The following is a 55,870-nucleotide window of genomic DNA, read 5'->3' on the forward strand; positions in this document are numbered from 1 at the left end:
GCGAGACGTTCGCTCAGCCAGTCGAGACACTCGAACAGTGCTGAGTACGCGCGTTCGTACGCCTTCTGCGACCCGGCGAAGCCCGCCTTGTACACGCCGTTGTTGACATCGTGATAGACGCGTTCGGCAACCTCATCGATCTCGTCACGCAGCGCCTCGGGGTAGAGGTCCGGCGCGCCCGCGCGGTGGAACGCCGTCCACTCCGTCTCGAAGTCGATTGTGATCTGCGGGAAATTATTCGTGACCACGGCACCCGTCGGAACATCGACGACGGCGGGAACCGTGATGCCGCGCGGATAGTCGCTGAAGCGGGCGAAGTATGCCTGCTGGAGTCGCTCGATTCCGAGCACGGGGTCGACGCCGCCCGGGTCGAGATCAAACGTCCAGCTGCGCTGGTCGTGTGTCGGGCCGGGCAGCCCGAGTGAGATCGCGTCCTCGAGTCCGAGCAGACGCCGCACGATGATCGTGCGATTTGCCCAGGGGCACGCTCGTGCGGCGATCAGCCGGTAGCGGCCCGCTTCAACGGGCCACCCGTCCCGTGCGTCTCGGGTGATCCGGTCTTCGATGTAGTTCGTGTCGCGGTCGTAGGGCTGCCCCGGCTCGACGTAGCGCCCACCAGAATCTGTTGTATCAGCCATATCTCGACCATACGTCGGACTGCTCCGGCCAACACCCGCGCACCTCTAGAAATATGCACCGCAGAAAATATGTACCGGAGAACGCGTGCACCCACAAAAAGTTGAGGAAAACGGCTGCACCTCCGCACTACAAAGCCACATTCACCTCACATGAGTGGGCCAGAGGGCGGTTCCGCGAAAGGCACGCGACAGATCAGTACGAAAATGTGGAACGTGCCGCCTCGTGCACGGCACAGGTGCGTTCACCACCCCGCAGCCGTGCCCTGCTCTGCTCTGCTCTGCTCTGCTCTCAGCAGAATGGACCCTCGTGAGCTCGAAGGAGCCGTAGCGTTGGCGTGGAGCGGACAAGATGCGAAGCGCTTCGGCTTCGGCTTCGGCTTCGGCTTCGGCTTCGGCTTCGGCTTCGGCTTCGGCTTCGGCTTCGGCTTCGGCTTCGGCTTCGGCTTCGGCTTCGGCTTCGGCTTCGGAGACAATCATGCCCGCCCACGAACTTCTCATCCACGTTCAGCAACAGAAGGACCGCATTATGGAACTCATCTTCGTTCACGGAGCACTCGTGCGAGACGGTCAGTGGTGGTGGCAGCCGACCGCTGACCTTCTGCAGGAGCGCACGGGCATCCGGAGCCGCTCCGTCGCGTTGCCCTCCTGCGGTGAAACAACACCCGATGAGATCTCCGGCGGTCTCGCGGCCGATGCCGCGGCGTTGCGCCGCGAGCTCGACGGTGTGGATTCGGCCATCGTCGTCGGGCATTCGTACGGCGGCACGGTCATCGCAGAAGCCGGCCACCATGATGCCGTCGAGCATCTGCTCTACGTGTCCTCGTATCTTCCCGATGCCGGTGCATCGCAAGGTGCGATCATGAGCGGCGAGAGCGACCCGGTCTCGATTGGTGACAACGGCGACGGCACGCTGAGCGTTACTGGTTACGACGCGGCGTCCTTCGGTGCACGCTTCCTTCAGGATGCTGACGAAGAGACACAGTTGAGCGCATGGAGCAGAGTGACGGCGCAGTCTGCCGGAGCATTTATGACGCCCACGAGCGCTGCCGGCTGGACCGGCGTCGACTCAACGTACATCGTCTGCGGGAACGACAACAGCACATCCGTCGAGCTTCAGCGGCTCCACGCCGAGCGCGCGACACGCTCCGTCGAGGTGCCGACCGGTCACCATCCGTTCATCACCCGTCCGGACCTGGTCGTGGATCAGCTGGAGGCGCTCCTGCAGCGGTGACTACCGCGCCTCGGCGATCGCGCCCGCTGGTGTGAGAGGCGTCAGCGGGCGTCGAGCTCCTCGACCGCCTCGATCAGGGTGCCCTGCACGAACGTCAACCAGTCGTACATGCCCTGCAACGACTCGACGTCTTCGTCGCTGAGTTCCGCCGCGAGAGCATCCGTAGGCTCGGCGATTCGCGAGTCGAGACTGAGCCGCAGGTCGGTGAGCGATCGCATCCAGCGCAGCGCAGCGTCCCGGTCGAGCCGCACCTCCGTGGTGCGGCCCATCGTCACCGGAAGTGCCCCGTGATCGCGGAACGTCTCGAGCACAGCATCCGCGTCTGCTTTCATGCTCTGTGCCAGGTCGTCGACGGTGAAGCGTCGGAACTCCTCGGCCGCCTCCTCATCGCTCAGATACGCGGGCGGAAACAGCCGCGCTCCCGCCGCATCTTCGACGGCGCCACCCGCGGCGACTCCGTCGATCAGCGCGTGAAGCTGCTCGGTGAGGTTGGTGAGCACCGACACCTCAATGTCTTCGAACCGCGCCTCGATGTGCTCGCCCGAACGTCGGAAAGCCCGCATCACTGCCCCACCCTCGTCATCGGTCTGCCTCCTGCAACGTCGCCATCAGACCGTAACCATGCATGGCGGAGACATGTCTCTCCATCTCTTCGCGCGTGCCGGTGGCGACGACCGCGCGGCCATCGTTGTGCACCTGCAGCATCAGCTTTTCCGCCTTCTCACGGCTCATGCCGAAATAGCTGCGGAACACGAACGCCACGTACGTCATGAGGTTCACCGGGTCGTCCCAGACGATCGTCACCCACGGCGATCCGAGGGTGAGCTGCTCGTCGAGCCTCGTGTCGTCTGCGGTTTTGGGCATACCTCTATGCTGACATCTCGCGGGCGCAGAAGCACCCGCTCGGTTCCCAGATTTTGTGAGGTCAGATCAGCCCGACGGGGGCGCCGGATGCCGCGGAGCGATGCGCCGCCTCGGCGATGCGCACCGCGGCGAGTCCGTCGACGGCGCTGACGCGCGCCACGGCTCCGTCATCGATCGCGTCGGTGAAGTCACGCAGCTGCGCGCGGTAGGCATCCTCGTTGTCGGCGGCCGATGCGGCATCGCGTTCGGCGTCCGAGTCGTGATCCAGCGACCCGGACGTTCCCTCAAGGTGGAACGTTGCTCGGAATCCGGATCCGGGTGGACCCCAGCGACCGACCACCTCGGTGACAGCGCCGCCGACGTGCGTGAGCTCGACGCGCGCCTCGACGAGTGCCGGAACCACGCCGTCGGCGGTGGCAGGATGCTGCGTGGCTTCGACGCGCTGCACCTCGCCCAGCATCCATCGGGCCTGGTCATAGTCGTGGATGAGGAAGTCGACGAGGATGCCGCCGGACGCCGCGTCGTCGTCGAACCAGGTGCCGTCGGCCGGTGTTGCCGCCTCGCGCGTGAACGTGGCGCGCGAGATGCGGCCGAGGGCACCGCTTGCTACCGTGGCCTGCGCGCGTGCGTACGGCTCCATATAGCGCACGACGTGGGCGGGGAACAGCGGGGTGCCAGCGGCCTCGGCCGAGAGCACCAGGTCGCGGGCGATCTCGGTCGTGCGCGCAAGCGGCTTCTCACACACGATCGGCAGGTCTGCCGAGATGGCAGCACGGATCTGCTCGGCGTGATGCGGTGTGGGCGAGGTGATATCGACGATCGTCGCCGACTGTACGAGCTCTTCAAGGGAGGCGACGGCGGCAATGCCGTGCTCGGCGGCGAAGGCTTCGGCCGAGCGCGGGGACCACACGATGATCTCTGCACCCAAGCTTCTCCAGGCTTCCGTGTGCGTTGCCGCCATGAACCCGCTGCCGATGAGTCCGACCGTGTGCTGTGTCATCGAAGCCCCTTCGCTTGATGCCAACGTAGCAGTGCACCGCCGCTGGCACACCCACACACACGCGTCAGCGGCGCAGGCGTTCGAACGTCACAAAATCGAAGCCGTCGCGCGGGTCGCGAGCCACCTCGCGCCACTCGGCGTCCTTCCACTCGGGAAAGTGAGTGTCACCCTCGGGCTCGGCGGCGATGACGGTGAGCTCCATGCGGTCGGCGAGATCCATCGACTGCGCGTAGATCTGGCCGCCGCCGACGATTGAGACCGGAGCATCTCCCGCGAGCGCGAGAGCGGCGCCGAGCGACAGCGCAGTGTCGACGCCGTCGCGCCGCCAGCCAGCATCCCGTGTCACAACGATCGTGCGTCGCCCCGGGAGTGGTCGGCCGATCGAGTCGAAGGTGCGGCGCCCCATGATCATCGTCGTGCCGAGCGTCACCGCTTTGAAATGCTTGAGGTCTTCAGGCAGATGCCACGGCATGCCGCCGTCGGCGCCGATCACTCGGTTTCGGCCCATGGCCGCGACAAGCGTGACGGTCATACGGCGATCGGGGCCTTAATGCTGGGTGCCGCCTCGTAGTTCTCGAGCGTGAAGTCGGCAATTTCGAACGCGTCGATCGATGTGCGCTGCGGGTTGATCCGCATGGTCGGCAGTGGACCCGGCTCGCGGGTGAGCTGCAGCTTTGCCTGTTCGAGGTGGTTGAGGTACAGGTGCGCGTCGCCAAACGTGTGAACGAACTCGCCCACCTTGAGACCCGTGACCTGCGCGACCATCATCGTGAGAAGCGCGTACGAGGCAATGTTGAACGGCACACCGAGGAAGATGTCTGCCGAGCGCTGGTACAGCTGGCACGAGAGCGTGCCGTTCGCGACGTAGAACTGGAACATCGTGTGGCAGGGTGGCAGCGCCATATCGTCGACCTCGGCGACATTCCACGCATTGACGATGTGCCGACGGGAATCCGGGTTTGCCGTCAGCGACTCGATGACCTTCGCGATCTGGTCGATGTGCCGACCATCGGGTGTCGGCCACGACCGCCACTGGTGGCCGTAGACGGGCCCGAGGTCGCCGTTCTCGTCAGCCCACTCGTCCCAGATGGAGACCTTGTTCTCGTGCAGCCAGGCAATGTTCGTGTCGCCGCGCAGGAACCACAGCAGCTCACCGATGATGCTGCGCAGGTGCAGCTTCTTCGTCGTCAGCGCCGGAAAACCCGCCTGCAGGTCGAATCGCATCTGGTGCCCGAACACGCTGAGCGTGCCCGTTCCTGTGCGGTCGGATTTTTCGACTCCGTCGTCGAGAACACGCTGCATCAGATCAAGGTATTGGCGCATGCTCTCCAGCGTAATCGACGGTTCCGACGTTCAGCTCGGGCGACGCGAGGTCGTCACCGTGAACTTCGCGTTGCGAGCCACCTGCTGGGTGACTCCCACGTGCCTTTCGAGCTGTGCCCGGTAGTGCAGGTGCGAGTTCCAGACGCAGAGCAGGGTTCCGCCGGGTTTCAGAACGCGCCCCGCCTCGGCGAACAGTTTGAGTGCGAGGCCCGTGTGCACGGATGCTCCGATGTGGAAGGGTGGGTTGAGCAGAACCGCATCGATGCTGGCGTCCGGCAGGGTCGAGAGCCCGTCATCGCGGATCACGGTGACGCGGTCGCTCACACCGTTGGCGTCGGCGGTGAGGTGAGAGGATGCTGTCGCAGCGGCCGATTGGTCGGTCGCTGTCACATCAGCATCAGGTCGGTGAAGCGCGAATGCGGTGGCAAGGACGCCGGTGCCGCACCCGAGATCGACGATCGTGCGGGCGGACGCCGGGATGCTGTCGAGGTGGTCGAGCAGAAACCGCGTGCCGACGTCGATGCGTGTTCCCGCGAACGCGGCTCCGTGCGCCCACACGGTCAGGGCGAGCTCGTCGTGGCGCTGCGCCCGGGGCCAGCGCGGCCCGGCGGACGCCCCCGTCGGTGAGGGCACACTCGACGACTCGGCGCGGGGCACGGCACCGGATGTTGTGAGCACCCTCGACTTCTGGCGGGCGAGCCCAGCTTCTACGTTCTGGAATGACCTGCGCAGCACATCGTTTATGGCTGTGCTCATGTGCTTGACCCGGCCCCCGGCGAAGACGCGCACGTCGGGATCAGCGTGGCGCGCAATCAGCTCAGCGATCTCGTCAAGGGCATCGAGCGACCGCGGCAACTGCAGCAGCACGACGCGGGCACCCGAGACGAGCGCAGCATCAAGCGGATGCTGTGCCACACGGTCGTTCAGACCGAAACGTTCTGCGTTGGCGGTGATCGCGCGCTCTTGCGAGAGCGCATCCTGATGCACCCGGACGCTGGGCACGTCGTGCTGCGCGATGGCCCCGAGCGCGAGGGCGCCGTATCGGTCGCCCATCGCTACTACGTCGTCGGGTGCAGCATCCGCCATCGCTGTCGCGGCGGTGTCGAGCAGCAACCGGTCCGTGGCGTCAACGGCATAGAGGTTGGGTGCCTCGACGTCAGGCCAACGACGCAGGGCATCAAACGAGAAGTCCACGCCTCAAGCGTACGGTGCCACGCGTCGACCTCCGTCAACGCCCGGGAGGCGAAACCGAGCGGGGTCTCAGCAGATGCGCCGTCAACCACCAGCTCACGGCGCCGACTGCGGCGCACGTGATAAGTGCCAGTGCACAGATGAACACGGTGAGAAAGGAGCCGGCTGCAGCGGGAGTCTCCTCCCATGGCTGCGACTTCGGTGCTGCCATGAGGTACACCATCACGAAGATGCCGCCGACAGCCGACCACGCCGTGAGCGCGATCAGCGACGCCAGCAACGTTGTGCTGTTCGGTCTGTGCACCCCGCCCGAGCGGAGGATCAACAGGCTCGCGCCGTAGCCCAGTCCGAAGGTGACACAGAAGATGCCGGAGTAGAGGGCGCCCCCGTACACCAGCGCGCCCATCATTTCGCCGAACTCGTCACCGGCCCCGAGGGCGAGCTGCCACGTGCCAGCGAAGAACGCCATGGCGGCGGCCGCCATGAGGTAGAGGGCGAGAGCCGATCCCCCGCCACCGATGAGCGTAAACGCAATGCCTCCCGCGACCAGCGTGCGCGTCCGCTGTCGCGGTGACAGGGGAGGTTTCGGGGGCAGGCGAATCGGCTGGGGAGGCGGCCACGGCCCGCCCTGTTGCGGTGACGACCACCTCGCACCCGCGGGCGGGGGCGGCCAATGCGCTTCCCTCTGCGGCGGCGGGGTGGGCGCTGATGGGGGCAGAGACATGTGCGGCTCCTCTCGTCGAAGAAAGCCCACACTCGCAGATCACCGCGCTCCCCCGCGGGCCGCGTCGCGCTACTGTGGATAACCGCTCCAGACGCACCACCTGTGGAGAAGTAAGCGCCCGTATTGCTGCGCGCTCACCAGCATCCGTGATCGCAAAGCGAGTAGGTCGCAGAGTGCGCGCATCGCAGACTGAGCACATCGCAGTGCGCACGCATCGCCGCGCGAACGCGTCGCCGGCAGCAGGCCCGATGCCCGGCCGTCGTCAGATGTAATAGGGCTCGCCCGCATACCGCTGGGCAGGATGCCTCGCGCGCAGGCAGTGGGCCATCCACCACCAGCTCAGAGCCCCGACCAGGGCCCAGAGCACGATTCCGAGTACGAGTGCCACGACGTTGAAGATGACGAAACCGGCACCGGACGTATCGCCGTTCATCGCGAGAACAGCGATGAGGCCCACGATGTAGATGATGTAGCCCACCCACAACACGATGAAGCCGGCGACGCTGGCGATGCCGAGGCCGGCCCAGGTCGTTCCCGTCGCTTTGGCGACCTTTCCGATGTGGGCGATACCGATGCTCGCTCCGTAGCCGAGGATCCAGATCACAACGCCGACGAGCAGGGCCAGGGCAAAAGCCCACCAGTAGTTCTCCCACATCGCGTCGAGGTCTGAGATGGTCTGCAGAGTTTCGGCGCTCTGATCATGCAGCTGCGACGCGATTCCCCGAATGAGTCCGGCAACGGCAGACCAGCTGAGCAGTGTGAAGATGATGGAGAAGCCCAGAGACATGAGCGGGAATCCCACGGCTCCGGCCCACATCGCGGCGGATTTCTGACCCCGGGTGAGCGGAGGCCGACTGCGACTGATCGGTCGGTAGTAGTTCGGCATCGGCGCAGGGGGCACATGAGCAGACGGCTGCACGTATCCGGAGCCCGACTGCTGGTTCGGCGGATACTGATTTGTCATGATTCCCCCTGGTCCGCTCGTTTTCTTACTCTTCCAGAGTCTGAGCGCATTGTCTGTGGAGAGAAGTACCCTCCCGCACAACAAACGCGCTGGCCACCGATCAGATCGGTGGCCAGCGCGTGACAATCTTCACGACCTCAATCGCCGCCTCGGCGTGGCCGCCAGACGACGATCTCGGTGCGTCTCTGCGTGCGGGTTCCGCTGCGCAGGGGGATGACGTCGCCGTGCTCGCCCGCGGCAAACACGCGTCTCCCCTGTTCTTTGAGCACCTGGTCGGCGAGCGCGTTCTCCAGGTCGCGGACACGGGCATTGAGGCGAGCCACCTCGTTTTCAAGGCCCAGGATGCGCGCGATGCCCTCGAGGCTGACGCCTTCGCCACTGAGTCTCTGCACTTCGCGGAGCTGCTCGACATCACGCATCGAGTATCGACGAGAACGACCGGCCGTCCGCCGGGGCCGCACGAGCCCGATGCGGTCGTACTGCCGCAGAGTCTGCGGGTGCATTCCCGCAAGCTCGGCAGCCACCGCGATGGCGAAGACCGGTGAATTCTCGTCCATGGTTATCCTCGAGCCCTCGACAGAATCTCATCGCGCGGGTTCTCTCCCGGCTCGAGATCGTGGAACGCCTTGAGCGCCGCTTCGGCTTCAGCCGAGAGGTGTGCGGGGACCGCCACCTGGATCTCGGCGAGCAGATCGCCCGTGCCCTTCGTCGTCTCAACGCCGCGCCCCTTGACGCGAAGCACACGACCGCTCGGTGTTCCCGCGGCGACCTTGAGCTTGACGGGCGCGCCGTCGAGCGTCGGCACCTCGATCGTCGCTCCGAGCGTGGCCTCGACGAATGTCACGGGCACGCGGACGCGCAGGTTCAGCCCCTCGCGCTCGAAGACGGGGTGCTTGCGGACGTGCACCGTGAGAACGATGTCACCGGCCGGACCGCCATCAGGCGATGGCTGTCCCTTGCCGCGCAGCTTGATCTTCTGGCCGTCAGAGACTCCCGCGGGAATCTTGACCTTGATCGGGCGCCCCTCTGACGTCTGAAGGGTGATCGTGTCGCCCTTCGTCGCCGTCATGAAATCGAGGGTTGTGGATGCTGTCACATCACGCCCGGGCGTCGGGCCGCCATAGCCGCGGAATCCGCCGCTCGGTTGCCCGAACCGCCCGCTGCCGAACATGCCGCCGAGGATGTCATCGAAGTCGGCCTGCTGGTAGCCGCCGCCTCCGCCGAACATGCCGCCGAAGACGTCCTCGAAGCCGCCCGTTCCGCCGCCGGAACCCGGCGCCGTGAAGCGGGCACCGGATCCCATCGCGCGGACCTGGTCGTACTCTTTGCGCTGTGCCTCGTCAGAGAGCACGGCGTACGCCTCAGAGATCTCTTTGAACTTCGATTCTGCAGCCGTATCCCCCGGGTGCGAATCCGGGTGGTACTTGCGAGCCAGTTTGCGGTACGTCTTCTTGAGATCCGCCTGGCTCACGTTCTTGTCGACACCGAGGATCTTGTAGAAGTCCTTGTCGAACCAATCTTGACTGGCCATGGCACCTACTCAGCAGGAACAGCGACGACCACTTTGGCCGCTCGCAGCAGTGTGTCTCCAACGAAGTATCCGGTCTGAACGACGTCGACGATGGTCTCTGTCTCCACGTCCTGGCTGGGCTGCTGGAAGATCGCTTCGTGCTTGTTGTGATCGAAGGCCTCGCCCTCGGCACCGAATTTCGCCAGGCCGAGACGCTCCACAGACTGGCGGAGCTTCGATGCGATCTGCGAGAACGGCGTGTCGCCATCCAAGTCACCGTGCTTCTCGGCGCGGTCCAGATCGTCGAGCACGGGCAGCAATGCTGTCAGCACGTTGCCGGTCGCCCGCTGCTTTTCGATCTCGCGGTTCTCCTCCGTACGGCGACGGTAGTTCGCGTACTCGGCGTTGACGCGCTTCAGATCGCTCAGAAGCTCAGCCTCGCGCACGTTCTCCGCGTCGGCCTGCTCTGCATCCGCCGACTCGCCCTCAGCGTTCTCGTCGTCTGCGGCGGCGAGAATGTCGTCGACCGTGAGCTCGTCGTCGGATGCGGGCTGCTCAGCAGCAGCATCCTCCTGTGCCGAGGGGCCGGAGGCCGTGGCCTCCGACCCCGCGGTCGCCTCAGGCTGACGAACCTCACCGGTCTCCGGGTCGATGCGACGTTTGTCGTTGACCTTCGGCTCTTCGTCCGGGTTCTGGTTCTTGTCAGTCATTCCTACTTCTTCTCGTCCTCGTCATCGACAACCTCGGCGTCGACGACGTCGTCGTCGGAGTTCTCTTCAGCGGTGGGCTGCTCGCCCGCTGCCTGCGCCTGCTCGCCCTCGGCCTGAGCCTGCGAGTAGATCGCCTCACCGAGCTTGACCTGGCTCTCGTTGAGCTTATCGAAGGCCGTCTTGACGGCGTCATCGTCTTCGCCCGCGAGAGCCGACTTGAGCGCGTCGACGTCGGCCTGAACCTCGCTCTTGACGTCGTCGGGCAGCTTCTCGTCGTTCTCCTTGATGAGCTTCTCGATCGAGAAGGCGAGCTGCTCCGCGTTGTTGCGCGTCTCAGCCTGCTCGCGGCGCTTCTTGTCCTCGGCCGCGTTCTCTTCGGCCTCGCGCACCATCCGGTCGATGTCGTCCTTCGAGAGCGACGATCCACCGGTGATGGTCATGGACTGCTCCTTGCCCGTGCCCTTGTCGGTGGCCGACACGTGCACGATGCCGTTCGCGTCGATGTCGAAGGTGACCTCGATCTGCGGAACTCCGCGGGGAGCCGGGGCGATGCCCGTCAGCTCGAATGTTCCCAGGTTCTTGTTGTCGCGCGTGAACTCGCGCTCACCCTGGAACACCTGGATCGCGACGGACGGCTGGTTGTCGTCTGCTGTCGTGAAGGTCTCACTGCGCTTGGTCGGAATGGCGGTGTTGCGCTCGATGAGCTTGGTCATCATGCCGCCCTTGGTCTCGATTCCGAGGCTCAGCGGGGTGACGTCGATGAGCAGAACGTCCTTGCGCTCACCCTTCAGAACGCCGGCCTGCAGGGCAGCGCCCACGGCAACGACTTCGTCCGGGTTGACGCCCTTGTTGGCGTCCTTTCCGGTCTCCTTCTTCACGAGCTCGGCAACAGCCGGCATACGCGTTGATCCACCGACGAGCACGACGTGCGCGATGTCGGACACCTTGATGCCCGCTTCGCGGATGACATCGCTGAACGGCTTCTTCGTGCGCTCGAGCAGATCGCTCGTCATGTTCTCGAACTGCGCACGCGAGAGCGTCTCGTCGAGGTTGGCCGGGCCGTTCTCTGTGAGCGACAGGTAGGGCAGCTGGATGCTGGTGCTCGTCGAGCTCGACAGCTCCTTCTTTGCCTGCTCAGCGGCCTCCTTGAGGCGCTGCTTGGCGATCTTGTCGTTCGAGACGTCGACGCCTGTCGATTCCTTGAACTTGGTGATCAGCCAGTCGACAACGCGCTGGTCCCAGTCGTCGCCGCCGAGGCGGTTGTCTCCGGACGTCGAGCGAACCTGGATCGTCGAGAAGTCGTCGTCCTTGCCCACTTCGAGCAGCGAGACGTCGAACGTTCCACCACCGAGGTCGAAGACGAGGATGAGCTCGTCTTCCTTGCCCTTGTCGAGGCCGTAGGCGAGCGCGGCAGCGGTCGGCTCGTTGATGATGCGCAGCACGTTGAGGCCCGCGATCTCACCGGCCTCCTTCGTGGACTGGCGCTCGGCGTCGTTGAAGTAGGCGGGAACCGTGATGACGGCATCGGTGACCGAGTCACCGAGGTACTGCTCGGCGTCGTGCTTCAGCTTCTGCAGGATGCGCGCCGAGATCTCCTGAGCTGTGTACTTCTTCTCCTCAACCGCGAACGACCAGTCAGTGCCCATGTGGCGCTTGACGGAGGCAATCGTGCGATCGACGTTCGTGACGGCCTGGCGCTTTGCGGTCTCGCCGACGAGCACCTCGTTGTCCTTGGTGAACGCGACGACCGACGGGGTGGTGCGCATGCCCTCGGCGTTCGCGATGACGGTGGGGTCGCCACCCTCAAGAACACTCACCACCGAGTTGGTGGTTCCGAGGTCGATTCCTACTGCACGGGACATGTGTTTTCTCCTTCTGACCAGCCAGGTCTTTGGCGTGGCGCATTGTTGCGATGATCGAAGTCTGAGCGGCACGCTGACTTGAGTGCCTGCGACTCAAGTTTACTCGGCCAGGAGTGGCTGTCAATTTCTCCCAGCAAATCTTGAGCCACTGGGACTCAACTTTCACGACACATCACCCCACCCTTGACGACGATCACCTCACGACCTATATTGGTCATATGCCCAAGGCGAATGACCAACCGCGATCTTCCCGCGGCGCGACGAGCGCCGAGCGGGGCCGATCGGCACGTGCGAAGCTGCTCGCCGCTGCCGCAGCGCTCATCGGCGAGGTGGGGTGGAATGCTGTCAGCACACGTCTTCTCGCTGAGCGCGCTGGCGTGCGATCAGGATTGGTGCATTACCATTTCGCGTCGCTGCAGACGGTGCTTCGGCAGGCCGCTCTGGGCGAGATGACGGCGGCACTCGAACAGGCGAAGGCCGCGTTCGCTGAACAATCGACCGGGGTGACGCTCACCGACGCGATGCTTGCCGAACTGGCCGAGTACGACGGCACCGATCCCTCGTCGCGTGTGGTCATCGAAGCGTATCTGGCATCGACGCGCGACCCGATTCTGCGAGAGCAGATGACGGAGCTGATCGGCGACTTCCGAACAGCGGTATCGACATCGCTGGCGCGCTCAGGCCACCCGCACCCTGATGTCGCTGCCGTGACGCTTCTCGCGGTGCTCGATGGGCTCATTCTGCACAAAGGGCTCGACCCCGAGCTTCCCCTGAACGATGCCGCTGCGCTGATCTCTGCGTTCCTCACCCCCGAGCCGAAAGGACTCCCCCAATGAAGGCACTTATCTGCGGTGCGGGAATCACCGGTCTTGCCCTCGCCGGCCAGCTGGATCGCGCGGGCTGGAATGTCACAGTTGTGGACAATGCGCCCGGCCCACGGCCGCAGGGATACATGATCGACTTCTCGGGGCCAGGATTCGAAGCGATGACCCACATGGGCCTGGGCACGCAGCTTCGCGACGCGGCGAGCTCCGTCGGCACGTTCCGGTACGTCGACGACAGCGGTCGAACAACGGTGAGCGTCGACTACAGTCTTTTTCTCAAGGCATTGCAAGGCGAACTCGTCAGCATCCTGCGGCCATCGCTGGAGCGCGTGCTCCGAGAGGCGCTCCGAGACTCCGTGACGATTCGCTACGGACTCACCATCGACGCCATCACCGATTCGTCAGCAACGCTCTCAGACGGAACTGAGCTCGAGCCCGACCTGATCGTGGGCGCTGACGGCATCCATTCCCGAGTTCGCTCGCTCGTCTTCGGCCCAGAACGCGACTATCTGCGCGACCTCGGCATGCGCACGAATGCGTTCATCTTTCAGGATCACCAGCTCTACGGAGCGGTTGACGGGCAGTTCGTGCTCACAGAGACCCTCGACAGGCAGATGGGTCTCTACGGCCTCGGTGATGGTCGAATCGCAACGTTCTCGGTGTATCGCACGACGGGTCAGCACACAGACACACACCTCGACCCGCGTGCCGAACTGCGCAGACGGCTCTCTGGCATGGGAGAGCTTGTTGATCGCGCGCTCGACCAGTCGCCGCCGTCGAGCGAGATGTACGACGACCAGGTGGCCCAGATCGACATGCCGCGCTGGACGAGCGGACGTGTCGCGCTCGTGGGCGATGCCGCGTACGCCGTGTCTCTCGTCGCCGGTCAGGGTGCCTCATTGGGAGTCGCAGGAGCGTACGTTCTGGGCGAGATGCTCGCGACGTCGCGGTGCAGCATCCCTGCCACACTCGTCGAATACGAGCGCAGGTGGCACCCCGAGACGACGAAAGTGCAGGCTGCCGCGCGTGACCGCGTCATCGAGTGGTTCCTGCCACGCACCAAGCGCACGCTTCTGCTTCGGCGCTGGGGGTTCCGCGCAATGCACATTCCCGGGCTCAGCCGGCTGATGACCGGCTCTCTTCTGCCGAAGGATCACCGTTCGCTCGTCGAGCTCAGCCACGCGGCGTAGGCAACCGCATCGCTCTCTGAAGGTCATCGTCGCAGCGCCATGACTCAGATCCGCAGTCGGCTCGTCGTCGCTTCCCGCGCACAGTTCATGTCGCCCGGTGGCATCGATCGCACTAACCTGGTCTCTGTGTTCGCCCGAGCGGGCACGCACTGAACGACGAGAGGATGCCGCCATGCACGTCGAGTGGTGGAGCATCATCCCATTCGTCACGTTGCTGCTCTGCATCGCGATCCTTCCGCTGATCCCCGCCACTGAGAAGGCCTGGGATCGCAACGCCGTCAAGCTCATCGTCGCACTCGCACTCGGCGTACCCGTCGCGGTGTGGTTCATCGCGGCAGGTCACCAGGGAATCGTCACGGGCGCCCTCATCGAATACGGGCAGTTCATCATTCTGCTCGGCTCTCTCTTCGTCGCCTCCGGCGGCATCTTCCTCGCCGGCGACATCAAGGCGACACCGCACAACAACACCATATTTCTCGCGATCGGCGGCGTTCTCGCCTCGTTCATCGGCACGACGGGCGCGGCGATGCTGCTTATTCGGCCGATCCTCAACACCAACCAAGAGCGCACGCACCGCGTTCACACTGTTGTGTTCACGATCTTCGTCGTCGCCAACTGCGGGGGGCTTCTCACACCACTCGGCGACCCCCCGCTGTTTCTCGGGATGCTGCGGGGCGTGCCCTTTGAGTGGACATTCAGCCTGTGGCCCTACTGGCTGTTCGTCAACGCGGTGTTACTGCTGACGTTCTACGCGATCGACAAGCGCGCCTACGCAACCGAGCCGGCCGAGATGATCGCCCGCGACACCGAAGAGCGCACACCCCTCGGGCTGCGAGGCGGCAGCGGACTGCTCTTCCTCGCCGTGATCATTGTCGCCGTCGCATTCGTTCCCTCCGTCGACGCCCACGCGATCGAAGCCGGCACAGCCGGGCTGGCCGACAGCATCCCGTGGCGTGAAATCGTGATGATCGCCGCAGCCATCGGCTCCCTGGTCGTCGGGAACCGCGAGGCGCGCTTCGTCGACAACAAGTTCACCTGGGCGCCGATTCTTGAGGTGGGCGCTCTGTTCATCGGGATCTTCCTGACGATGATGCCGGCGCTCGAGTACCTCGGTGAGATCGCGCCGAAGCTGCCGCTGACGAACATCACGCTGTTCATCTTCTCGGGCGGGCTCTCGTCTGTGCTCGACAACGCTCCGACCTATGCCACGTTCTTCGAGATGGCCTCGCACGTCGACGGCGCGAACCTTGTTGCCGGTGTTCCCGAGATTCTGCTCATCGCAATCTCGCTCGGCTCCGTTCTGGGCGGTGCCCTGACGTACATCGGCAACGGCCCCAACTTCATGACCAAGTCGGTAGCCGACTCGGCCGGAGTGCCGATGCCGAGCTTCGGCGGCTACATCCGCTGGTCGCTCACCTACCTGGCTCCGGTGCTCGCCGCCATGGTGCTGCTGTTCCTCGCCGACGACATCTGGTGGACGGTACTCGGCGGCCTGCTGACGCTCGCGCTCATCGGCCGCGCCGTCTGGATGATCGCCAGGCCGGCGCGCGAACGCGAGCACAAGACGTCGCCCACAAACCGCTGACCTGGTCACGCCAAGCACCTGTCGCCCGGGCACTGGCCAGCCCGTGAGTCGGTGGGCCTGCCGACCCCGGAACCTTCGATTTGGTGGATCCGAAAGCCGGGGAACCTCCGAGCATCGACGACTCCTCCTGGCGCATCGCCGGCCCGAGCCGGTCCCTCCCCGAGGCCGCTACCGCTGTCGGTTTCTGATGGAGGCCGCAATGCCTGCCGCCACGAGGAGCGCTCCCAGCGCGACTAGGGCGGTGATCGTCAGAGCGACGACGTCGACCTGGATCGTGGGGATCGCGAGCACCACCATGACGACGGCGAAGACGAGCAGGATGACGCCCCAGAAGATAGTGCCGAAGATCGGAGTCCGGCGTTGTGGTTGTGGCACAGCATCCGGGCTTTCGTGTGACGGCTGAGCCCACGGCTGCTGCGCCGAGGCGAAGGCAGCGGTCGGGCCCGTCTGCGGATGCTGCGATGGCTGTGCGCCGTCCGCTCCCGCGTTGCTGGTGCCGACGTTCGCGTTGCTTCCCTGTGTGGGATCCGCTGCTGGAACTGCCGACGTGCTTCCTGTCGGCTCCGATGGTGACCGCTCGCCCGCGCGAGTCTCGTCCTCGGGTGACGTTGGTTCGGTGCTCATGATGCGTTCCTTACTGTGACGTCTGCCGTGCCGAACAGAACTCGCACGTGCACGGTGGTGATGTCGGACTCATCGGCGGTTTCTGCCGCGTCGTTCTGCACGACGGCTGAGGGGAAGAGGCCGCGGGGCGTGCCGTCGACGTCGGCGTCGCCACTGGTGTTGACGGTCGCCGCCGCGCCGTTGAAGTGAACCTCCATGGGAACGTCGTTGGGAATGATGACCTCGGCGCTTCCGAGCCCCAGCCACAGGTCGACGTCGCCGCCCTCTGAGGCCTGGTCGAGGTCGCGCAGGTCGATCGTCGCCGTTCCCAGACCCGCAACGTAGCTCTGCGACTGCGATGCGTCCATCTGCTGGGGGCGCCACGTCGTGTTGCCGAATGCCGAGAACTGCGCTCCCTGCGGCACGATGCCGACGAAGACGAGAGCAATCACGGCGATTGTCGAGAAGAACCCGAGTCCGCCGTTTTCCCGCCCGCGGATGCCGGCTATGATCGTGGCAATGGCGAGGACGCCGAGCGCGCCGGCAATGCCGAACACGAGGGCGCTCTGCTGCCATCCGAGTGTGACGGCGGCGAGCGCGGCGAGCGCACCGCCGACGAGGGAGAGCCCGAGGCTGATGGCGACGTATCCGGCGCCGGGCTGACGCTCGCGCCAGCGTGCCGCGTTCTCGGCACGACGTCTGGAGTGCTCGCGCATCCGTGCTTCATGCTGGGCACGCGCCTCGGCCTGCCGCTGCTGCGGCGTGGGATATCCCGGGGCAGACGGCGTCCAGGCTGGGCCAGGAGCGCCCGCGGGAGGGGTCGCAGTCGGACCGCCCGCTGGGGCACCGGTGAATCCGGCTGCTCCGGGCTGCCCGGTTGCCGATCCGTACGCGTTCGTTCCGTACGGGTCCGTTGCCGATGCCCCCGTCGTTGCGTGGCTGTCCCCCGTGTGACCGCCCATTGGGTGACTCGTCGACGCCTGCTCTGCGGCAGGTTCTGCGGCAGGTTCTGCGGCGGACCCGGCTGTTGCGCTCCCCGCTGCTGCGCCCGCACCCTGATTGCTCGGTGTACCTGCAGCCTGGGTCGCTGCGTCATGGGCAGCTGCGTCATGGGTCGCTGCGTCGTGGGTCGCTGTGGGCTGGGCGGCGCCGGATGACCCTGCGGCGAAGCTCGCCGTCTGTGCCGCCCCGGCCTGCTCGCTCGCGCCCCAGTAATCGGTGTGGCTGCGCGGCGCGGCGGGATCGTTCGGATTCGGGCGCGGAGCCCGGCGTGAGATCGCGACAACCAGCCAGATGATCCCGGCCACCAGAACGATGACCCATCCGGTGCGCAGCATGCCCTCAAGCCAGCCGGGCATTCCCCACCAGCCCGGTGCACCCTGCCACCAGATGCCCTGAGCGAAGGGCATGAACGTCAGGACAACGAGCACACCGATCGCAATGAGCGCGGGGTCGAAGATGCCTTGAAGCATGCGCTGCACGTGAATGCTGCCCGTTGTGTCCGGCAGCAGTGCCCACCCCGCGGCGTAGGCGAGGAAGAGAGGCCCGCCGAGCAGAGCGACCACGATGGCGATGCCGCGCACCAGCATCGGGTCAAGCCCAGTGCGCTCGGCGACGCCGCCGCAGACTCCGGCGATCCACCGGTCGTCGGTGCGCCGCAGTCCGGTTCCTCGTATCCAATCGAAGAATCCGCCCGGTGCCGACCACCCGTTGGGGTTCTCGTTCGTCGGCTGTGTGTGCCCGTTGTGATTCGTCATGCTTCAAGAATGCCCGCGAGAAGAAACCCGCACCATGGGGGTTGCCCCTGACCAGACCCTGACTTCTGGCCCTGATCCTGCCCATTGAGCGCGCGAGATGCTTGGATTGACCCATGCAGACAGCAGCAATCGTTCGCCCGCGCTTGCGCGTGATCGGCGGTGTGTGTGCCGGGTTCGCCGAGCACACGGGCATCGCGGTCGGCGTCGTGCGTGTCGCGGCGGCGATTCTTGCGCTGTGCGGGGGTGCCGGTCTGCTTCTCTATGTCTGGCTTTGGGCAGCCACTCCCGTGAGCGAAGGCCGAACGGCGGTGAAATCGGTGCTGACCCAGCCCAGCACGGCAGACGAGTCAGCGGATGCTGCGGGTTCGCGCGCGCCCATCACGGAGATTCTGCTTGGCATCGCCCTGCTGCTCGCGGGCGGTGCGATGATCGCCTCGCGGATGGGCGTCAGCATCCCTCTCGCCTTCATCATTCCTGCCGTCGTCGCACTGGCCGGAGCTGGCCTCGCGTGGCGGCAATTCGACGAGCTGCGTCGCGGACGTGACTCCGGGAGGTCGGCGCTCGTCGTTCGCGCCCTCGGCGCGCTCGTGCTTGTCGTCTTGGGGATTCTGCTTTTCTTCGTGACCGGGAGTGAGCCCAACATCTGGACCGTGTTCTTCGCGGCATCCGCCGTTCTTCTCGGTGTCGCCGTCGTCGTCGCTCCCTGGGTGATTCGGCTGGCGCGCGACCTCGCGGAGGAGCGCGCCGCCCGCACCCGCGACGTCGAGCGGGCCGAGGTTGCCGCGCACCTGCACGACTCGGTGCTGCAGACGCTCGCGCTCATTCAGCAGAAGGCTGAGCCCGGAAGCGATGCCTCCAGGCTGGCTCGTGCGCAGGAGCGTGAGCTGCGCGAGTGGCTCTTCGCCGAGAACGTCGGCGGCGCCCTCGATCTCTCAGCAGAGCTGCGCCGCGCAGCATCCGCTCTCGAAAACGACTTCTCGGCGCGCATCGATGTCATTACGACGGGTTCAGCCGTCCCCGAGGCACCGGAAGGTCTGCTCGCCGCGGCACGCGAAGCGATGCTGAACGCGGCCCAACACGCAGGCGGTACAGTGACGGTGTATTCCGAAAGCTCGCCGACGGGCATCGAGATCTCGATCTCGGACAGGGGGTCCGGTTTCGATCTTGACGACATTCCCGACGGCCATTTCGGGGTACGCGAATCAATCATGGGGCGGATGAGCAGAATGGGCGGAACGGCGACGATCCGGCGCGGACCGGGCGGAACCGGAACAGACGTGCTGCTGCGCATGCCGCTCACGGGCACGGAGGGCGCATGACTGACGCCGATCACAACCTCACGACGCTCATCGTCGACGATCACTCGATCTTCCGGTCGGGCCTGCGCGCCGACCTCGCCCCCGACATCCACGTGGTGGGCGAGGCGGCGAGTGTCGATGAAGCGATCGTTCTCGTGGGGCAGCTCACTCCACGCGTCGTCCTGCTCGATGTCCACCTGCCCGGCGGGTCAGGCGGAGGCGGCGCCGAAGTCGTCATGCGGGCCGCACCAACCTCCCCCAGCACCGTCTTTCTGGCTCTCAGCGTCTCGGATGCTGCCGATGACGTCGTGCGCGTCATCAGGGCGGGTGCCCGCGGGTACATCACGAAGAGCTCGTCTGGAGCCGAGGTATCGGATGCTGCGCGCCGTGTCTCCGAGGGAGACGCCGTGTTCTCGCCCCGGCTGGCCGGCTTCGTGCTCGACGCATTCGGGGCGATCAGCGGTGAGACGGCGCAGGCAGACCACGAGCTAGACAGGCTCTCGAAACGCGAGCAAGAGGTGATGCGGCTGATCGCCCGCGGTTACGCCTATAAGGAGGTGGCTGCTGACCTCTTCATCTCGATCAAGACTGTCGAGACCCATGTGTCGAGCGTGCTGCGCAAGCTGCAGCTGTCGTCACGGCATGAGCTCACGGCCTGGGCACTCGAACGCAAACTGCTGTAGGGCGCTGACGGGCAGAAGTCCCCTCGGAACACACGACCACGAAAGATGGGCTGAAAAGTATGACTGATAACAACGTGCCCCCGGTCTCTCCGGAGCCGAGCGATAAGCCCGAGGGCCCGAGCGACGAGCAGGCGGCAGAGCAGACTCCCGCGACCGAGGTTCCCGAGGAAGCCACGCCTGAAGCCACGCCCAAGGCTCCTGAGACGCCCGAAGCTGAAGCTCCGGCGGCAGAGCCGGCCGAGACTGTTGCAGATGAGACGAACGCAGCAGAAGTTCCGACGCCCGAGGCGGCACCGTCCTCTGACCCGCAGGCAGCTCCGAGCGCCGCCGACGCTGAGCAGGATGCTGCCGCCCAGCCGCAGCCGGATCAGGCACAGACTGGGCAGCCGCAGCAGGATCAGCCGCCGGTACCGCCCGCAGCGCCTGCTCCACAAGACCAGTCTGCTCCCCAGGGCCCGCCCGCACCGCAGGCAGTACCGCAGGCACCGCCCGCTCCGCAGCCCGGAGCACCGGGTGCGCCCCAGGGCGGGCCACAGATGCCTCCTCCGCCGCAGGGTCAGCCGCAGCAGCCACCGCAGGGCTACGGTCAGCCTGGCCAGCCCGCACCGGGTTACGGTCAACCGGCCCAGGGCTACGCACAGCCGGCTCCCGGTTATGGCCAGCAGCCGTACGGGCAGCAGCCCTACGGTCAGCCGGGCTATGCGCAGCCAGGCTACGCGCAGCCTTACGACCCATATGCGAAGAGCCGCCTCGCTGCGGGGCTTCTCGGCATCTTCCTTGGCGGGTGGGGTATCCACCGTTTCTACCTCGGCTACGCCGGAATCGGCATTGCCCAGATCATCGTCACGCTCGTGACGTTCGGTTTCGGTGCCCTGTGGGGCTTCATCGAGGGGATCATGGTGCTCGCCCGCGCACAGTCGTTCCAGACGGATGCACAGGGTCGCCCCTTGCGTGACTAGCGAAAGAGTTCGCATCACAATGCCCCGTCCACCGGCTCGCCGGGGGACGGGGCATTCGCATCTGCCGACTTCCCGATAGCCTGTCCGCATGAGCAAAGACGCGTCGGGCAACGCGGGCCGTCCGCCCACGGGAGAGCACCGCACAACGGGGCCGATCGCCGGGCTGACAGACAACGCGCAGATCCCACGATCCCGTGTAATCTCATGGGCGCTCTGGGATTGGGGCTCTGCCTCGTTCAACGCTGTCGTCACCACGTTCGTCTTCAGCACGTACCTCGCGAGCTCACTCTTCGTCGACCCGGCGATCGTGGATGCTGCCGCGGGAGACGCCAGTGACCCGGCGCTCAAGCTGGCTCTGGCCGAGAACGCCACACACCTCAGCACCGGGCTGCTCATCGCCGGCATCCTCGTCGCCCTTCTCGCCCCGGTGATGGGACAGCGCTCAGACGGATCGGGCAAGCGCAAGTTCTGGCTCGGCATCAATACGCTTCTAGTGGTCATCGCCATGGCCGCCATGTTCTTCGTCGAGGGCGCCCCCGCCTTCCTCGTGCTCGGCATTGTGCTGATCTCGGCGGGAAACGTCTTCTTCGAATTCGCCAGCGTCAACTACAACGCCATGCTCGTTCAGGTGTCGAACCGGGGCAACGTCGGCAAAGTCTCGGGAATGGGGTGGGGGCTCGGCTACGTCGGCGGCATCGTGCTACTCGCGCTGCTGCTCCTACTGTTCATCCAGGGCTTCGGCACCGAGGGCGAAGCCGGGATCCTGGGCGTGACGACAGATGACGGGCTGAACATCCGTCTCGCCATCCTGTTCTCGGCCGTGTGGTTCGCTGTCTTCGCCATTCCGCTCATGCTGAAGGTTCCCGAGATCCCCCGCATCACCCGCCGCAACCGGATGTCGTTCTTCTCGTCGTACGCGTCGTTGTTCCGCACCATCGTGCGCCTCGCGAAGAACAGCCCTCAGGTTCTCGTGTTCCTGCTCGCCAGCGCTGTCTTCCGTGACGGGCTCGCCGGCGTCTTCACCTTCGGCGCCATCATCGCGGCACAGGTGTTCCACTTCTCGAGCTCCGAAGTTCTCTACTTCGCCGTCGCCGCGAACCTCGTCGCGGGCATCGGCACGTTTGCCGGAGGTTGGCTCGACGATCGCATCGGCCCCAAGAAGATCATCATGGGCTCACTGATCGGCCTGGTGCTCTTCGGCGCTGCTGTGCTCTTCGTCGGCGACGCCCAGATCGGCTTCTGGGTCTGCGGCCTGTTCTTGTGTCTCTTCGTCGGCCCCGTTCAGTCGGCGAGCCGCAGCTTCCTCTCCCGCATCACCCCTCCGGGCCGCGAGGGCGAGATCTTCGGCCTCTACGCCACGTCCGGCAGGGCCGTGAGCTTCCTCGCGCCCGGACTGTTCACGATGTTCGTGGGTCTGACGGGCGACACCCGCTTCGGCATCCTGGGCATCGTTCTCGTCCTGCTTGCCGGGCTGCTGCTCATGCTTCCTGTGAAGGCCAAACAGTCGACGATCGCCTAAGCGGTACCCATGCGAGCGACAACTTGCTACTCTGACATCAACCAGACGAAAGGGGGAATGACGATGACTGCCTTCAGCCTGCCCTCGACATCCATTTCCTCCGAGGTCGCCCGACCGATCTGACGCACGCGCGGCCTCCCTCTCTGGAGTTCGCACCGTGACATTCGACGCTTTTCCTGTTCCATCAACTCGCCTCGTCGAGCCCGGCGACGACCAACGCTGGTCAACGTGGCCCGACACTTCCCCCACCGAACGTGGCCCGCTGCCGCATCCGGATTGGCTCGTCACAGAGGCCGCAGCTCTTGACACCGAGCTCGGCCTTGTCAAGACGGGCAAAGAAGCCGACGTTCACCTCATCGAGCGCGCCGTCCCTGGCGATCCGGATCGCGCCTGCACTCTCGCGGCAAAGCGCTACCGAACGTCGCAGCACCGCGACTTCACACGCAGCACGCAGTACGTCGAGGGACGCCGCACACGCAGCATGCGTGACGAGCGCGCACTCGGCAAGAAATCAACGTACGGGCGCGAGCTCGCGGCGACGAACTGGGCGTTCGCCGAGTTCGAGGCGCTTCGGCACCTGTCGCAGGTCGGAGCTCCTGTCCCCTATCCCGTTCAGATCCACGACGACGAGATCCTCATGGAGTTCGCCGGGCACGGAATTACGGCGGCGCCGCGTCTCGCACAGGTGCGAGAGGATGCTGTCGAAATCAGACGCCTCTACCGTGAGGTTGTCGAGGCGATGCATGACTTCGCCCGAGCCGGATTCGCTCACGGCGACCTCTCGCCGTACAACATCCTCGTGCACAACGGACGGATCGTCGTGATCGATGTGCCGCAGATCGTCGACCTCGCGGCAAACCCCAGTGGTCTCGATCTGCTGCATCGAGACTGCGTCAACGTCACAACCTGGTTCGTCCGGCAGGGGGCGGATGCTGACGCCGAAGAGCTGTTCGCCGAGCTGCTCGCCGAGGTCTACTGATCCGCGCTCGGCGCCGTTGCTGCCCGGGCGCCGGCGGGAGGAAACGCCTCACACGGCAGCGGGCACGTGTGTGTGCCAGGCCTCCTCGAACACGGAGTGGGCCTCAGCATCCGCGTCAATGGCGTCGAGCGCCAGAAGCGCGGCACCGACAACGGGGGCCTCTGAGACGATCGTCAACGTTGCGAGGGGCGCACGACGCGACAGCTCGTTCTCGAGAAGACTCAGGAGCAAAGGGTTGCCACTTGAGACCACGCCGCCGCCCACGACGACCGGCACATCGACGTCGGTCAGTCCCAGACGCTCAATCGTCGTTGCCGCGGTCACGGCGATCTCTTCGGCCTGCCACGTGACGATGCGGCGTGAGATTGCATCGCCGCCCTCAGCGAGCGCGAACAGCACGGGGACGAGCTCGATCAAGCGCCCCCGCTCGATGCGTCCCCTGTGCAGGCTCTCGGTCACGGCCGAGATCGTCTCGAGACCGAAGTGTCGGGGGATTTCTCTCTGCAGTTGCGTCGGCTCTCCCCGCCCATCCTCGCTGCGCGCGGCGAACCACAGCCCCCATTCGCCGAGCGAGAAGCCGCCTCCCCAGTCCCCTGAGATCATGCCGAGCGAAGCGTATGTCACCTCGGCACCGTCATGACGCACGCCGATGCAGTTCGTCCCCGAGCCACAGATCACGGCGACAGCATCCGTGGCCTGCGTTCCCGCTCGCAGGACGGCAAAAAGGTCGTTCTTCACCACGAGAGCTGTCGTGAGATCGGGAGCGGCTGCCGAGAACGCGTCTCGGAACTCGGCGATCTCGATGGGCAGGTCAAGACCAGACAGATACACGTGTACGGAGCGAACGACAGGCACGGCCGCCTGAGCGCAGACGTCGCGGATCGCATCAACGATGGTCTCCACGGACCGCTCGAGCCCTTCCAAATGCGGACTGGACCCTCCGGCGCGCACACGAGCGCGGATCTCACCTCTGCTGTCGAGGGCGACCACGTCGGTCTTCGAGCCGCCGCCATCGACGGCGATCAGAAGCCCCGTGCCGATCATGCCGACCATGGAAGGGAGGAGGCATTTTCGGCGAGGAGGAGGTCGGTGAGCTTCTCTGCACGGTCGAACTGCTGCACGAGCGGATGCGCCATCATGGCAGACAGCACTCGGTCACGACCGCCGTGGACAGCCGCGTCAAGAGCGAGCCTCTCGTAGCCCGCAACATGGGCGATGAGCCCCTGCTTGTCAGCCTCGAGCGGTGGGATCGGCAGAGCGGCGACGCCCGATGAGTTCACAGACGCCGATACTTCGATCACGTGATCGTCGGGGAGGAACGGCAGCGCACCGTCATTGCGCAGATTCACGACCTGCGTATCACCGCGGTCGCTCGTGAGAGAGGCGATCAACTCGACCGCGGCTTCGGAGTAGAACGCGCCTCCGCGCTTCGACAGGGCGTCCGGTTTGGCAACGACGGATTCGTCGGCGTACTGCGCGAGGAGATCGCGCTCGACCTGCATGACTGCGTCAGCACGCGTCGTCTCGTGTCGCTGCTCATCGAGCACGATGTCGTGAGCGTAGTAGTACCGCAGGTAGTACGACGGCACGGCGTTCTGCAATCGGATGAGCGAGGCGGGGAGGTGAACGTCGTCGGCGATCCAGTCGATTCGACGGTCCAGAAACTCGGGCAGTCGATCGCTCACCGTGCCGTTCTCATCACGCACGAAGACGTTGCGCTCCCAGGTGAGATGGTTCAGACCGACGTGTCCGAGGGTGACCGCCGAGTTGCTCACGCCGAGCTCGGCCGCGAAGCGACGCTGGAAACCGATCGCGACGTTGCACAGGCCCACGGCTCGGTGCCCAGCGTTCAGCAGGGCGCGGGTGACGATGCCGACGGGGTTCGTGAAGTCGATGATCCAGGCGTCCTTTTTCGCCTTCCGCCGGATCACCTCCGCGATCTCGAGCACGACGGGGACGGTGCGCAGCGCCTTGGCGAAGCCACCGGGGCCCGTTGTCTCCTGCCCGATGCAGCATGCCTCGTGCGGCCAGGTCTCGTCCGACTTCCGTGCCTCCTGACCGCCGATGCGCAACTGGATCAGTACCGTGTCAGCATCCGAAACGGCGGCGACCAGGTCGTCGGTCGCGTGAATGACGGCCTGGTGCCCGGCGACCTCGAGCATCCGCTTGGCCATTCCGCCCACGAGCCTGCGCCGTTCTTCCGAGGGATCGTAGAGCCAGATTTCACTGAGCGGGAGTGCATCGCTGTAGCGGATGAACCCGTCAATGAGCTCGGGGGTGTACGTTGACCCGCCGCCGATGATGGCAAGTTTCATTTTTATCCTTTCACTCCGGAGAGCGTGATTCCTTCGACGAACGTTCGCTGCGCGAAGAAGAAGACGATGACGACCGGAACCATGACGAGCATCGTGAGCGCCATCGTGAGCCCCCAGTCGGTTCCGTGGGTTCCCCGAAAAGTGGCGAGCGCGTACGAGACGGGCCACCAGCTGGGGTCTTCTGAGGCGTAGAGCAACGGACCGAAGTAGTCATTCCATGCTTTGAAGAAGAGGAAGATTCCGGCGGCCGCGATCCCGGGCTTTGCCATGGGCACGGCGACGCGCACGAGCACCTTCCATTCGCTGCAGCCGTCCATCCGAGCCGCGTCGATATATTCGGTCGGGATCGTCAGGAAGAACTGGCGCAGCAGGAAGATTGAGAACGCATCGCCCAGCAGATTCGGCAGAATGAGTGGCCACAGGGTGCCCGTCAGATTCAGCTTCGCCCACATGATGTAGACAGGAACGGCGGTCACTTGCGGCGGCAGGAGCATGGCCACGATGATCGCGACGAAGATCACGTTCGCGAACGGAATACGGATCTTCGCGAGGACATACGCCGCGGGAACAGACGACAGCAGCATGAAGACTGTCGCGAGCACCGCATACAGTGCCGAATTGCCGAACCAGCGCACAAGGGGCGTCCCGGTGAACGCATCCGCGTAGTTCTGCCACCGCCACGGGTCGGGAAGGAGAGCTCCGGTCAGTGTCTGATCGCTCGACATCAGCGAGGTGAGAAAGACGAAGATGACCGGGGCGATGAAGATCACGCCGAGGGCGCACAGGATCGAATTCTCCGCGACCCAGAGAAGCCAACTCTTCCTCCCACGAACGCGCGTGCGCTTCGGAACGTCTCCGGCCGTCAGTCGGCGAGTTTCTGTCATGGTCATGATCTGCTCTCCGGGTTGAAGGCCGATACTTTGCGCAAGAGCAGCACAAGGAATACGGCGGCGACGACGAATAGCAGCACGGCGAGAGCCGAGGCATATCCGAGCTGGTAATTGGCGAAGCCGCGCACATAGAGCCACTCGGTGAAGGTGAGCAGCGATCCGTTCGGGTACCCGAGCGTCATGCCGGTGCCCTCACCGACCGTCGCCTTTCCGGATGCGACGCCTGAGGCGACAGCCGCTTCAGTGAAGTACTGCAGTGCGGCGATGATCCCGGTGATGAGCGCGAAGATGAGCACGGGAACGATGTTCGGCAACGTGACGTAGCGCACCTTCTGTGCCCCGTTGGCCCCGTCGAGCGACGCCGCCTCATATTGCTCTGTCGGCACATCGAGAAGCGCGGCGAGAAAGATCACCATGATGTCGCCCATCACCCAGATGCCGAGCAGCAGGAGCGACGGCTTGGCCAGGCTCGGGTCGTTGAACCAGAGCGGCCCGTCAATTCCGAAGAACGAGAGGATCTGGTTCACCGGGCCCGTTCCCGGGTTGAAGAGGAAGACGAACGAGACAACAGATGCCACCGGCGGAACAAGCGCCGGCAGGTAGAACAGTGTTCGCCAGAACCCCGCGGCCCGTTTGGCCCGTGCGAGCAGACCGGCGACGCACAGTGCGGTCACGATCTTGGTTGGTGTCAGGAAGACCACGAACCACAGGGTGTTGAGTGCCGCCGTCCAGACCTTGGGATCCTTCGTGAACAGGTACTCGTAGTTGCGCCAGCCGATCCATTCAGGGTCGGAGACGAGGTCGTATCGCGTGAACGAGAAGTACACGGACGCGATCAGCGGATAGACGAAGAAGATGACGAGGCCGAGCAGCGCCGGAGTGAGCATCACGGCGGCAAAGACCCGGCGCGGCTTACGCGAGCGAGGGCCGGGGGAACCGGGGAGAGCCGCAGCTCTCCCCGGCGCCCGGCGTGGTGGCGCGATCGTCACGGTCCACTCACCAGATCGATCGAATCGTTGATCTGCTTGTCGACCTCCGCGAGTCCCTTCGCCAGATCACCACCGTCGCCGGCCTGGTATTTCGTCCAGTAGTCTCCGAATGCCTGCTCGTAGCCAGCGCCGACGGGGCTCGGCGGCGTGGTTGTTGTCTTCGGATTGAGCGCGATGTCAATGAACGTCTGGTACTGCTCGGTCACCTCAAGGTCCGGAGATTCAAGGGCAGACGTGGTGGTTGGGACGTTCTTGAGTCCGTTCGCCATCTTCACAAGGGCATCGGTGTCGGTGGAGAGGTACTTCAGCAGCGCCCAGGCGAGTTCGGGATGCTTCGAGCCCTTCGCGATTCCCGCGATGTTTCCGACGATGTAGCCGGCACCGTAGAGATCCTCGTATCCCTTCGCTGTGGGGAACGGAGCCGTGCCGTAGTTGAGATCGGGTGCCTGATCGTCGATGAATGCCGTCCGGTACTCACCATCGACGACCATTGCCAGTTGACCGGTGTGGAAGGCGTTGTTTGCTGAGAACTCTTGGCCGAGCCCCGCGGTGAATGCCTGGAGCTTGTCATATCCGATCGTGTCGACGAAGTCTTTCTGCCACTCCATCAGCACGGGCCAGCCCTCATCCGAGCCAATGGCGCTGTAACCCTCATCGTTCAGCCACTGCCCTCCGACGGCCGGGCCGAAGTGCGCCGGACTGTTCTCGTACATGCCCATGAACGGGTTGAATCCGAGGCGCTTGATCGACCCGTCATCGTTGTACTCGGTCAGCTCCAAGGCGAGTTCCTCAAGGCCCTCGAGCGTTGTGGGGATCTCCGTGACGCCTGCCTCGTCGAGGATGTCCTTGTTGTAGTACAGTGCGTTGACGTCTGCGAGGACGGGCATGGCGCACCGTGTGCCTTCGTATTCGGAGTACGACTTCACGGTGTCGGAGAATTCGCCCATGTCGACGTTGTCGCGCTCGATGTACGGCCCGAGGTCTTGGAACGCGCCGGTCGAGCAGAAGTTGCCGACGACGGCCGTCGAGTAGGACAGCGCGACATCGATGTCGCCGCCGGAGGCGATGACCTTGCGCACCTTCTCGTCGTCCTGGCCGGAATGCACGTCGACGGTGACGCCGGGGTTGGCCTCCTCGAAGTCGTCGATGACTCCCTGAATCACGTCGGCTTCTCTGTCACTGAAGAAGTGCCAGAGAGAGACGGTGCCTTCAAGCTTCTTCGGTGCCGAGTCGGCGATGTCGGCGGATGAGCCGCCGGACGAGCAGCCGGTGAGCACGACTGCCGTCGCGATCGCGGCGGCAGCAATGCGGCCGCGAGAGTGTGAGCGTTGTTGCATCTGTGGAACCTCGCTTTTCGTGTGGTGGAGGGGTGAGGGCGCCGTTTTCGAGCGCACTCGGGGAAGCGCTGTACCGGTCGTCGGCACGCGCGAAGATCTGGAGAGTCGGACTAGGAGTTCGTGATGGCTTCGATGAGCCCTTCCGTCAGGTGTTCCCTGAGCACGCAGGCGGCTCCAGCGAGCACGGGCGGTCGACTCACACCCGTGCTCTCGATGCGCGGACGCCAGCGGGTGTGGCTCTCGATGGCCGCCCTCACCTCGTGAGCAAGGACGTCACCGCCGATGATTCCGACGGGACCGCTGAGGATCACGGCTTCTGGGTCGAGAACAGCGAGTACGGGAGCGACACCAAGCGCTACGCGCTCGGCGACGAGCGACAGCATCCGGTGCCGGTCTGGCGATGCGTCGATGGCGGTGAGGAGATCTTCGAAGCGCGCTGCGCTCACGTCGAACTGGCTGGCGATCTTCGCAATCGCATCGCCGCTGATGAGATCCTGCAGGTCGGCTGCCTGGGGGTCGACATCGGCAGCGCGCAATGGTGCGGAGAGGTAGCCGATCTCACCCGCCCCGCCGTTGGCTCCCGCAAGAATCTCGCCGCGGATGTCGAAAGCGACGCCCAACCCGTTGCCGACCCAGAAGAGCGCGAAGCTTCCGAGCTCTTTGCCCGCCCCCATCTCGCGTTCGGCAACCGCTGCAACTTTCACATCGTTCCAGACGACGACGTCATAGCCGAGCGCCGCCGACAACGTCTCGTTGATGTCTTCTCGCGGCCAGCCGGGCATCTCGTCGGTGAATGAAAGTTCGCCCGTCGCTGCGTTGACGGCCGCCTGAACGCCGACGACGATGCCCGTGACGAGCGTTGTCTCAATGCCGGCCTGTTCGCAGGCGCGTGACACCGCACCCCTGAGCTCGACGGCAGCATCGTTCTCTCCGCGCGAGCGGGCGTGGAAGTCCTCGACCACGGGATACTCACCGCCGGCCGCGTCGATGACGACCGAGCGTGTGACCTCGGGCTGTACGTCCACCGCGACGCCGATCGCGACGTTCTTGCGCACGCCGTAGCTCATGGCTGTGGGGCCGCGCGATCCTGCGATCTCTCCGACCGATTCGATGAGCCCTGCAGACTCGAGGCGTGCCACCATCTGCGATGCCGTGGGCTTTGACAGGCCCGAGAGCTCACCCAGCTGATTGCGCGTGAGCGCGCCGTACTCAAGCAGAAGAGCGAGTGCCTTCTGATCATTGGTCGCACCGAGCCAGGCTGGTGTTCCCGGTAGTGACTTCGTCGCCATGAACGTCCCATCTGTGAGAGTGAGATTTAACGTACAGGAAAGTTTCTTAATAGTAAAGGAAAGAGTTCCGACCCGCGGCGCGGTAGCGTGAGTGATGACGCACTGTGTATCGAGGGAGGGCGAACATGCTCGACGCGATCGTCGTCGGTTCCGGCCCGAATGGCCTCGCTGCCGCCGTCACTCTCGCCCGCGCTGGCCTGAGCGTCCGCCTCTACGAACGATCATCCCGTCTCGGCGGCGGGGCGCAGACCGCTGAGCTGACCGAACCGGGCTTTCACCACGACGTCTGCTCCGCCGTGCACCCGATGGCCTACGCGTCCGAGTTCTTCCAACGCTTCGGCCTCGCCGACCGTCTCGAGTTCATTACCCCGCAGATCTCATACGCACACCCGCTCAGCCCGACGCACGCGGCCCTCGCCTGGCGCGACCTCGAGCGCACGGCCGAAGGGCTCGGGCGCGACGCCGGCGCATGGCGCGCTTTGCTGCGGCCACTTCTCAACAGCCTCGATGCGATCTCGGATGCGGTGTCGCATCCGCTGCTGCGCGTGCCGCGGCATCCGGTGTCTCTCGCCCGTTTCGCCGCCCGCGCCCTCGAGCAGGGTTCACCGCTGTGGAACACCGCGTGGCACACAGACGATGCGCCCGCGCTGCTCTCGGGAGTGATCGCGCATTCGATCCGTTCGATGCCGAACATCGCCCCCACCGCCGCGGGCCTCGTCCTGGCTGTGAACGCGCACTCGGGTGGCTGGCCCTTCCCCGTCGGCGGCAGCCAGGCGATCACCGACTCGCTCGTCACTGATGCCGTCAGCCACGGCGTCGAGTTCGTGACCGAGCATCAGGTGAGCTCGCTCGATGCGCTGCCACCTGCCCGTGCCGTCATCATGGACACCGGCGTCGCGGGCCTGAGCGAGGTCGCGGGTGACAGGATGCCACGGGCCTACGCACGCGCCCTCGAGAGGTTTCGACCGGGCGACGCCGCGGCCAAAGTGGACTTCGCCTTGGACGGGCCGATCCCCTGGACGAACCCGGATCTGGCGCGCACGGCAACGCTGCACCTGTGCGGCACGCGTGCGGACATCGCGCGAGCGGAGAACCAAGTGGCGCGCGGCAATCACGCCGACAACCCCTACGTCCTCCTGTCGCAGCCGAGCGTCTTCGATCCGACGCGCGCGCCCGCGGGGAAGCACGTCGTGTGGGCGTACACGCACGTGCCGAAGGGGTCGACGATCGATCAGACTGAGGCCGTGACCCGCCAGATCGAACGATTCGCGCCCGGCTTCCGCGAGCTGATCATCGCCTCGTCATCGCGTTCGGCGTCTGAGCTGCACGATCACAACCCGAACTATGTGGGCGGAGACATCGCGGCCGGCGCGATCACGTTGCGCCAGCTCGTCGCCCGCCCTGTGCTTTCCGCTGACCCCTGGCGCACGCCGATTCCCGGCGTGTACCTGTGCTCGGCTGCCACCCCGCCGGGGCCGGGCGTACACGGTCTCGGCGGCTGGCGAGCAGCGCAATCGGCCCTCCGCAATGAGTTCGGCATCCGCCGCGAGGTGGATCTGGCTCCCAGGGCTCGGTGACGGCGATCACCGGAACGACGTCGAACTCTCTCACGACGCCAATATCCGCCGCACGGATGACGCGTCCGCGCCTCAAGATACGTAACGTGAGAGACGCAAGAAGAAAGGGGAATCGTGCAGCCGACTCCAGAAGATCTGCCGATGTCCGGTGACCAGACGGGCCCTGACCCGTCAGCCCAGCCGCCGTCCTCACACGCCGCGCTTTCCATCCGCGGCCTCGTCAAAACGTTTGGGGCGAAGACGGCAGTCGCGGGCATCGACCTCGACGTCCCCGCCGGGTCGTTCTACGGTCTCGTCGGTCCGAACGGCGCAGGCAAGACGACGACACTGTCGATGGCGACGGGCCTGCTGCGGCCGGACGCCGGCATAATCAGCATCCATGGTGTTGATGTCTGGCAGAACCTCGTCGACGCCAAGCGGCTCGTCGGGGTGCTCTCCGACGGCGTCGCTCTCTTCGACAGACTCACGGGTGAGCAGCTTGTCACGTACGCGGGGATGCTGTGCGGTCTCGATCGCGCCAATGCCGTCGAGCGCGCGGGCGATCTGCTCACGATGCTCGACCTCACGTCCGCAGGCGGCACGCTCGTCGTCGACTATTCAGCGGGGATGACCAAGAAGATCGCGCTCGCGTGCGCCCTCGTGCACGCTCCCCGGCTGCTCGTGCTGGATGAGCCCTTCGAGTCGGTTGACCCGGTCTCTGCCGCGAACATCCGTGACATTCTCGCCGGGTACGCGCGCGGCGGCGGCACCGTCATCGTCTCGAGCCATTCCATGGACCTGGTGCAGCGCATGTGCGACCACGTGGCGATCGTCTCGCAGGGCAGCATCGTCGCGGCGGGCACTGTCGATGAGGTCCGGGCCGGATCGACGCTGGAAGACCGTTTCGTCGAGCTTGTCGGTGGGCGGAGGCACGCGGAAGGGCCGTCATGGTTGCAGTCCTCGTAAGCCTCCGCTTCCGTTCCCTGTGGAATTCGCTGCAACACAATCCGTGGCAGCTGGTCGGCGCCATCGTCGGCGCCCTCTATGGGCTCGGGATGCTGGCGCTCGCTGTCGTCGGATTCGCGCTGCTCAGCGTCGCGCCCCTCGACCTCCAGCGCGCCGTGATCGTGGGCGCAGGCTCTGTTCTGATTCTCGGGTGGGTCATCGCCCCCTTGGTGATGGTCGGGGCAGACCAGACTCTTGATCCCATCAAGCTGTCCCCCTTCCCGATCTCGCGCAACTCGCTGTTTGTCTCTCTGACGGCGAGCGGGGTACTCGGCATTCCGGGCATCGTCACGACGCTCGCGGCGCTGGCATCGGTGATCGTGTGGTGGCGGCATCCCCTGGCCCTCATCGTCGCGCTCGTGTGCGCAGCAATCGGAGTTCTCACGTGTGTGACAGCCTCGCGAGCGTTCATGTCTCTCTCGTCCGGCGTCAGCTCGGGTCGCCGCTATCGTGAGCTCACGGGCATCCTGGTGCTCATCCCGGTGATGCTGTTGGGGCCGATCATCATTGCGGTCTCAGACGGTGCCCGCTCCATCGCCGGTGTGCTGCCCGCTGTCACGGGCGTGCTCGGCTGGACGCCGCTCGGGGCCGCGTGGGCCGTCCCTGGCGATGTCGCTGCCGGTGCCTGGGTCGCTGCGGCAGCACGCCTACTCATCGCTCTCGCAACGCTCGCCGTGTGCATCGCGGTGTGGCGCCGCGGCTTAGACCGGATGCTGTCAAGCCCTCTGCGCTCGAACTCATCGACGACGACTCGCAGCGGTCTCGGCATGTTCAGCCGGGTCTCCGATTCCCCGACCGGCGCGGTGATGGCACGATCGCTCACGTACTGGATGCGCGACCCCCGCTATGCTCAGCAGCTGATCATCCTGCCCCTGCTCGTCGTTCTCATGAGCTTCTACAGCTTCACCGGCGACGGCAATTCCATCATGCCGACGATGGGCGTCATCCTCGCCGCCTACTTCCTCTCCTCGGGCGTGTATGCCGATGTCGCCTACGATGGCACAGCCTTTGCCCTCCACCTGACCACGGGTGTTCGCGGCATCGCGGATCGGGCAGGGCGTGCCCTTGCTGTCGCGTCATTCGGTGTGCCGCTGATCATCGTGCTGACCGTCGCTGTCGTTGCCATCACCGGTGACGTGGCGTCGCTTCCTGGCACACTCGGGGTGACGATCGGCATTGCCCTCGCGAGCCTGGGCGCCGCGAGCGTGACTTCCGCGCTCATCGTGTTCCCCGTGGCGAAGGCCGGGGAGAATCCGTTCAAGTCGCAGCCGGGCGCTGCCCTCCCCTCGACACTCGCGATGCTCGGAACCTTCGGCGCCGCGACGATCCTGGCACTGCCGGTGGGGATCCTCGCGATCACGACGATCGTCACCGGCAGCGCGCTTCTCGGTTGGATCACCCTCATCGTCGGTGTCGTCGTCGGTGCGGCCGAGCTCGTGCTCGGCATCGTCGTCGGCGGCAAGGTCTACGACCGGCGTGGCCCTGAGCTCCTGATGCGGCTGCGCAGCTAGCAGCATCCTGAACGTTCATGGGCGTCCCGGGCTTCCGTGAGCGTCCCGGGCCTCCTTTAGGATCAGAGCATGGGTTCGCCACCACAGATCGACGGTTTCACCACGGTGAAGCTCCTGGGCACGGGCGGGTTCTCGGACGTCTACTTGTGCCAGCAGGATCACCCCAGCCGCCTCGTCGCGATCAAGGTCCTCAGCCGCGCCACGCTCTCAGATCACCTGCGGCGTCAGTTCACGGCAGAGGCGAACCTCATGGCTCGGGTGTCGACGCATCCGTCGATCGCGACGGTCTATGCGGCGGGGGCGGATGCTGCCGAGCAGCCCTATCTCGTCATGGAGTACTGCCCGGGCGGCAGCCTCGGCTCCCGGTACCGCCATGACCGCTTCTCGGCGCGTGAGGTTCTGCACATCGGCGTCCGCTTGGCGTCGGCTCTCGAGACGGCACACCGTGCGGGCATTGTGCACCGTGACGTCAAACCGGCGAACGTGCTGATCAACGACTATGGCTCAGCGCTCCTGACCGATTTCGGCATTTCGGCGATCCTCGATGAGTTCCCCGACGCCACGCGCATGCGCGAGGAGGCCTATGCGACGCGGTCCCCGATCGATGCCACGCCGGAGTCGCTCGGGCTCAGCATCCCGTGGTCGGCGCCTGAGACCTTCGACGACGAGCCGCATGTGGACGCGCGCAGCGATGTGTTCTCGCTCGCCGCGACGCTCTTCTCGCTGCTGGCCAACCGCACCCCGTTTGAACGCCCCGGTGCGGCGAATGGTGCCGCTCGGCTCATGGCGCGTATTCAGGCCGGCGCACTCGAGCCGCTGAACGATCCCGATGTGCCGGATGCTCTCACCGAAGCGCTCCTGACGGGGCTCGCGCACGACCCGGCGCATCGATTCCAGACGGCACTCGCGTTTGCCGAACGGCTGCAGAACGTTCAGACCTCCCTCGGTCTTCCGCCGACCCCCATCGAGACGACGTCAGACGAGACGGCCGAGTCGGGCACGGTGACGCGTCTGCGCACGGAGCTGCCCACTCCCGTTCCCGACGACACGACATCGGATGCTGCCCCGCCCCCGCGCCGCTCGCGTGCTCTCATCATCGTCTCGAGCGTGGCCGCTGCAGCGCTCATCGCCCTCGCGGCGGTCGTCGGCGTTCCGATCGCAACCTCCCTGTGGGCTGCCGACCCGACTCCGGGGCCGACGACTCCGCACCCACCGCCCTCGTCCGACGGCGACGAGACTGCAACGCCCGGCCCTGACACGACCACAGCGGCGGATGACGGCCTGCCGCCGTTTCTCGACGACTTCGGCGTCACGGTCGACGGAGACGATGTGACGCTCGACTTCCCCTCTGCCCAGGCTCCGCCGGAAGAGTTCACGGCTCGGGTCGTCTCGACCGGTGACAGCGATACCGTTGTCGGGCCTGAAAGCACGGTGTCGTTCAGCTACATCACGAGCGAATGGCTCTATGACCAGCAGACCACGGCGACGTTTCCTGCGGTCGGAGAATCTCCTGGTTCCCCCGCGACGACACCGGAGCTCGCCGTGGGAATCGGAAACGACGTCGATCTGATGGGGCTCCCGGTCGGCACCGTCATCGTCACAGCTGCTCCGGCCGGCATGTTCCTCTTTGTCGGACCGTTCGACGAAGCCGAATTCGGCACGCAGATCGTCGTCATCCGCATCGATGCCGTGTCATAACGCGCTGAACCACCGGGGGGTCCTCACGGGGTGAGCGGCAGACGGATTCACGGCGAGAGTTCCGGAGCGCGGGCACATTTGGCGTTGTCGACGTTGCCTCACACAGGGCTGTCTGTGCGGGCCCGCTCCCGACGGGCAGCCGTCTCATTTAGGATCGGGGCATGGGCTCCCCACCACTGATCGATGGCTACAGCTACGTCAAGCTGCTCGGCACCGGTGGATACTCGGATGTCTACCTGTACCACCAGCAGCTTCCCAACCGCTTCGTCGCCATCAAGGTGCTGCGCACCGATGCCCTCAGCGAGGCGTTGCGCCGCCAGTTCACGGCGGAGGCCAATCTCATGGCCCGGGTCTCGTCGCACGCCGCGATCGGCACAATCTACGCGGCCGGTGTGGATGCTGGTGAGCAGCCGTATCTCGTCATGGAGTACTGCTCGGGCGGCAGTCTCGGCGCGCGTTTTCGCCACGCTCCGCTCGATGTCGCCGATGTGCTGCACATCGGCGTTCGCGTCGCCTCCGCACTCGAGAGTGCCCACCGTGCCGGCGTTGTGCATCGCGATGTGAAGCCGGCAAACGTTCTGATCAACGACTACGGGGCTGCCGTCCTCACCGATTTCGGTATCTCGGCCATTGCCGACGGCTTTCCCGAGGCTACGCGTATGCGCGAACAGGCATACGCTACGCAATCCACTGTTGACAACAATGCGAGCTCGCTCGGAATGAGCATCCCCTGGGCAGCGCCCGAGACCTTCGACGATGAGCCACGGGTCGACGTCCGGAGCGACGCGTTCTCTCTGGCCGCCACACTGTTCTCGTTGCTCGAGGGCCGCAGCCCCTTTGAGATTCCCGGCGGTTCCAATCGCGGTGCCCAACTGATCGCCCGCATCCAAAACGGCTCCATCACGCCGATGCAGCGCCCAGACCTTCCACCCGCCCTTGTCGAGGCCCTGATGATCGGTCTCAACCACAATCCGGCATACCGGTTTCCCACCGCCCTGGCTTTCGCAGAGCGTCTGCAGCAGCTGGAACGCGAGCTCGGCCTGGCGCCCACTCGCATCGAGGTGCCCACTGTCCCTGCCGCGGCGCAGACGAGCGGGCAGCAATTAACGCCGCACTCCGGGCAGCAGCCAGTGCAGCACTCAGCGCCACAACAGGCCGGCTCCTTCCCCACCACGACGACTCCGCCGGCACAGGACCAGGCACTTATCGCCACCGTGACCCCCCGCACAGTCGTGCAATCGCCACCGCGCCGCCGCAAGCGAATGGCGTGGATCATCGGCGGCGTCGTAGCGGGAGCCGCCGTGATCGCACTTGTCCTCACGTTGGGAATCCCGTTCATCGGGCAGCTCTCGGCAGCATCCGCACCGACTCCGACGCCAACCGCCGATGAGAGCCAGAACTTGGTCGTCGATGAACTGGACGTCGAGTGGCGGAACGACAGCTGGAACTTCACGATTCCAGAGGATCTCGCCCCACCGAGTCAACTCGAGGCTCGCATCCTCAAAAAGGGCGACAGCTCGACGACGATCACCGCTGAGAGCAAGGTCTTCTTCGGCTATGACGTCTCGACCTGGGATTTCGGTTGGGATCTTCGCTTCACTCCCGGCACGAACGAGGGCTTTGACACGGTCACCGTGACTGGCCGCCAGCTTGAGAAGTTCATGGGAATCGACATGATCGGGATGCCGGTGGGCACCGTCGTGCTCGTCGCTGCTCCGCAGGGTTACTTCGCCCAGCATTCCCCCATCGGCGACGCCACGATGCGCACGCAGATCGCCGTGATCCGCATCAATGCGCTGACCTGAGCACCCTCGCTTCTCGCCAGCCGACCGGCCACTCTGCTCAGCGCAGATCTGCTGTGAGCGGCATCCGGTTCACTGTGTATGCCGTGTGACGCATGATCGATCCATGGCAGACAACGATTCTTCCCCTCCGCTCTTCAACGACCGTATGCGCGAGCAGCTGCTGCATCGCCGCGTGCTCGTGCTCGACGGCGTTCTTGACGACGACAATGGGACGCTGCTGGCGAGCCAGCTGCTGCTCCTCGCCGCCGAGGACGCCTCGACAGACATCGCCCTATGGATCCACTCCCCGGGAGGCAGCGTTCCGTCGATGCTCGCGATCCGCGACATCATGCGACTTGTGCCGTGCGATGTTTCGACGCTGGCTCTCGGGCTCGCGTGCAGCGCCGGGCAGTTTCTTCTGTCGGCAGGCACACCGGGCAAGCGCAGCGCACTGCCGCACGCGCGCATTCTGATGCATCAGGGCTCGGCAGGAATCGGTGGCACGGCCGTCGAGGTTGAGGTGCAAGCAGACGACCTGCGCTACACGCGCGACACAGTGCTCGGTCTCATCGCTGAAGACACCGGGCAGCCGCTTACGCGCATCTTCGACGATTCGCTGCACGACCGCTGGTACAACGCGCAGCAGGCGCAGGAATACGGGTTCATCGACCGCACGGTGTCGAGTTTCGACCAGGTCATGCCCGATCGCAGAAACCCGATCGGACTGGGGGTCTGACATGAGCTCGTACACAATCCCGAACGTCGTAGCGCAGCATCCGCGCGGGGAGCGCATCATGGACGTCTACTCGAACCTGCTCACCGAGCGCATCGTGTATCTGGGAACACCGGTCGATGCGGGCGTCGCGAACACGATCATCGCGCAGCTGCTGCACCTCGAGTCCGAGAGCGCGGGTGAGCCGATCAATCTCTACATCAACTGCGAAGGCGGGGATCTCGCGTCGATGCTCGCTGTATACGACACGATGCAGTACGTGCAGTCACCCGTCGCGACCACGTGCGTCGGGCAGGCGATCGCTGCGGGAGCCATTCTGCTTGCGGCGGGGGCTCCGGGTCGCCGGGCCGTTCTGCCCCATACCCGCGTTGTGCTGCATCAGCCCGCTGCCGAGGGGCGCGGTGCGATTCCTGACCTCATCCTGCAGGCCGATGAGGTCGTGCGCATTCGCGCCGAAATCGAAGAGATCCTCAGCTCGCACACGGGGCAGAGCGTGCAGACGCTGCGCCAAGACACCGATCGTGATCGAGTGTTCACGGCGGCGCAAACGGTCGATTACGGGCTCGTCGACCAGGTGCTAGCCCGACGCGGGCAGGCGGATGCTGCGGCCTGACGCTCGGCTCAGACAGCCATCAGCAGGGCGCCGCCGTCGCGCGAGCTGTTCTGCTGGTGCAGGTCGTCCGATACCTCGCTCGTCAGCTCGATGAGCGAGGTGTTGAGCGCGCCGGCGATCGCGGCGATCATCTCGCTCGACGGCTCCTTACGCCCTCGCTCCACTTCCGACAGGTACTGGGGCGAAACGCCAGCGGTCTGCGCGGTGTCGATGAGCTTCTCGCCCCGCTTGGTCCGATGGGCGCGAAATCGCCGTCCGAGCGCCTCGCGCCACAAAGCCTCGGGCTTGTGGCTCTCGCGACCGTATCCGTGGCCTCCAGCCTTCTGAGGCGTTGTCGACTGATGGTTCGATCCGCGCTGTTCAGACACACGTCGCTCCGGATTCGGCCGCGCCACTCCGGGTTGATCTGCCCCTGACCCCTCCGGTACCCATGCCGCAGTGCGCTGTCTGGGAGCCTGCGTGCCAGGCCTCGGGCGTTCGGCGCTTTCCCGCTGGGCTCGTCGCCGACGAGCATCCTGTATTTCCACGATCTCAGCCATGCTTCACCCTAAATCGGGCACGCCGCGGCTGTCTCGCGATTCTGCTCAGAGCGGATTGACCGGGCGAACTGACTACCCGAATTGACTGGACGGAATGACGTGCGTGGATGGTCCTCGCCCGCGCGGTTCTATTGACCTGCGCGCCCGGCGTCTGTGACGCTGACGTCGGTGCGGTGAAAGTTCGCGAACGACCGGGATGCTGTCGGCCCGCGCTGCCCCTGGTAACGAGAACCGTATTCGGCCGAACCGTACGGGCGCTCCGTGGGAGACGTGAGCCTGAAGAAGCACAACTGCCCGATCTTCATGCCGGGCCACAGCTTGATCGGCAGCGTCGCCACGTTGCTGAGCTCGAGTGTCACGTGGCCAGAGAACCCGGGGTCGATGAAGCCGGCCGTCGAGTGCGTGAGCAGGCCGAGGCGGCCGAGCGAGCTTTTGCCCTCAAGGCGTGCGGCAACGTCGTCGGGCAGGCTGACACGTTCGTAGGTGGAGCCGAGGACGAATTCGCCCGGGTGCAAAATGAACGATTCGTCCGGTTCGACCTCGATCAGGCGGGTCAGCTCTGGCTGATCCTGCGACGGATCGATGTACGGGTATTTGTGGTTGTCGAAGAGACGGTAGAAGCGGTCGAGGCGCACATCGACGCTCGATGGCTGCACCATGTCGATGTCGTATGGGTCGAGGCCAATGCGTGAGGCCGCCAGTTCTGCTTTGATGTCGCGGTCTGAGAGGAGCACGTTGTCAGTGTAGCCGTCAGATGTTGCTAAGATGACGTGGTGCCCTTGTGGCGCGTGGGGATGTAGTTCAATGGTAGAACTTCAGCTTCCCAAGCTGACAGCGCGGGTTCGATTCCCGTCATCCCCTCCACATGACGTGAGTGACAGCTCATGTGTTTCGTCCCGGCGGCCATCGTGTGATGTCCACGAAACTCAGAGAGCCGGCTCAGTGGCATCTCCAAAGGCGGTGATGACAGCCACGTGCGAGCCAGAGATCACACGACCATCGACACAACACCGACGGCGAATTAAACTGCTGGCGTGAACGCCCAAAACACGGATCGAGACGGCGACGGAGACGTTTCGACAGGCTCCGCGGGCAGCTTTGCGATCGCCCCGCTCACTGCCGAGACGTGGGACATGTTTGAGCGTCTCTGCGAACGACACAACGGAATATTCGGCGGATGCTGGTGCACGTACTTTCTCACGATGCCGTCAGAGAAGACCTTCACATTCGAAGGAAACAAAGAACTCAAGAAACAGCGTGTGTTCGAGGACCGAACGCACACCTCACTGCAGTTGCTCACCCCGCAATGGGCTCTTGCCCAAATCGATCGGTTGTGTATGTAATGAGAACGGTGGTGGAATCAGTGCACGCGAACCCTTCGCGCACGGGCGGCGGGAGCCTCGTCTGAGGCTCCCCAGTCACCGCGCCGGTGTGATCTGAGATCGATCTGCGGCACACTGGAGTGACTGATCACCGGGAGGTTCACCGTGCAGAAGACGTCGCTCACCGCTCTCGCGCGTCACGAACTTGAGCATGCCCAGAGCAGCTCAAGCGGACGCAGCGCCAAGACTGTCTTCGGCGGACGCGAACACACGCTGCGGCAGACGCTCGTCGCACTGCGTGAAGGCGTCAAGATGGGCGATCACGAGAGCCCGGGCGACGCCACCGTGTACGTCATCAGCGGGCGCATCGAGCTGACGACCGCCGATGCGTCATGGACCGGTTGGAAGGGCGACCTCATCATCGTTCCCGCCGAAACCCATAACGTGCACGCGCTTGAAGACTCGGTGTTCCTGCTCACCGTCGCGAAGAAGTAGCCGCTCACCGCCGTCACGCAACGTCACGCAACAACCACTCAGTCTCGGTCGTGCGTGACGTCCCATGCATGGTGCACGAGGTCGTGCACGTAGTACTGGCCGAGGGTCTCGATCGTGAACGGCGCCCCATCGCCGCGCTTCCCCGTGCGATCGGCGACGGAGTCGGGAACACCGTCAAACGCCTCCGCGGCTGCGAATGCAGCATCCGTGAGATCTCGCAGCACGAGAGACGGGTCCTGCTCCGCATACCGGCCAGCAACCGCCGCCTCGTCCTGGTTCCAGTCGGGGAAGACCGGATCATTCTGGGTCATGGTGAGCACGAGCCGCTCAGCGAACAGCGTGTGTACGTCACGCACGTGGCAGGCGTACTCGAGAGGCGACCAGGTGTTATCGTCTGGGCGCTGCCGTACGTCAGCTCGCTCGAGAACGTCTGCCCAGATCCCGGCGTTGGCGCGCGCGTAGTCGCCCACCTCCGACAACGTCACCGAACGCGCATCGAAGCCGCATTCGGTGCAGGGGCGGCTGAGCACCCACGTCCAGTCTTTGGTGTCAGGGATGATGGGCATACATCAACCCTAAGGGGAATACCGGCGTCGTGCGGATGTACGTCAGTTTCCGAACACTCAGCTCTGACAGACAGCGCTGTCGCTGACCTGCTCGTTCATTTGCTCGGCCGACCACGGCAGATCGATCGAGGGCGCTTTCTGTCCTTTCGCGGCAGGAAGCTTCGATGCGTACGACGCGAGCTGCATAGCGAGTGAGAGCGCAAGGCTGCCGCCCGCAGTCGAATTGTTGAGCATGACGACGACAGTGAGTCCGGATACTGGGTCACTCAGTGTTGCCGTGATGAACCCGGGCACGTCACCGGCCTGACCGTAGAGCGGGCCGTAGTGGTACGTGCCGAACCCGTATTGGATCCAGGAGGCCGCCTTGTCGCTGATCGGGCGCGTTTCTTCCTGGTGCTTCGCCGCGTCGTCTGAGAACAACTCGTTCTGGGCAAATGCCTGTGCAAAGGCGTGCAGGTCGTCAGCCGTCGCTACGACGCCCGCCGATGTGTATCCCATGGACGACGACAGCCTCGACTCATCGTGCGGCGCATCGCACTGCAGCTTGCCACCGACTTTCAGAGACTCGTAACTGTGCAAGGAGGTGTCGGGCAGCTCAACCTCCGTCGGAGCCGGGAGGAGCGAGTTCTCGAGACCCAGCGGCGTGAAGATGTAGGTGTCGTACAGTTCAGCGAACGTTTTGCCCGTCGCGGATTCCAGCGCCTGCCCCAGCAGAACGTATCCGGTGTCGGCGTCTGAGAATGACTCGCCCGGCGTCGCCTCGTGTGTCGCCATGCCGTCGTTATACAGTTCGTTGGGACTCCAGACGCGTTCCGGGTTCTGGATGAACGTGGCATCGAGGTTTGCGCGGTATCCACCGAGTCCCGATGTTCCCTGGCACAGGTGCTCGAGTGTCAAGCCTTTGGTGCCGACGAGATTTGGCAGGTACTCCGAGACTTTGTCGTCCACGGCGACGACGCCCTCGTCGGCGAGCTTCAGAAGCACAGCACAGGTCATCGGCCGGGTGTTGGCGCCGATGCGGAATGCCATGTCGGCCGTCACCTCGGTCTTGCCGTCGATCTCGGTGACGCCATAACCGTCAAGGCTCTTGCCTGCCCAGGGAGCCCAGATTCCGACGATCGCACCGGTTGATGCCGACGCTTCAATCGCGTGCGCCACGGCGTCATCAACAAGCGTCGCCGTCTCGTCCGGCAGTTTCGCGTCGGCCTGCGGCGGCAATGTGATGGCTGGCGCGGATTCCCCCGAACACGCCGTCAATGCCAGAGCACTCACGCCGAGAACGACGATCGCTGTCGCGAGACGCGAATGGTGCCCAAAGTTTCTCACCAACAGACCTCCCCCAGAGTTCTTGCTGGATTCTAACCATTAAGCCTGATATGAACCCGTACGCTGCGCTCAGCCAGGCGAAGAAAAAGTACTCAGGCACGGAGTGCTTTCGACTCATTGCCCTGGCACACTTCGGGACTTCCCTGGTTGACTGTCCGTATGACGCAGCATTTCGACCCGCAGGTGATCAGCGCGGTCCTCAACCACATGAACGGTGACCACGTCGCCGACAACCACACAATCGTTCACGCGTTCGCCGACCCGGCCGCCTCGAATGTCGTGATGGTGGGATTCGATGGCGACGGTGGGGACTGGGAGTACACGGATGCTGCCGGGCAGCACGTCGCCACGCGCATCCCGTGGCCGACCGAGGTGGTCGAGCGCCCCGACGTGCGTCGCGCCGTCGTCGAACTCCACCGCGCTGCCGTCGCGCGCCTCGGCGACACGAACAACAGTGACGCCAACGACGGTGCAGAAACCTCGTGACACGGGAGGGTCGCGTAGGTATGATTAGGCTACCCTTATTCGCAATTCCCTGACGGAGCACCATGACCGACACCCGATTCTCTGCCCAGCTGGCTGAGCGCACGCGCACCTCGCACTCTGACAGCGAAGGCGCCTCGTTCATGCGCGATCTCATGAAGGGGCAGGGAACGCGGGAGGACTACACGGCGCTTTCGGTGCAGCACTGGTTCATCTACGACGCTCTCGAGAGCGTGGCCGAGACGCTGGCCGATGACCCGGTGGCCGCGCCGTTTCTCGCGCCGGAGCTCCTGCGTCGCGAGGCGCTCGAACGTGACCTCGAGCACCTTGTCGGTGTCGGGTGGCGTGACGAGATCACGCCGCTTCCCACGACGGCCGCCTATGCCGATCGCATCCGTGAGACGGCGGCGTGGCCCACAGGCTTTGTCGCTCACCACTACACGCGCTATCTCGGCGATCTCTCCGGCGGGCAGTTCATCGCGCGGCTCATGAAGCGGCACTTCGGATTCAACACCCGAGGCGTCGAGTTCTACGCGTTTGACCAGATCGACGATCTTGACGCGTTCAAGGAGAATTACCGGATGCTGCTCGACGCAGCCCCGTGGAACGACATCGAGCGCGAGCGCATGGTCGACGAAACGCTCGTCGCCTACCGCTTCAACTCAGACCTTTTCACCGACCTCGACCGTGCGAAGGCAGAAGCTGCCTGACCCCTCATACGGTGTTCATCACACCCACGGTGCGACCTGACCGCGTTCACAGCACTGCTGCCGTCAGCGCGCTGCTGGCGCAGCATCCGCACCCGCCACGCGCGTGACGTTCGCCATGAAGCGCTGCACGTCTCGGTCGACGATGATGTCGCTCGGGCGCAGTGGCCGTGACAGATAGAGCCCGTCGAGGGACGTCAGGCGGCTGAGAGCGACGTAGGTCTGGCCGGGGCTGAAAGCACGGCTGCCGAGGTCGACGATGGCGCGATCATAGGTCTTGCCTTGCGACTTGTGAATCGTGACGGCCCAGGCAAGGCGCAGCGGAAACTGCTCGAACTCGGCGACGATCTCACGCTTCAGCCGCTTCGTGAGCGGCGAGTACGAATACCGGTACTTCTCCCACGTGGCGGGTTCAACCTCGTGCTCTTCGCCGTCGACCTCGACGAACACGGTTGAGGTGATCTTAGTGACCGTGCCGATCGTGCCGTTCACCCACCGCGGGCCCCCGTCGTTCGCGCCATCGTTGCGCAGGAACATCACCTGAGCTCCCTCTTTGAGCTCAAGGGTCTCCTCCGCCGGGTACGCGCGTCCGCCGAAATCCCCCGTGATCTCGGCCTTGGCGCTGAGGGCACGGCCCGGAAGGCGGGCGAGTGCCGCATTGTTGATCCGATTGACGCTGTCGTTCCGCGACGCCAGAGTGATCGTGCCGTCTTCGGGCGGTTTCCGCGCACCGGTCGAATTGAGCTTCTCGGCGATATCGGCTGTGACCCGACCGTGACGGACGGCATTCAGTATCCGCTTGAATTCAACGTCATGCTGCCGGTGGATCTCGGTGAGCTCAACGATCGTGAGCGGGGCGTCGAGCCAGACCTTCGCGTCGAAGAACCACATCGACCGGTAGGTGTCAGCGAAATACGCGCGCTCTTCCGGGTCACCGGGCACTGGAGCCAGCTGGTACGGGTCGCCGAACAACACGATCTGCACACCGCCGAATGACTCAGACGGGCGCTGCCGCGCCTGGCGAAGGCTGCGGTCGATGGCATCCATGAGGTCGGCATTGACCATCGACACCTCATCGATCACGAGAGTCTCGATCGTGTTCAGCAGTTTGCGCACCGCGTCGTTCTGCTCAATGTCGCTGTCGGCGATCACGCCGATCGGCAGACGGAACAGAGAATGAATGGTCTGGCCGCCGACGTTGAGCGCCGCCACTCCCGTCGGTGCGGCGATCACAAGCTGCTTGTCTGTGCGCCAGGCCAGCTCGTTCAGCAGCGTCGACTTTCCGGTACCCGCCCTGCCCGTCACGAAGATGTGGTCGCGGGTCTTCTCGATGAGGTCGAAGACTGCCTGCTGCTCGGGCGCGAGGGCAAAATCGGACATAGTGGGGTGCTGCACTCTTTTCGGTAGCGGGAAGACCCCCACCATGATAGGCGACGGGCAGGAGTACCCGTCGATCTTCGGGCGCTCCTGCCTTAGGATGGCCTCTGTGAACCAGGTACCTCCAGCTCAGCCGCAGTCCATGCCTCCGGCCCCGCAGCAGACGCCGCGCCCGTCTGATCCCGCGCGCACCCGGTTCATCATCATCTGGGTCATCGTCGGTGTGATGTTCCTCGGGGCTGCGGCAAGCGCCGTCGGCTCGCTGCAGCGCACCGTCTACGGCGCGCGTGGCACCGTGACCCAATACCTGGACGCTCTCGAACGTGGCGACGCGGCATCCGCTCTCGATGTTCCCGGCGTCAAGCTGTCCGGAGGCGAACTGAAGTCTGCCGGACTGCCCGAGAACGCCTCAGACAAGCTTCTGCGCAACTCTGTGATCTCACCGGTGACTGACGCAGAATTCGTCTCTGAGACCACGCTCGACGACGGCACACATCAGGTGACGTATGACTTCGCGATCGGCGATTCCGAGGGAACCGCCGTCTTCGACCTGACGAAGGTCGGCGGTCTCTTCGGCCACTGGGAGTTCGCGACGAGCCCGCTCGCCGCCGTGAACCTCAGCGTCAACCACACCACGCAGTTCTCAATGAACGGTGCAGATTTCGACACGCGTCAGGTGGCGCCCAAGGACACGGATGCTGCGTTCGACAACATCGTCAATGTGCTGATCTTCACGCCGGGAAACTATGAGTTCGGCGTCGACACCGACTACCTCACGGCCGACCCCGACGAGGTGTTCGCCGATTCTCCGGGCCAGGTGGAAGAGGCCAGCGTTGACGCTGAGCCGACAGACGAGTTCATCGATGCGGCGCAAGAGCAGTTCAACGCCCAGCTCGATGAGTGCGCGACACAGGTCATTCTGCAGCCGACGGGCTGCCCCTTCGGGTACGAGGTGAGTGACCGCGTGTCCGGCGAGCCGGAGTGGAGCATCTCGACGTACCCAGAGATCTCCCTTGTTCCGGGGAGCAACTCCTGGGAGATCCCGAACACTGACGCGGCGGCAACGATCGATGTCTCGATCCAGTCCCTCGCCGACGGCTCGATCGACGAGGTCACCGAAGAGGTTCCGTTCAAGGCGTTCGGCAACGTCTACCTCTTCTCAGACGGCACGGTGACGGCGCAGCTCTTGACAAAAGAGACGTCGAGCAATGGTGATGACGACGGTGACAAAGACGAAGGCTGACGCGAAGCATCCGACTACGCTCTGACGGGACGGCCAGGGTCTTGCACAGAGTCGCGCATCTGATTGCCGGCACTGCGTCAATCACGCGGCATCCTGCCACGTCTGGCAAGCAATGCCCCGGCCACGCATGACTCAACACACCGGCAGAACCGCCGGCCACAGCATCCGCCTCAGACCTTGTCTTTGTCGGCGTCGTCCCTCGCCGCGAGCTTCGCCAGCTGCTCGTTGTAAGCGCGCAGCTTGGCATCGTCCGTTCGCTCCTCGGATCGATCGTTGCGATTTTGCTCACGGGTGTCTGATTTCGCCCATTGCACCGCCACGATTATGGCGAGAACGATCGTCGGTATCTCGCCGACGCTCCACGCGATTCCCCCGCCGATGTACTGGTCTTCGAGCGGAGTGGGGCCCCACGTGCGCCCCATTGCCCCGAACCAGTCGGCGGCGAACAGTCCTGTGCTCATCATGATGGTGATTCCGAAGAAGGCGTGCATCGCCATGGTCGCCATCAACAGCAGAAGCCTCATCGGATAGCCGAGGCGCGGAGGGCCAGGGTCGACGCCGATGAGCGCGTTGACGAACAAGTAGCCGGTGATCAAGAAGTGCGCGATCATCCATTCGTGGCCGATGTGCTCTTCCATCGCCCAGCGCAGCAGCGGCGAGAAGTAGAAGACCCAGAGCGAGCCGGCGAACAGAATCGCCGCGATCACCCCGTGGCTGAGGAACGTTGAGATCTTCGCGTGCACGAAGGTGAGCACCCACTCGCGTGGCCCGCGCGAACCATCCGTGCGCTTGTGCAGCGCGCGCAGAGCAAGGGTGAACGGTGCGCCAGGCACCAGCAGCGCCGGAACCGCCATCGTGAGCCCCATATGCCCCAGCATGTGCAGGCTGAACATGTAGCGCTGGTACAGATTTGTCGCACCTGACGTGAAGTAGAACAGCAGGAGAAGGCCCGCAACCCATGAAATGGTGCGAAGCACCGACCACTTATCGCCGCGCTTGTGCAGCCGGTAGACACCCGCGAGATAGAAGAAGATGCCGAAGCCGCACACCAGCAACCAGATCAGGTCGATGTCCCACCCCGTGACAAAGCTGGAGGGCTGCACAGGCGGCGGGAGCGGGTCCCCGGTGAGCAGGATCGCTGGCGTGCCCTCTTGAGGCGCCTCCTGCGGCACAGGGGTCGCCGTCCGCGCGAGCGCAGCAGCGAAGCCCGACGCGAGCCCCATGAATCCAATCTCGGTGGCGGCCAGTATCCAGAACAGGCGGGTCCTCGACCGTGCGGCTTTCGACACGACGCCCTGCGCGGCTGCGCCGGGCTGCGGCATCCGGTTGATCACCCAGCGGCGGTACATGGCCCCGAAGAGGCCCAGGGCGACGAGAGCGGCGATTTTGAGCAGCACGAGGAGCCCGTAGGGTGTCAGGAGCTCAGACCACGCTCCAATGCGCAGCTGTGCGCTCACGTAGCCGGACACGGCGACGACAATGAAGCAGATAAGGGCGACCGATGAATACCGGCTCAGCACTTGCGTGAGCTCAACAGCTCCGAGCTCACGCTTGAGCAGAATAAGCGCAAGCAGCCCGCCGACCCAGACTGCGGCGAAGACGAGGTGCAGGCCCAGTCCGTTGACCGCTTGAGCGTGGTTGGCGGCACCGGCAGCGTGGCCTTGTTCGGCCATCGGAATGAGGGAAGCCAGTGCCAGGACGCCGACGAAGAAGAGGCCCGTCTGATTGCGCACGGCAAAGCACAACACGGTCACGGATGCCGCGATCAACGTGGTGATGAGCCAGGCTTGCCCAACTTCGACGTCTGTGAAGAACACGGCGAGTTTCTGGCCGAAGTCGTTGCCGAATGAGAACTGGGTTCCCGTGATGCTCATGAACGTGTAGAAAGCCGTTGCTGCTGACGCCACGGTGTAGACACCAGCGGCACCCGCGGCGATGTCCAACGCGCGTGTATATGCCGGCCGCGTGGAATCGAGAGCGAAGAGAGCGATCACGAGTGTGCCGAGCGTGACGCCGACGCTCAGGTTGACGAGCAGTTTCGTAATCGGAAGTCCGAACCGTACGACAGTGCCGGGGTCGCCGATCGCGGGGGCGCTCGCTCCCCCGCCGATCGCGAGTCCTGCGAAGACGGCGAGCAGTGCCATGGCAAGCAGCACGGAAGGGCCGAGAATGCGCAGGGAACGGTTCACGTTACAAGATTACGCGGAAGACCTGAGTGTCTGCGTGCCGCCTTGTGTGTCTGTGTGCTGCCCTGCGTGCCTGCGTGCTGCCCCTGGAGACACGCGATCATGCAGAAGGGGCGCCGTGCTCAGCACGGCGCCCCTTCTGTGAACTGGATGCTACTTGACAGCTGCCTTGAGCTTCGAGCCAGCGGTAACCTTCACCGAGTGGCCAGCCGGAATGTTGATGGTCTCGCCAGTCTGCGGGTTGCGTCCGGTGCGAGCAGCACGGTCGGTGCGCTCGACGGCGAGCCAACCGGGGATCGAAACCTTGACGCCGCTGCTGACAGCGTCAGCAAGCTCAGCGAACAGCGCGTCGAGCACGCCACCGACGGCAGCCTGGCTCTGGCCGGTCGACGAGGCGATCTTCGCGACGAGCTCGGTCTTGTTGAGCGACTTATCAGCCATTGAGTTGTCCTCCTCGGACGTTTGCTGCGTGAATCACGCGGTTTTCGGCCCCCTGTGACGAGTCATCACCGAGGTTCTGTGACTCGATGAATGTAACAGAGAACCGCGTCATTTCGCGGATTTCTGCGGGTTTTCGGGCACTTTCAAGGGGCGTGTCGCGCAAAATCGCCCGATTTGCCCTGAAAACTGTGTTTTTTCGGGTTGTCGCCTGTGATTCCGGGCAGAGAAAAGGGCACCGGCACGAATGCCGATGCCCTTTTCGAAGAACGGTGTTTTACCAGCTCGACTTGGTCACGCCGGGCAGCTCGCCACGGTGTGCCATCTCGCGGAAACGGACACGTGAAATGCCGAATGCCTTGAGGTGTCCACGCGGGCGTCCGTCGATCGAGTCGCGGTTGCGAACACGGACCGGGGACGCGTTGCGCGGGAGCTTCTGGAGCCCCACACGGGCCGCTTCACGCGACTCGTCGGTGCCGTTCGGGTCAACGAGAGCCTTCTTCAGCTCACGACGCTTCTCTTCGTAGCGTGCGACGACCAACTTACGCTGCTCGTTGCGCGCGATTTTGCTCTTCTTAGCCATATGCTTATCGCTCCTCGCGGAAGTCAACGTGCTTGCGGACGACGGGGTCATACTTCTTCAGCACGAGTCGGTCTGGGTTGTTGCGGCGGTTCTTGCGGGTCACGTACGTGAATCCGGTGCCTGCCGTCGAACGCAGCTTGATGATCGGGCGGACGTCTTGTGCCTTGGCCATTAGATCTTCTCCCCACGTGCGAGAAGGTCCTTGACGACGGACTCGATGCCGCGTGCGTCGATGACCTTGATGCCCTTGGCGCTCAGTGTGAGCGTCACGTTACGTCGCAGCGACGGAACGTAGTAGGTCTTCTTCTGGATGTTCGGGTCGAAACGACGCTTGGTGCGTCGGTGCGAGTGCGAGATGTTGTGTCCGAAGCCGGGAACGGCTCCAGTCACCTGGCACACTGCTGCCATAATTGGTCTCCTTCAGTACCGCAGAGCGGATGCTCTGCCCAAGATCTCTTGTCGGCATACCGGCCTCAGTGAGGCGATACGCGGCGTGATCGGTCGAGAGAGTCCGATCAGCCAACGAGCTACTCTATCACAGCGATTATGTGCCCACTGTGGGCTCAGGTCCGAGAGGCGCCATGCATCGGGCGATCGGTCAGGTCAGTCCATGTCGAGTTGAGTGCCGGCAAGCCACGCCAGCCAGTGCTGCACCTTTCTCCGACGGCTCATACAACTGGCGAGTGCACACGAATGCCCCCGCTGAACCGCGGAGGCTACTGCACCCACCCCAACCAAGCTGCGCATGGCGTCTGCGGCAACGAATGCCTGACTATGCGGGTCTGACTCCGAGGGTGTGGTTTTCCACAGATTAGCTCGTATTTATCTTCGAAACTTAGTTATCCACAGTCGCTCGTTTTATCGAACAAGTGTCGGTGGTCGGTGGCAAAATTGGGGCATGGATGAATTCAGGGATACCCCTCCGGATCCTGCAGATGTCGGGACTTGGGAGGGGCAAGACAGAAAAGAGTATCAACCGCCGCCGTCGTCGGGTAAGGCTCGGGATGCTGGTGCGGGTGGTCCTGCTCGCGGCGACTCTGCATATGCCGAGGCCGTCGAAGATACTGAGACCGACTCTGACACCACTGGTTCCGATGCCGCTGCCATCGACCACGCCAACGCTGGTGATTCCACCACGAGCACTGGCGTCGGCGCAGCGGCCGAGGCCGATACTAATGCTGATGGTGGCACCGCTGCTGATGCTGCTGCTGCTGACGATTCAGTCACGGCGGACAAAGCCAGTGCACCAGAGAGTGCCGAGCCAGGGGCTGGCGGCAGCAACACCGGTACCGAGATAGCTGGTGCCTCAGGCGCCTCCGTTACCGACGATGAAAGTCTCGTCGCCAAAGCCGACGCTGACATCGAGACCGACACCGAAACCGACACCGATACTGCTGATGCGGAGGCCCAGTCTGAAGAAGAAGCAGACGCTGATGCAGACGCAGACGCAGGTGCAGACGCAGGTGCAGATACAGGTGCAGATGCTGACGGCGCAGAAGATGCGTCTGCGGCAGATATGTTGCGTTCTCGGCTTGCCGGTGTCGTTGACGACTCACAATTGATCGCGGCGGCCGAAGCCTCACGGTTGCGTGGCATCTATGCCATGCTGCAGGACGCCCTGGCCCACCCGGGGATCTTCGCTGTCCTGCCCGCAGACAGCACCCCGGCAACTCTCAGCGCAGAGACCGAAGGGTGGGTGCGGTCCTCATTGGCGCAAGAGATCGGTGCCGCGATCGGGGTCACGAAAAACCATGCCGCCGGGCTTGTTCAGGACGCCGAAATCCTCTGCGAGGACCTGCCCGCGACACTTGATGCCCTCGAGGACGGCCGGATTACCCGGCAGCACACACAGGCGATGATCCGGCAAGCCATCACCCTCGATGGAGACGCAATTGCGATGTTTGAGCAGGCGGCGTTGCCGAAAGCGATCGGGCAATCACCAACACAGTTTTCCCGCGCCGTTGTGTCGATCCGGGAGGGATTGTTTCCGGAAACGATCGCGCGACGCCGCACCGACGCCGTCAAGAACCGGCGAGTGGACTGCTACCCCGCCCAGGACGGCATGGGAACTCTCGCGGTGCATGCTCCGATCGAGATCGTGCAGAGCCTGCACAACGCCGCACGACACACAGCTCGGGCGTTGAAAGCGGCAGGAGATGACCGCACCCTGGCCCAGATCGAGACCGACACCCTCATCGACGCCATCATGACCGGCTTCACCATCGACGCGACGCACAAGCCCGGCGTCGGACCGTCAGGTGTGGGAGCGGACCGACTCGGCGGAATCCGGCCGACCGTGTATGTCACCGTCCCCGTCATGACTCTGCTCGGGAAAAGCGATGAACCGGCGCATTTGGACGGATACGGCCCCATCGACCCCGAAACCGCACGGATCCTCGCCGCTCAGGCACCAAGCTTCACCCGGTTGCTCACCCACCCGGAGACCGGAGCCGTGCTCTCCGTCGGACGCGACAGTTACGCCGTTCCGGCAGACCTGAAGCGCGCCGTCCAGCTCCGCGACGAAACCTGCATCGGGATCGGTTGCGACCGGTCCGCCACGTCCTGCGATCTGGATCACCGGCACGAATGGCAAGACGGTGGTGAAACCAGCTACGCCAACCTGCAATCCGTCTGCGAACAGCACCACATGATCCGACACCACACCCAGTGGCAGGCACACCTCGCCGATAACGGACACATCCAGTGGATCTCACCCCTCGGACACACATACCGGGTCCCCCGCACCTCAAACGTCCAATTCGTGCACGTCAACACAGAGAACGACACGACCGGCGACACGACGACCGACGACGAGGCCCGGGCGACAGAATCCGACGGGAATGGCACCATCGGCGGCGCCCCTGCCGAGACTGGTTTTGGTACACGTGCTGCTCAGGAGGGATTCCCCAACACGCCGCCCTTCTAAATACCGGGCACCCAGCCGACTCCCGAAACCGGGATACCGAGGAAAGGCACTCGGGCGCTGGACTCTGCCCGAACGACAGCTGCAGCTCGAACGAAGGCTGCAATCTGGGCGGGTAACACTGCATGGCGACGCCTGGCAACACGACAACACGACAACACGGCTCCATGGTTCGACAGCTCGACGGCTCGACGGCTCGACGGCTCGACGGCTCGACGGCTCGACGGCTCGACGGCTCGACGGCTCGACACGATTCTCAGTCAATTCGGGCTGCTCAGAGATCAATGGCGACCAGCCTGTGAACAATAAGCGTGTCCCAGACTGAGAGCAATAAGCAGGACCCGGAGATCGTGATGGCCCACAGACAATCAGTGTTGCCTAGACGGCGGCTGCCGAGCGACAGCCTCTACTGCGCTGCCGTCTTCTCCTGGCTACGAGTATGCGCGACGAGCTACGAGTATGAGCGACGAGCTACGAGTATGAGCGACGAGCTACGAGCAATGAGCTACTGGTGATACATCACGCCTGCTGCTGGGCCATCGAACACTTCGGACACAGCCCGAAGATGTCAACGATGTGCCTGGCATCCGTATAGCCATGTTCAGCTGCAACCGTCCGTGCCCACCGCTCAACCTCACCCGCTTCGATCTCCACGGTGTCGCCACACGTCCGACAAATCAGATGGTGATGGTGAGCCGACGTCTCACAGGCACGATAGAGAGATTCGCCTTCAGGAGACTGCAGGGAATCAGCATCCCCTTCTGTCGCGAGGTCAGCCAAAGCCCGATAGACAGTCGCGAGACCGATGTGTGATCCGGCATCCTTCAATTGCGAATGCAGGCCTTGCGCGCTGACGAACCCGTCCGCCGAGTCCAACGCATCGCGCACAGCCTCACGCTGCCACGTATTGCGTCTTACGACCATGCGTCACCTCCAGGAAGCACCCTCCAGACTACCCCGAGAACTCGAAGATCTCGGGTGAGAGCCGGGCGCCGTCAACTCACCGCACCGCCGGTCTCGCCTTCTGCCTGAGACCGATGAGCCGCGCCACAAGATAGATGGCGAATGAGATCGTCGTGATGTACGGGCTAATCGGCAGCGAGCCACCGATCGCCAGAAGAATGCCGCCCACCGCCGACACGAATCCAAACGTCACAGCGAGCAGCGGCACGACGATCGGCGAGCTGGAGACACGCAGCGCCGCCGCCGCCGGCGTAACGACAAGCGCCAGCACCAGCAGTGCACCGATGATCTGCACAGACACCGCGACAATGAGGCCGAGCAACACCATGAACGCGAGCGAGATGAACCGAGTCGGCACGCCTCGCGCGGCAGCGACATCAGCATCCAAGCTGTCAAAGCTGAGCGGTCGCCACATCCACAGCAGCCCAATCAGCACAACCACCGAGATCGCAATGAGCCAGCCGAGCCTCGGGTCGTCGACAGCAATAATCTGCCCCGTCAGCAACCCGAATTTGTTGGCCGAGCGCCCCGGATACAGAGCGAGAAACAGGATGCCGAGGCCGAGGCCGAACGGCATGAGCACCCCGATGATCGAGTTGCGGTCGCGCGCCTTTGAACCAAGCAGCCCGATCATGATCGCCGACAGGAGCGCTCCCGCGAGCGATCCCGCGATCACGTTGGCTCCAAAGAGCAGAGCGGCCGAGGCACCGGCAAACGACAGCTCGCTGATCCCGTGCACGGCAAACGCCATATCGCGCTGCATCACGAAGACACCGATGAGTCCGCCGACAATGCCGAGAACAGCCCCCGCGATCACTGAGTTGTGAACGAGCGCGAGAAGTTCACCATAGTTCTCGAAGTTGAACAGGCGCGACCACAGGTCGTCACCGGATGCTGCCCTGACGAGCAGCTGTGCGGTCACACTCATGCGACGCCCTCGTGGTCATGATGATGGTGCGTCGTCTCAGCATCCGGAATTCCCACAACGATGACACGGCCGCCCGTGCGGATGCACTCCACCGGGGTGCCGTACAGCGTCGACAGAACGTCGGAGCGCAACACCTCGTCTGGTGTGCCCTCAAGAAACCGTCCGCCGGCAAAATACAGGATGCGGTCGACCATGTTCAGCACGGGATTCACGTCGTGGGTGACGAAGAGCACGGCGGTGTCTGCTTCGCGCCGCCTGGCGTCAATCAGTTCGCTGACACCACGCTGATGGTGCAGATCGAGGCTCAGCAGCGGCTCGTCGCAAAGGAGGATGCTGGGGTCAGCGGCCAGCGCTTGCCCGACACGGAGGCGCTGCTGCTCACCCCCGGAGAGGCTGCCGACCGGCTCGTCGGCATACGACTCGGCACCGACCGCGGCGAGCAGTTCGTCAACGCGTTCTTTCTCCCCACGTCGCGACCGCGGGACGCCAAAGCGGTGCCCGTTGACTCCGAGCGTAATGAGATCGCGCGCTCGCATCGGTGTGCCTGCCGGAATCAGCTTCTGCTGCGGGATGTAGCCGATCTGCCGGTCGCCACGACGAACCGGATGATCGTTGATACTGATGGTGCCCTCGGTGAGTTCTTGCTGACCGAGCAGC

The 55,870-nt window shown here is 64.5% G+C and carries 57 protein-coding genes and 1 tRNA gene (2 of these 58 running past the window's edge); 24 read left to right on the top strand and 34 right to left on the bottom strand.

What is annotated here, in order from left to right:
* Positions 1 to 638, bottom strand: the 5' portion of a protein-coding gene (locus tag OK352_RS12355; protein ID WP_265141790.1) for a glutathione S-transferase family protein. The gene continues 388 nt to the left of window position 1, outside the view; the window shows 638 of its 1,026 coding nt (coding positions 1-638); it begins with the start codon at positions 636 to 638; its stop codon lies beyond the left edge, outside the window.
* Positions 639 to 935: 297 nt separating this feature from the next.
* On the opposite strand from OK352_RS12355, the gene OK352_RS12360 reads away from it, so the two are divergent.
* Together OK352_RS12360 and OK352_RS12365 are read left to right on the top strand one after the other, a co-directional pair.
* Positions 936 to 1,232 (top strand): hypothetical protein, encoded by a 297-nt coding sequence (locus OK352_RS12360; RefSeq protein WP_265141791.1) that lies wholly within the window; start codon positions 936 to 938, stop codon positions 1,230 to 1,232.
* Complete coding sequence (locus OK352_RS12365) at positions 1,165 to 1,869, top strand: alpha/beta hydrolase (RefSeq protein WP_265141792.1); 705 nt, start codon at positions 1,165 to 1,167, stop codon at positions 1,867 to 1,869. Before OK352_RS12360 ends, OK352_RS12365 begins: the two co-directional genes overlap by 68 nt.
* Before the next feature lie 41 nt (positions 1,870 to 1,910).
* On the opposite strand, the gene OK352_RS12370 is transcribed toward OK352_RS12365, so the two are convergent.
* The 12 genes from OK352_RS12370 to dnaK form a co-directional block, all read right to left on the bottom strand.
* A complete protein-coding gene (locus OK352_RS12370) occupies positions 1,911 to 2,432 on the bottom strand; it encodes a DUF2017 domain-containing protein (protein WP_265142028.1) in 522 nt (173 codons plus the stop codon).
* A 16-nt stretch (positions 2,433 to 2,448) separates the two neighbouring features.
* Positions 2,449 to 2,733, bottom strand: coding sequence for an ATP-dependent Clp protease adapter ClpS (clpS, locus tag OK352_RS12375; protein WP_265141793.1), 285 nt, complete (start codon positions 2,731 to 2,733; stop codon positions 2,449 to 2,451).
* Positions 2,734 to 2,794: 61 nt separating this feature from the next.
* Positions 2,795 to 3,790: a Gfo/Idh/MocA family protein gene (locus OK352_RS12380; protein WP_306387801.1), complete on the bottom strand. Its 996-nt coding sequence runs from the start codon at positions 3,788 to 3,790 to the stop codon at positions 2,795 to 2,797.
* Between the two features lie 7 nt (positions 3,791 to 3,797).
* Positions 3,798 to 4,265: a dihydrofolate reductase gene (locus OK352_RS12385; protein ID WP_265141795.1), complete on the bottom strand. Its 468-nt coding sequence runs from the start codon at positions 4,263 to 4,265 to the stop codon at positions 3,798 to 3,800.
* Entirely contained in the window at positions 4,262 to 5,056 is a 795-nt protein-coding gene (locus OK352_RS12390; protein ID WP_265141796.1) for a thymidylate synthase, read from the bottom strand. The genes OK352_RS12385 and OK352_RS12390 overlap by 4 nt, the downstream gene beginning before the upstream one ends.
* A 30-nt stretch (positions 5,057 to 5,086) precedes the next feature.
* Positions 5,087 to 6,250: a class I SAM-dependent methyltransferase gene (locus OK352_RS12395; RefSeq protein WP_265141797.1), complete on the bottom strand. Its 1,164-nt coding sequence runs from the start codon at positions 6,248 to 6,250 to the stop codon at positions 5,087 to 5,089.
* Positions 6,251 to 6,284: 34 nt separating this feature from the next.
* Positions 6,285 to 6,971, bottom strand: a complete 687-nt coding sequence (locus tag OK352_RS12400) for a hypothetical protein (protein WP_265141798.1) — start codon at positions 6,969 to 6,971, stop codon at positions 6,285 to 6,287.
* Between the two features lie 262 nt (positions 6,972 to 7,233).
* Positions 7,234 to 7,935 (bottom strand): hypothetical protein, encoded by a 702-nt coding sequence (locus OK352_RS12405; protein ID WP_265141799.1) that lies wholly within the window; start codon positions 7,933 to 7,935, stop codon positions 7,234 to 7,236.
* A 137-nt stretch (positions 7,936 to 8,072) separates the two neighbouring features.
* Positions 8,073 to 8,492 carry a heat shock protein transcriptional repressor HspR gene (locus OK352_RS12410; RefSeq protein WP_265141800.1) on the bottom strand — a complete coding sequence of 140 codons (420 nt, stop codon included), beginning with the start codon at positions 8,490 to 8,492 and terminating at the stop codon, positions 8,073 to 8,075.
* Positions 8,493 to 8,494: 2 nt separating this feature from the next.
* Entirely contained in the window at positions 8,495 to 9,466 is a 972-nt protein-coding gene (locus OK352_RS12415) for a DnaJ C-terminal domain-containing protein (protein WP_265141801.1), read from the bottom strand.
* Between the two features lie 5 nt (positions 9,467 to 9,471).
* The gene (locus OK352_RS12420; protein WP_265141802.1) at positions 9,472 to 10,155 is read right to left on the bottom strand and encodes a nucleotide exchange factor GrpE; all 684 of its coding nucleotides are present in this window, start codon (positions 10,153 to 10,155) and stop codon (positions 9,472 to 9,474) included.
* A 2-nt stretch (positions 10,156 to 10,157) separates the two neighbouring features.
* Positions 10,158 to 12,017 carry a molecular chaperone DnaK gene (gene dnaK / locus OK352_RS12425; protein ID WP_265141803.1) on the bottom strand — a complete coding sequence of 620 codons (1,860 nt, stop codon included), beginning with the start codon at positions 12,015 to 12,017 and terminating at the stop codon, positions 10,158 to 10,160.
* A 218-nt stretch (positions 12,018 to 12,235) separates the two neighbouring features.
* Here dnaK and OK352_RS12430 point away from each other — a divergent pair, with 218 nt between their 5' ends.
* The 3 genes from OK352_RS12430 (at position 12,236) to OK352_RS12440 (ending at position 15,616) form a co-directional block, all read left to right on the top strand.
* Complete coding sequence (locus OK352_RS12430) at positions 12,236 to 12,853, top strand: TetR/AcrR family transcriptional regulator (protein WP_265141804.1); 618 nt, start codon at positions 12,236 to 12,238, stop codon at positions 12,851 to 12,853.
* Complete coding sequence (locus OK352_RS12435) at positions 12,850 to 14,031, top strand: FAD-dependent monooxygenase (protein WP_265141805.1); 1,182 nt, start codon at positions 12,850 to 12,852, stop codon at positions 14,029 to 14,031. The genes OK352_RS12430 and OK352_RS12435 overlap by 4 nt, the downstream gene beginning before the upstream one ends.
* A gap of 172 nt (positions 14,032 to 14,203) precedes the next feature.
* Positions 14,204 to 15,616, top strand: coding sequence for a sodium:proton antiporter (locus OK352_RS12440; RefSeq protein WP_265141806.1), 1,413 nt, complete (start codon positions 14,204 to 14,206; stop codon positions 15,614 to 15,616).
* A gap of 168 nt (positions 15,617 to 15,784) precedes the next feature.
* On the opposite strand, the gene OK352_RS12445 is transcribed toward OK352_RS12440, so the two are convergent.
* Together OK352_RS12445 and OK352_RS12450 are read right to left on the bottom strand one after the other, a co-directional pair.
* Positions 15,785 to 16,240, bottom strand: coding sequence for a hypothetical protein (locus OK352_RS12445; RefSeq protein ID WP_265141807.1), 456 nt, complete (start codon positions 16,238 to 16,240; stop codon positions 15,785 to 15,787).
* On the bottom strand, positions 16,237 to 17,976 hold the full coding sequence (locus tag OK352_RS12450) for a PspC domain-containing protein (RefSeq protein ID WP_265141808.1): 1,740 nt from the start codon (positions 17,974 to 17,976) through the stop codon (positions 16,237 to 16,239). Before OK352_RS12450 ends, OK352_RS12445 begins: the two co-directional genes overlap by 4 nt.
* A gap of 113 nt (positions 17,977 to 18,089) precedes the next feature.
* On the opposite strand from OK352_RS12450, the gene OK352_RS12455 reads away from it, so the two are divergent.
* The 5 genes from OK352_RS12455 (at position 18,090) to OK352_RS12475 (ending at position 23,414) form a co-directional block, all read left to right on the top strand.
* A complete protein-coding gene (locus OK352_RS12455) occupies positions 18,090 to 19,295 on the top strand; it encodes an ATP-binding protein (RefSeq protein ID WP_265141809.1) in 1,206 nt (401 codons plus the stop codon).
* A complete protein-coding gene (locus OK352_RS12460) occupies positions 19,292 to 19,957 on the top strand; it encodes a LuxR C-terminal-related transcriptional regulator (RefSeq protein ID WP_265141810.1) in 666 nt (221 codons plus the stop codon). Before OK352_RS12455 ends, OK352_RS12460 begins: the two co-directional genes overlap by 4 nt.
* 59 nt (positions 19,958 to 20,016) lie before the next feature.
* Positions 20,017 to 20,916, top strand: coding sequence for a TM2 domain-containing protein (locus tag OK352_RS12465; protein ID WP_265141811.1), 900 nt, complete (start codon positions 20,017 to 20,019; stop codon positions 20,914 to 20,916).
* 88 nt (positions 20,917 to 21,004) lie between these two features.
* Positions 21,005 to 22,435 (top strand): MFS transporter, encoded by a 1,431-nt coding sequence (locus tag OK352_RS12470; protein ID WP_265141812.1) that lies wholly within the window; start codon positions 21,005 to 21,007, stop codon positions 22,433 to 22,435.
* Between the two features lie 157 nt (positions 22,436 to 22,592).
* Positions 22,593 to 23,414, top strand: coding sequence for a serine protein kinase RIO (locus tag OK352_RS12475; protein WP_265141813.1), 822 nt, complete (start codon positions 22,593 to 22,595; stop codon positions 23,412 to 23,414).
* A gap of 48 nt (positions 23,415 to 23,462) precedes the next feature.
* On the opposite strand, the gene OK352_RS12480 is transcribed toward OK352_RS12475, so the two are convergent.
* The 6 genes from OK352_RS12480 to OK352_RS12505 all read right to left on the bottom strand — a co-directional run bounded on the left by OK352_RS12480 (position 23,463) and on the right by OK352_RS12505 (position 30,234).
* Positions 23,463 to 24,467, bottom strand: coding sequence for an N-acetylglucosamine kinase (locus OK352_RS12480; protein ID WP_265141814.1), 1,005 nt, complete (start codon positions 24,465 to 24,467; stop codon positions 23,463 to 23,465).
* Complete coding sequence (locus OK352_RS12485) at positions 24,455 to 25,729, bottom strand: 6-phospho-beta-glucosidase (protein ID WP_265141816.1); 1,275 nt, start codon at positions 25,727 to 25,729, stop codon at positions 24,455 to 24,457. The genes OK352_RS12480 and OK352_RS12485 overlap by 13 nt, the downstream gene beginning before the upstream one ends.
* A 2-nt stretch (positions 25,730 to 25,731) precedes the next feature.
* Entirely contained in the window at positions 25,732 to 26,619 is an 888-nt protein-coding gene (locus tag OK352_RS12490) for a carbohydrate ABC transporter permease (protein ID WP_265141817.1), read from the bottom strand.
* Positions 26,616 to 27,608 carry a carbohydrate ABC transporter permease gene (locus OK352_RS12495; protein WP_265141818.1) on the bottom strand — a complete coding sequence of 331 codons (993 nt, stop codon included), beginning with the start codon at positions 27,606 to 27,608 and terminating at the stop codon, positions 26,616 to 26,618. Before OK352_RS12495 ends, OK352_RS12490 begins: the two co-directional genes overlap by 4 nt.
* Positions 27,605 to 28,945, bottom strand: a complete 1,341-nt coding sequence (locus OK352_RS12500) for an extracellular solute-binding protein (protein ID WP_265141819.1) — start codon at positions 28,943 to 28,945, stop codon at positions 27,605 to 27,607. Before OK352_RS12500 ends, OK352_RS12495 begins: the two co-directional genes overlap by 4 nt.
* Positions 28,946 to 29,055: 110 nt before the next feature.
* Positions 29,056 to 30,234 (bottom strand): ROK family transcriptional regulator, encoded by a 1,179-nt coding sequence (locus tag OK352_RS12505; RefSeq protein WP_265141820.1) that lies wholly within the window; start codon positions 30,232 to 30,234, stop codon positions 29,056 to 29,058.
* 125 nt (positions 30,235 to 30,359) lie between these two features.
* Between OK352_RS12505 and OK352_RS12510 the strand changes: the two genes are divergently transcribed.
* The 7 genes from OK352_RS12510 to OK352_RS12540 all read left to right on the top strand — a co-directional run bounded on the left by OK352_RS12510 (position 30,360) and on the right by OK352_RS12540 (position 39,134).
* Entirely contained in the window at positions 30,360 to 31,811 is a 1,452-nt protein-coding gene (locus OK352_RS12510) for a phytoene desaturase family protein (protein ID WP_265141821.1), read from the top strand.
* Positions 31,812 to 31,952: 141 nt separating this feature from the next.
* Positions 31,953 to 32,756: an ABC transporter ATP-binding protein gene (locus OK352_RS12515; RefSeq protein ID WP_265142029.1), complete on the top strand. Its 804-nt coding sequence runs from the start codon at positions 31,953 to 31,955 to the stop codon at positions 32,754 to 32,756.
* Positions 32,738 to 34,306 (top strand): hypothetical protein, encoded by a 1,569-nt coding sequence (locus OK352_RS12520; RefSeq protein ID WP_265141822.1) that lies wholly within the window; start codon positions 32,738 to 32,740, stop codon positions 34,304 to 34,306. Before OK352_RS12515 ends, OK352_RS12520 begins: the two co-directional genes overlap by 19 nt.
* Before the next feature lie 69 nt (positions 34,307 to 34,375).
* Entirely contained in the window at positions 34,376 to 36,004 is a 1,629-nt protein-coding gene (locus tag OK352_RS12525) for a serine/threonine-protein kinase (protein ID WP_265141823.1), read from the top strand.
* A gap of 161 nt (positions 36,005 to 36,165) precedes the next feature.
* The gene (locus OK352_RS12530) at positions 36,166 to 37,809 is read left to right on the top strand and encodes a serine/threonine-protein kinase (protein WP_265141824.1); all 1,644 of its coding nucleotides are present in this window, start codon (positions 36,166 to 36,168) and stop codon (positions 37,807 to 37,809) included.
* 103 nt (positions 37,810 to 37,912) lie between these two features.
* The gene (locus OK352_RS12535; protein ID WP_265141825.1) at positions 37,913 to 38,524 is read left to right on the top strand and encodes a ClpP family protease; all 612 of its coding nucleotides are present in this window, start codon (positions 37,913 to 37,915) and stop codon (positions 38,522 to 38,524) included.
* Position 38,525: 1 nt separating this feature from the next.
* Complete coding sequence (locus OK352_RS12540; RefSeq protein WP_265141826.1) at positions 38,526 to 39,134, top strand: ClpP family protease; 609 nt, start codon at positions 38,526 to 38,528, stop codon at positions 39,132 to 39,134.
* 8 nt (positions 39,135 to 39,142) lie between these two features.
* On the opposite strand, the gene OK352_RS12545 is transcribed toward OK352_RS12540, so the two are convergent.
* A complete protein-coding gene (locus OK352_RS12545) occupies positions 39,143 to 39,502 on the bottom strand; it encodes a helix-turn-helix domain-containing protein (RefSeq protein ID WP_372338106.1) in 360 nt (119 codons plus the stop codon).
* 299 nt (positions 39,503 to 39,801) lie between these two features.
* A complete protein-coding gene (dcd, locus tag OK352_RS12550) occupies positions 39,802 to 40,407 on the bottom strand; it encodes a dCTP deaminase (protein WP_265141827.1) in 606 nt (201 codons plus the stop codon).
* Positions 40,408 to 40,463: 56 nt separating this feature from the next.
* Between dcd and OK352_RS12555 the strand changes: the two genes are divergently transcribed.
* The 3 genes from OK352_RS12555 to OK352_RS12565 all read left to right on the top strand — a co-directional run bounded on the left by OK352_RS12555 (position 40,464) and on the right by OK352_RS12565 (position 41,490).
* A tRNA-Gly gene (locus OK352_RS12555) sits at positions 40,464 to 40,537 on the top strand.
* A 170-nt stretch (positions 40,538 to 40,707) separates the two neighbouring features.
* Positions 40,708 to 41,016 (top strand): hypothetical protein, encoded by a 309-nt coding sequence (locus OK352_RS12560; RefSeq protein ID WP_265141828.1) that lies wholly within the window; start codon positions 40,708 to 40,710, stop codon positions 41,014 to 41,016.
* Between the two features lie 144 nt (positions 41,017 to 41,160).
* Positions 41,161 to 41,490 carry a cupin domain-containing protein gene (locus OK352_RS12565; protein ID WP_265141829.1) on the top strand — a complete coding sequence of 110 codons (330 nt, stop codon included), beginning with the start codon at positions 41,161 to 41,163 and terminating at the stop codon, positions 41,488 to 41,490.
* 38 nt (positions 41,491 to 41,528) lie between these two features.
* Here OK352_RS12565 and OK352_RS12570 read toward each other — a convergent pair whose 3' ends face one another.
* Complete coding sequence (locus OK352_RS12570) at positions 41,529 to 42,056, bottom strand: DinB family protein (protein ID WP_265141830.1); 528 nt, start codon at positions 42,054 to 42,056, stop codon at positions 41,529 to 41,531.
* A gap of 57 nt (positions 42,057 to 42,113) precedes the next feature.
* Entirely contained in the window at positions 42,114 to 43,382 is a 1,269-nt protein-coding gene (locus OK352_RS12575) for a serine hydrolase domain-containing protein (protein WP_265142031.1), read from the bottom strand.
* A 159-nt stretch (positions 43,383 to 43,541) separates the two neighbouring features.
* Between OK352_RS12575 and OK352_RS12580 the strand changes: the two genes are divergently transcribed.
* A complete protein-coding gene (locus OK352_RS12580; protein WP_265141831.1) occupies positions 43,542 to 43,868 on the top strand; it encodes a DUF2470 domain-containing protein in 327 nt (108 codons plus the stop codon).
* 62 nt (positions 43,869 to 43,930) lie between these two features.
* Positions 43,931 to 44,575: a biliverdin-producing heme oxygenase gene (locus OK352_RS12585; RefSeq protein WP_265141832.1), complete on the top strand. Its 645-nt coding sequence runs from the start codon at positions 43,931 to 43,933 to the stop codon at positions 44,573 to 44,575.
* A 63-nt stretch (positions 44,576 to 44,638) separates the two neighbouring features.
* On the opposite strand, the gene OK352_RS12590 is transcribed toward OK352_RS12585, so the two are convergent.
* Positions 44,639 to 45,952 (bottom strand): ATP-dependent DNA helicase, encoded by a 1,314-nt coding sequence (locus OK352_RS12590; protein WP_265141833.1) that lies wholly within the window; start codon positions 45,950 to 45,952, stop codon positions 44,639 to 44,641.
* Positions 45,953 to 46,058: 106 nt separating this feature from the next.
* Here OK352_RS12590 and OK352_RS12595 point away from each other — a divergent pair, with 106 nt between their 5' ends.
* The gene (locus tag OK352_RS12595; protein WP_265141834.1) at positions 46,059 to 47,192 is read left to right on the top strand and encodes a hypothetical protein; all 1,134 of its coding nucleotides are present in this window, start codon (positions 46,059 to 46,061) and stop codon (positions 47,190 to 47,192) included.
* A 170-nt stretch (positions 47,193 to 47,362) separates the two neighbouring features.
* Here OK352_RS12595 and OK352_RS12600 read toward each other — a convergent pair whose 3' ends face one another.
* The 5 genes from OK352_RS12600 to rpmB all read right to left on the bottom strand — a co-directional run bounded on the left by OK352_RS12600 (position 47,363) and on the right by rpmB (position 50,807).
* On the bottom strand, positions 47,363 to 49,381 hold the full coding sequence (locus tag OK352_RS12600) for a bifunctional copper resistance protein CopD/cytochrome c oxidase assembly protein (protein ID WP_265141835.1): 2,019 nt from the start codon (positions 49,379 to 49,381) through the stop codon (positions 47,363 to 47,365).
* Positions 49,382 to 49,531: 150 nt separating this feature from the next.
* Positions 49,532 to 49,819: an HU family DNA-binding protein gene (locus OK352_RS12605; protein ID WP_265141836.1), complete on the bottom strand. Its 288-nt coding sequence runs from the start codon at positions 49,817 to 49,819 to the stop codon at positions 49,532 to 49,534.
* A 274-nt stretch (positions 49,820 to 50,093) separates the two neighbouring features.
* A complete protein-coding gene (gene rpsN / locus OK352_RS12610; RefSeq protein ID WP_265141837.1) occupies positions 50,094 to 50,399 on the bottom strand; it encodes a 30S ribosomal protein S14 in 306 nt (101 codons plus the stop codon).
* A gap of 4 nt (positions 50,400 to 50,403) precedes the next feature.
* Positions 50,404 to 50,571 carry a 50S ribosomal protein L33 gene (gene rpmG / locus OK352_RS12615; RefSeq protein WP_098406719.1) on the bottom strand — a complete coding sequence of 56 codons (168 nt, stop codon included), beginning with the start codon at positions 50,569 to 50,571 and terminating at the stop codon, positions 50,404 to 50,406.
* Positions 50,571 to 50,807, bottom strand: a complete 237-nt coding sequence (rpmB, locus tag OK352_RS12620; protein WP_018188988.1) for a 50S ribosomal protein L28 — start codon at positions 50,805 to 50,807, stop codon at positions 50,571 to 50,573. The genes rpmG and rpmB overlap by 1 nt, the downstream gene beginning before the upstream one ends.
* Positions 50,808 to 51,297: 490 nt before the next feature.
* Between rpmB and OK352_RS12625 the strand changes: the two genes are divergently transcribed.
* Positions 51,298 to 53,325: an HNH endonuclease signature motif containing protein gene (locus tag OK352_RS12625; protein ID WP_265141838.1), complete on the top strand. Its 2,028-nt coding sequence runs from the start codon at positions 51,298 to 51,300 to the stop codon at positions 53,323 to 53,325.
* 516 nt (positions 53,326 to 53,841) lie between these two features.
* On the opposite strand, the gene OK352_RS12630 is transcribed toward OK352_RS12625, so the two are convergent.
* The 3 genes from OK352_RS12630 to OK352_RS12640 form a co-directional block, all read right to left on the bottom strand.
* Entirely contained in the window at positions 53,842 to 54,246 is a 405-nt protein-coding gene (locus OK352_RS12630; protein WP_265141839.1) for a Fur family transcriptional regulator, read from the bottom strand.
* Between the two features lie 76 nt (positions 54,247 to 54,322).
* Complete coding sequence (locus OK352_RS12635) at positions 54,323 to 55,213, bottom strand: metal ABC transporter permease (protein WP_265141840.1); 891 nt, start codon at positions 55,211 to 55,213, stop codon at positions 54,323 to 54,325.
* On the bottom strand, positions 55,210 to 55,870 hold the 3' portion of the coding sequence (locus tag OK352_RS12640; protein ID WP_265141841.1) for a metal ABC transporter ATP-binding protein. Its footprint extends 170 nt past the window's final position; the window shows 661 of its 831 coding nt (coding positions 171-831); its start codon lies off the right edge, out of view; it ends in the stop codon at positions 55,210 to 55,212. The genes OK352_RS12635 and OK352_RS12640 overlap by 4 nt, the downstream gene beginning before the upstream one ends.

Origin of the sequence: Microbacterium sp. MPKO10, from assembly GCF_026107415.2 — a bacterium.
Classification (GTDB): Bacteria; Actinomycetota; Actinomycetes; order Actinomycetales; family Microbacteriaceae; genus Paramicrobacterium.

Excerpts from the sequence above, each read along its gene's own strand:
- OK352_RS12360 (WP_265141791.1), top strand. The coding sequence starts at position 936 with ATGGACCCTCGTGAGCTCGAAGGAGCCGTAGCGTTGGCGTGGAGCGGA.
- OK352_RS12365 (WP_265141792.1), top strand. The coding sequence starts at position 1,165 with ATGGAACTCATCTTCGTTCACGGAGCACTCGTGCGAGACGGTCAGTGG.
- OK352_RS12370 (WP_265142028.1), bottom strand. The coding sequence starts at position 2,432 with ATGCGGGCTTTCCGACGTTCGGGCGAGCACATCGAGGCGCGGTTCGAA.
- clpS (WP_265141793.1), bottom strand. The coding sequence starts at position 2,733 with ATGCCCAAAACCGCAGACGACACGAGGCTCGACGAGCAGCTCACCCTC.
- OK352_RS12385 (WP_265141795.1), bottom strand. The coding sequence starts at position 4,265 with ATGACCGTCACGCTTGTCGCGGCCATGGGCCGAAACCGAGTGATCGGC.
- OK352_RS12390 (WP_265141796.1), bottom strand. The coding sequence starts at position 5,056 with ATGCGCCAATACCTTGATCTGATGCAGCGTGTTCTCGACGACGGAGTC.
- OK352_RS12400 (WP_265141798.1), bottom strand. The coding sequence starts at position 6,971 with ATGTCTCTGCCCCCATCAGCGCCCACCCCGCCGCCGCAGAGGGAAGCG.
- OK352_RS12405 (WP_265141799.1), bottom strand. The coding sequence starts at position 7,935 with ATGACAAATCAGTATCCGCCGAACCAGCAGTCGGGCTCCGGATACGTG.
- OK352_RS12410 (WP_265141800.1), bottom strand. The coding sequence starts at position 8,492 with ATGGACGAGAATTCACCGGTCTTCGCCATCGCGGTGGCTGCCGAGCTT.
- OK352_RS12415 (WP_265141801.1), bottom strand. The coding sequence starts at position 9,466 with ATGGCCAGTCAAGATTGGTTCGACAAGGACTTCTACAAGATCCTCGGT.
- OK352_RS12420 (WP_265141802.1), bottom strand. The coding sequence starts at position 10,155 with ATGACTGACAAGAACCAGAACCCGGACGAAGAGCCGAAGGTCAACGAC.
- dnaK (WP_265141803.1), bottom strand. The coding sequence starts at position 12,017 with ATGTCCCGTGCAGTAGGAATCGACCTCGGAACCACCAACTCGGTGGTG.
- OK352_RS12430 (WP_265141804.1), top strand. The coding sequence starts at position 12,236 with ATGCCCAAGGCGAATGACCAACCGCGATCTTCCCGCGGCGCGACGAGC.
- OK352_RS12435 (WP_265141805.1), top strand. The coding sequence starts at position 12,850 with ATGAAGGCACTTATCTGCGGTGCGGGAATCACCGGTCTTGCCCTCGCC.
- OK352_RS12440 (WP_265141806.1), top strand. The coding sequence starts at position 14,204 with ATGCACGTCGAGTGGTGGAGCATCATCCCATTCGTCACGTTGCTGCTC.
- OK352_RS12445 (WP_265141807.1), bottom strand. The coding sequence starts at position 16,240 with ATGAGCACCGAACCAACGTCACCCGAGGACGAGACTCGCGCGGGCGAG.
- OK352_RS12450 (WP_265141808.1), bottom strand. The coding sequence starts at position 17,976 with ATGACGAATCACAACGGGCACACACAGCCGACGAACGAGAACCCCAAC.
- OK352_RS12455 (WP_265141809.1), top strand. The coding sequence starts at position 18,090 with ATGCAGACAGCAGCAATCGTTCGCCCGCGCTTGCGCGTGATCGGCGGT.
- OK352_RS12460 (WP_265141810.1), top strand. The coding sequence starts at position 19,292 with ATGACTGACGCCGATCACAACCTCACGACGCTCATCGTCGACGATCAC.
- OK352_RS12465 (WP_265141811.1), top strand. The coding sequence starts at position 20,017 with ATGACTGATAACAACGTGCCCCCGGTCTCTCCGGAGCCGAGCGATAAG.
- OK352_RS12470 (WP_265141812.1), top strand. The coding sequence starts at position 21,005 with ATGAGCAAAGACGCGTCGGGCAACGCGGGCCGTCCGCCCACGGGAGAG.
- OK352_RS12480 (WP_265141814.1), bottom strand. The coding sequence starts at position 24,467 with ATGGTCGGCATGATCGGCACGGGGCTTCTGATCGCCGTCGATGGCGGC.
- OK352_RS12485 (WP_265141816.1), bottom strand. The coding sequence starts at position 25,729 with ATGAAACTTGCCATCATCGGCGGCGGGTCAACGTACACCCCCGAGCTC.
- OK352_RS12490 (WP_265141817.1), bottom strand. The coding sequence starts at position 26,619 with ATGACCATGACAGAAACTCGCCGACTGACGGCCGGAGACGTTCCGAAG.
- OK352_RS12500 (WP_265141819.1), bottom strand. The coding sequence starts at position 28,945 with ATGCAACAACGCTCACACTCTCGCGGCCGCATTGCTGCCGCCGCGATC.
- OK352_RS12505 (WP_265141820.1), bottom strand. The coding sequence starts at position 30,234 with ATGGCGACGAAGTCACTACCGGGAACACCAGCCTGGCTCGGTGCGACC.
- OK352_RS12510 (WP_265141821.1), top strand. The coding sequence starts at position 30,360 with ATGCTCGACGCGATCGTCGTCGGTTCCGGCCCGAATGGCCTCGCTGCC.
- OK352_RS12515 (WP_265142029.1), top strand. The coding sequence starts at position 31,953 with ATGTCCGGTGACCAGACGGGCCCTGACCCGTCAGCCCAGCCGCCGTCC.
- OK352_RS12520 (WP_265141822.1), top strand. The coding sequence starts at position 32,738 with ATGGTTGCAGTCCTCGTAAGCCTCCGCTTCCGTTCCCTGTGGAATTCG.
- OK352_RS12525 (WP_265141823.1), top strand. The coding sequence starts at position 34,376 with ATGGGTTCGCCACCACAGATCGACGGTTTCACCACGGTGAAGCTCCTG.
- OK352_RS12530 (WP_265141824.1), top strand. The coding sequence starts at position 36,166 with ATGGGCTCCCCACCACTGATCGATGGCTACAGCTACGTCAAGCTGCTC.
- OK352_RS12535 (WP_265141825.1), top strand. The coding sequence starts at position 37,913 with ATGGCAGACAACGATTCTTCCCCTCCGCTCTTCAACGACCGTATGCGC.
- OK352_RS12540 (WP_265141826.1), top strand. The coding sequence starts at position 38,526 with ATGAGCTCGTACACAATCCCGAACGTCGTAGCGCAGCATCCGCGCGGG.
- OK352_RS12570 (WP_265141830.1), bottom strand. The coding sequence starts at position 42,056 with ATGCCCATCATCCCTGACACCAAAGACTGGACGTGGGTGCTCAGCCGC.
- OK352_RS12580 (WP_265141831.1), top strand. The coding sequence starts at position 43,542 with ATGACGCAGCATTTCGACCCGCAGGTGATCAGCGCGGTCCTCAACCAC.
- OK352_RS12585 (WP_265141832.1), top strand. The coding sequence starts at position 43,931 with ATGACCGACACCCGATTCTCTGCCCAGCTGGCTGAGCGCACGCGCACC.
- OK352_RS12590 (WP_265141833.1), bottom strand. The coding sequence starts at position 45,952 with ATGTCCGATTTTGCCCTCGCGCCCGAGCAGCAGGCAGTCTTCGACCTC.
- OK352_RS12605 (WP_265141836.1), bottom strand. The coding sequence starts at position 49,819 with ATGGCTGATAAGTCGCTCAACAAGACCGAGCTCGTCGCGAAGATCGCC.
- rpsN (WP_265141837.1), bottom strand. The coding sequence starts at position 50,399 with ATGGCTAAGAAGAGCAAAATCGCGCGCAACGAGCAGCGTAAGTTGGTC.
- rpmG (WP_098406719.1), bottom strand. The coding sequence starts at position 50,571 with ATGGCCAAGGCACAAGACGTCCGCCCGATCATCAAGCTGCGTTCGACG.
- rpmB (WP_018188988.1), bottom strand. The coding sequence starts at position 50,807 with ATGGCAGCAGTGTGCCAGGTGACTGGAGCCGTTCCCGGCTTCGGACAC.
- OK352_RS12625 (WP_265141838.1), top strand. The coding sequence starts at position 51,298 with ATGGATGAATTCAGGGATACCCCTCCGGATCCTGCAGATGTCGGGACT.
- OK352_RS12630 (WP_265141839.1), bottom strand. The coding sequence starts at position 54,246 with ATGGTCGTAAGACGCAATACGTGGCAGCGTGAGGCTGTGCGCGATGCG.
- OK352_RS12635 (WP_265141840.1), bottom strand. The coding sequence starts at position 55,213 with ATGAGTGTGACCGCACAGCTGCTCGTCAGGGCAGCATCCGGTGACGAC.